Below are 49249 nucleotides of genomic sequence, written 5' to 3'. Positions count from 1 at the left end.
CACCGACCCGTGGAACGAGCCCTTCCAGTCGACCAAGCAGGCCGCCTCCGCCTTCAAGCCGTACGTGCTGGCCGCCTGGCTGCAGGCCGGCTACTGCTCAACGCCGGCGCTCTGGGTCAAGGCCATGCGGACGGCCGGCGACCGTTGAGCCGTCTCATCCGAGGGAGATGCGATCGAGGTCGGGTGCCATGGCCGTGTCGTTGTGGAACTTGACGGTGTTGGCACCGGCCCGCAGCGTGACGGGGACGCTGACCAGGTAGGGGGTGTTGTTGCCCACGCCGCTCACCTTCACCTCGATCGGCGTCCCGCCGTTGACGCTCACCGAGTACGTCCGGCTGCTGTTGACGGTGAAGTCGATGTACAGCGTGTACGTCCGCGTCTCCGGCACCGTGACGTCCTCGAACAGCACGTACGCGTCCGGCACGCTGCCCTGGTCCGGCCCGCCGCCGATGTTGCGCACCTTCTGCCCGCCCGAGCAGGCCGCGCAGGAGGTGATGCCCGCTTCGCCGATCTTGTTACGGGAGTCCTCGGCCTCCCGCATGAACACCCGGTCGGCCGGACGCGGCCGCACCCCCAGCAGGCTCGTGGCGGTGTTCGGGCGGCCGAGCGACCGGAAGGTGGCCGTGATCGGGATGTCGGTCGCGGTCACGTCTCCGGGCGGCGAGGTGAGCGTCCACGAGCCCGTCAGCGTCTGCCCGAGCCGTACGGAGGCGGCCGTGATCGTTTCGCCCTGGACGGTCCAGCCCGCCGGTACGACCGGCGCGAGGGCGACCTGGTCGAGCACGTCGTCGCTGTCCAGGCGCAGTTTCGCCGAGACCCGGAGACTCTGCTGCCCGGGGGCGGCCCACTGCAGGCCCGAGGGATCGACGGTCAGGGTGGTCTTGGGGACGTATGAGGCGGGCGGCATCGGAGCGACGGCGATGCGGTCCACCCCCGCCGTCCCCGCGCTGGACAGCGTGATCGTGTTGGCGCCCGCGTTCAGGGGGACGGGCAAGGCGGTGGAGGAGGGGACGCCCTGGTTGCCGCCCGGCACCCGCACCTGAATCGGGGCCGCGCCGTTGACGGTGACCGACAGCGTCGCCGGCGAGGCGGAGGTGTGGTCGATCTGCAGGCGGTACTCACCCGCCGCCGGGACCGTCACGTCGCGGTAGGTGAGCGTGCCGTGCCGGAGCCCGGTCACCTGGGCGCCGCCCGAGCAGGCGAGGCAATCCTCGACGCGGGCCTGGCCCGTCCGCTGCTGCCGCTCGGCCTCGAGCGGCAGGTCGTCGCGCGAGCTCGGGTAGGAGTGCGCGACCTGGATCTCGTCGATCTGGAGCCGGCGGTGGAAGCGCGGCGCCTGCGGCCCCGCCCAGGTGTCGAGCACCTCCAGCTTCACGTAGCGGGCACGCTGCTCACCCAGGTCGAGAACCTGCATGCCGCGCGCGCTGCGCATCGCGCCGGCCCGCACCGGCGTGCCCCACCGACGGCCGTCGTCGCTGACGTAGACGCGGTAGTCCTTGATCCGGGCGGAGTCCTCGGGCCGCCCGAAAGTCACCCTGGCGTAGGTGGGTGACCATTCGCGCTGGTTGACCGCCAGGTACGCGACCTTCTTCCGCTTGCCGAGGTCCAGAGTCAGCGACACCGGCAGCCGGCCGTCGGAGTCCCAGGAGGTCTCGAAGCTCCCGTCCACGAGCGCGGCGGCCGGCTGCCCGGCCTTCTCGGCGGACGCGGTGGCCTTGAGCCCGGTGGCGAAGCCCTGACGGCCGGCCGTCTCGACCTTGAACACCGTGTCGTGCTCGTCCCACCGCGTGATGCCGAGAACGCTCAGATGGCCGCCGGACTGGGTGAACCGCAGCCGCTCGCCCGTACGCAGGTCGCTCACCTTCGTGACGCGGTAGCCGTTGTCGCGCAGCCGTACCTGGTCGGTGCTGGGCCTGGTGAGCACGTGGACGTACTGGACCCGGCCGCCGTCGTCCCGCCGGACGGTGATCACGCCGTGGGCTCCGTCGTTCCAGGAGCCGGGCTGCAGGCCGCCGTACATGTAGCCGCCGCCCTCGGTGGCCTGCAGCGACTCCTTGATCGGCGGGACCCACGTGGACATGAACGCGTTGAACGCCTCCTGCCGTGGCGGGAACCGGCCGTTGACCATCGGGGTCTCGGCCATCAGCGACTTCATCGAGGAGCCGGCGTTGGCGATGTAGCGGCCGATGGACAGGCGGGCGTCGACGGGGTGGTCGCCGCCGTCGTACCACCAGTCGCCGGTGGTGGGCAGCTTGTAGTCGGCCTCGACCAGGCGCGGCATCGGGGTCCACGCTGCCTGCGGGTAGTCGTAGGCCGGGGTCATGCCGGTCTTCTGCTCGTTGCTGACCGTGTCCATGATCGGGCTGTCGGTGTTGTTGTTGCTCAGCAGCCAGGACGGCCGGAGCTCGCGGACCTTCTCGTACAGGCCGTTCTGCTGCCAGTACTCGTTCTCGTTGTCGATCCAGAACCCCGCCAGCTCCGGATATTTCTCCATGGCCTCCAGGAACAGGTCATAGCTGTACATGCCGAAGCCGGGGCGGGTGGTCAGATCGACCTGACGGCCCTTGTACGCCGAGTACGCGGCCGAGTCGAGCATCTCGACGCCCTGCGAGTCATGCCATTGAGGGTCGTCGGTCATGTAGAGCATGATCCGTACGTTCTTCGCCTTCCCGGCCTGCACCAGCTCGCCGAGGAAGTCGCGACGGGTGGCGCAGCTCCCCGGAACCGCGGAGGGCCAAGGCCGCGCGTAGCCCAGCGCGCTGTGGAAGGTGGCCAGGACGATGTACGAGGCGCCGAGGGCACGAGTCTGGTCGATCCAGTAGTCGGCGTTCCAGCCGCCCTCGGTGACGTCGCGCTCCCACGACGCGCAGTCCGTGTGCCGGGGCGCGGTGAACATGCCCCAGTGCAGGAACAGGCCCGCGGTGGAGTCGCGTAACCACTGCTGGCGGGGGTGGACGACGTCGGCCCGGGCCGGCACGGCGGTCAGCAGACCGGCGATCATCGCGAGGATGAGGGTCAGGACGGGGGTGGCACGCGGACGCATGCGGATCGCTCCCTCGAAGATGTCGGGCACTACTTGGCCACGCGCTGGACGGCGGCGACGGCGGTGGTGGCGGCGTCGCGCGGCGTGGACTGCCCGGCGAGCACGGCGCTCCACGCCTCGGCCACCGGCTTGCGCATCTGCGTGAGCTCGGTGCCGAAGCCCGGCAGCAGGTACGGCACGCCGTTCTTCAGGGCCTTGTTGAACTGGTCGTAGATCGGGTCCTGCATGCCCTTGGTGTCGGCCAGGTCCTTGCGCACCGGCATGCTGCCCGCCTCCAGCGCGGCGAGCTCGCCGTCCTTGCTGAGGAACATGGTGGCGATGGCGTCGAAGGCGGCCTTCTTGTCCTTGGTGAACGCGCTCATGTGGACGTTGTCGCCGAACTGGTAGACCTTGGCCGGCGCGGTCGCGTCGGGCACGGGCACCACGCCGTACGTGAACGACGCGGTCTTCTTGGCGTTGCCGTACTGCCAGTTGCCGCCGACCGCGAAGGCCATGCCGCCGGCGGTGAACTTCTGGAAGGCGACGTCGGGGGTCCAGGTGGCGGCGTCCCTGGGCACGTAGCCCTTCTCGGCCCAGCCGCCGACCAGCTTGAACGCGTTCTCCAGCGCGGCGGCGTCGGGCTTGGCGTAGTCGAAGCCGTACGCGCTGATGAAGGAGAAGGCGTTGACGTCCTGATCGCCCTGGCCGGCCAGGCCGATGCCGACGTACTTGGTGCCGATCTTGGCGAGGGCGGCGTCCAGCTCGTCCATCGTGGTGGGCGGCGCGATGCCCAGCTCGTCCAGGATCGTCTTGTTGTACCAGAGGGCGGTCGTGTTGTTGAAGCCCTGCACGCCGTACACCTTGCCGTCCTGCTTGATGACGTTGGCGTCGGGGATCTGGGACTTGTCCTTGAACGCGTCGAACTGGGCGGTGAAGTCGGCGATCGCGCCCGCCTTGATGAGCTGCAGCAGGTCGGCGCCGCCCTGGACGAAGACGTCGGGGCCCTGCTTGGTGGCGGCCGAGGCGACGACCTTCTGGGTGAGCTGCTCGGCGGGCACGTAGACGCTGTTCAGCGGCTTGGGCAGGGCGGCCTTGGCGTAGGTGTCGCCGAGGTCCTTGGTGAACTTCGCGGTGGCGGGGATGCCCTGCGCGTAGTAGTGCCAGAAGGTGACCTGGCCGGCGTTGCCGGCGCCGCCGGAGCCGGAGGTTCCGCACGCGGAGAGGGCGACGAGGGCCGCCGCGGCGGCGACTCTGTGGACGATGCTGCCGAGTCGTGGAGAGATCAACGGACGCTTCCCATCGTGATACCGCCGACCAGCAGCCGCTGCCCGAACAGGTAGATCAGTACGGTCGGGACCGAGACCAGGACGGAGACCGCCATGAGGCCCGGCCAGTTCACCCCGTAGGAGGACATTTGCTGCGCGAGCAGCGCGCTGACCGGGTATTGGCCCGGGTCATTGAGAAAAGTGATCGCGTACAGGAACTCGCCCCACGCGCCGATGAAGGTGAGGGTCGCCACGGTGGCGATCCCGTTGCGGGTGATCGGGAGCACGATCTTCACGAACCGCTGCCACCTGCTCGCGCCGTCGCTGGCGGCGGCCTCCTCGATGGCGATCGGCACCCCGGCGAAGAACGGCCGCAGCAGCAGCATGCTGAACGGCAGGTTGGTCGCGGCGATCGCGATCGCCACGCCGTACAGGTTGCCGGTCAGCCCCCACTGGGCCAGCAGCCGGTTCAGCGGGATGAGGGTCGAGGTGGCCGGCACCATCTGCAGGACGATCAGCAGGGCCAGCCCCCCGGTGACCACGGCGCCGTTGAGCCGGGCCAGGCCGTACGAGGTGGGCACGGCGATGACGAGCACGATGACCGTGGTGGACACGGCGATGATCACCGAGTTGAGCGCCGAGGTGGCGAAGCCGCCGTTCCACACGTCGATGTACGCCTGTGGCGTCGGCGTGAAGAACACGGCCGCCGAACCGGCGAACACGTCCTTGAGGCTCTTGAACGAGGTGGCGAGCAGCCAGTACAGCGGCAGCGCGTAGATCGCCAGCAGGGCCACGCAGCCGAGCACGGTGACCGTGGTGTTGCGCCTGGAGTCGCTCATGACTGCTCCCTCCGGTTCATCCGCAGGTAGACGGCGCTCAGGAGGAGCACGATGACCAGCGACAACGTCGCGGTGAACGAGCCCTGGCCGAACTCGTAGAACTTGAACGCCTGCTGGTAGCCGAGGTAGGGCAGCGTGGTCGTGGCGGTGCCGGGCCCGCCGCTGGTCATCACGAAGATGAGGTCGAACGAGCGGAAGGCGTTGATCACGACGAGCACGCCGAGGATGGAGATGACGGGGCGCAGCAGTGGCAGCACGATGTACCTGGTCGCCCGCCAGCCGGCCGCGCCGTCGAGCTCGGCGGCCTCCAGCACGTCCTTCGGCACGTCGAGCAGCGCCGCGCGCAGCACGAGTGCGCAGAACGGCACCACCATCCAGGCGTTGACCAGCCCGAGCACGACGATCGCGAGGGTGCCGTTGGCGAGCCAGGGGACCGGCTGCTGGATCACGTGCAGCCAGAGCAGCACGGAGTTGACCGGCCCGCCCGACTCCAGGAGAAATTTCCACAGATTCCCGGCGACCACCGCCGGCAGCGTCCAGACGAACACCATCACGCCCAGCGTCACGCCGCTCAGCCGGGTACGCGGGCGCAGCATCAGCGCGGCGGCGAACCCGCCGGCCAGCCCGACGACGAGCACGATCACGACGATGGCCAGCGTCTGCAGCACCACGTGACCGAACGACGGGTCGCCGATCACCCGCCACATGTTGTCGAGCCCGTTGAACGGCCGCTCGCCCAGCAGGTTCTCGGCGGTCACATCGGAGAACGCCGTGCGGAACAGGTCGATGAGCGGATAGACCGACAGCACCGCGAGATAGACGGCTCCCGGCAGCAGGAACAGCATCGTCCTGCGACCGAACAGCGTGCTGCCGCCGCCCTGCCGCCGTCTGCGCGCCGCGACCCGGTCGGCCACGGCCGTCACCATCGTTCGACCCTCGTCCGTTCCCCGGTGTGCGCCGAGGTCAGCGCGGCCTCCAGCATCGCGACGCTGTGCGCGTTGTCGGCGGCCGGCGAGGTCGGCACGCCGGTGCCCTCGACCGCGTCGATGAACGCCCGCAGCACGCCGGCCCGCTCGAACAGCGGCAGTTCGGGCACCTCGACCGCGGTCGTGTGCCCCGCCGCGTCGGTGATCGACACGGCCCGGTGGTCGTCGGGCGCGGCGCCCCACCTGATGAGCCCGTCGTCGCCGGAGATCCGCCACACCCCGGGCCACGGCGTCTGGGCGTCGATCCCCTGGCTCGACAGCACGTAGTCGACCGTGGGCCCGCCGTCCAGTTCGACGATGAGGCTCGCTCCGGGCGTGCGGTCCTGGGCCGTGCGGATCGGCGTCACCGGTACGCACGTGATCGCCGCCCCGTCCCGGCCGAACAGGTAGCGCATCAGGTCGAAGTGGTGGATGGCCAGCTCGACCAGGGCGTTGGAGTCCTTGACGCCCTGGTGGTCGCGGTGCCATTCGAGCGAGACCCGGCGAATCGTCCCGACGGCCCGCCGCGCGAGCAGGTCGCGGACGACCGGTGCGCCGGGGAAGAGGCGGTAGTTCTGGTCGATGCCGAAGACCAGGCCGCGTTCGGCGGCGAGGCCGGCGAGCTCCCGGGCGGTGGCCGTGTCCAGCGCGAACGGCTTCTCCAGCAGCAGATGCGCGCCGGCCTCCAGCACCTGCCGGGCGACGGCCGCGTGCGCGCCGATCGCGACCGGCGCGATGGCGGCCACGGCTCCGGTCGCCTCCAGCGCCTCCCGCACGGTGGCGAACACGGTGCCCGGGTCGGCGCCGGTCCTGGCGGCGAACGCCGCACGCGCGTCGGGGGAGGCGTCCACCCAGCCGGTGACCCGGGCGTCGGCGAGCCGGGGAAGGATGTTGGCGGCCCAGTCGATGCCCCACGGGCCGAGGCCGATCTGGATGAGGTCGGTCATGCCTGGGCCCACCAGTTCATCGGCGACTCGCCCTGTCCGGTGGGCTTCGGCTGGGGTCGCGTGGGCGGCGCCGCCCACTGGACGGCGTTGGCGAGCACGCGTCTGATCTCGGGCTGGAAGTAGATCGGGGACTCTTCGTGGCCAGGGGCGAAGAAGAAGATCCGGCCGCGGCCCCGGTGGAAGGCGCAGCCGCTGCGCAGCACCTCGCCGCCCTGGTAGGAGCTGATGAAGACGAGCTCGTCGGGGGCGGGGATGTCGAGGGGTTCGCCGTACATCTCGCCCGCGGGGATGACCACCGGGTTGGGGACGCCGCGGACGATCTCGTGGCCCGGCAGGATCGTCCAGAGCAGCTCGCTGTCGCCGTGACGCCAGCCGGTCATCGCGCCGGACGTGCCGAGCAGGGCCTTGGCGATCTTCGATCCGATGGCGGAGTGCAGGATGAGCAGGCCCATGCCGTCGAGCACGCGTTGCCTGACCCGCTCGACCACCTCATCGTCGACCTCGTCGTCCTTGAGGTGGCTCCACCAGAGCAGGACGTCGGTGTCGTCCAGGACGGCCGGGCCGAGACCGTGGCCGGGCTCCTCCTGGAGCGCGACGCGCACGTGGGCTTCGGGGCCGAGGTGTTCGATCAGCGCCTGTCTGAGCACGACGTGCAGTCCGTCGGGATAGACCGACGAGACGCTGGGATAGGTCTTCTCCTCGTAGAACTCGTTCCACACGGTCACGTTCATGCGTTCTGGCACCCATCCGCCGAGCCGATACATCGGATGTATCCTAGGAAACCTTGCCTACTTATGCAAGGTCTCTACATAATAGGATAAGGTGCTTCCGACGACAATGGTTGACACGTTAACAGGGCATACCCGGACAACCTGATGGTCTCCGGGATGGGTAGGTTTCTCACATGGCGATGATCTCTCTTTGAGACATCCGATGACATCGCGAGAAAGGTCAGGATGACGAAGTCCTCCGACGCCGGGCGGCGCGTCGTTCAACTGCGATCCGCCGGCGTCGCCTTGATCCTGGACCTCCGGTCCGCGGGGCTGCCCACCGTCGTCCACTGGGGCGCCGACCCGGGCCCCTGCGGCCAGGCCGAACTCGACGCCATGGCCGAGGCCGCCGTCCCGCCGCACACCCTCAACCTCATCGACGCCCCGGTGTCGCACTCGGTGCTGCCGGAGAGCCACACCGGCTGGTTCGGCATCCCCGGGCTGTCCGGCTCCCGGGGCGGTGACGCGTGGGCTCCCCGTTTCACCGTGAGCACCGCCGTTCAGGAAGGGCGGCGGCTCACCGTCGAGGCCACCGATTCGAGCACCCGGCTCGGGCTGCGGCTCACCATCGAGCTGACCGGCAGCGGGCTGGTCCGGCTGCGCACCGCCGTACGGAATGACGGGGACGACGACTATCGGGTCGACGCGGTGTCGGCCGTGTTGCCGGTGCCCGACCGGGCCGGGGAGTTGCTGGACCTGGCCGGGCGCTGGTCGCGGGAGCGGCAGCCGCAGCGGGGGCCGTTCAACGTGGGTGTGCACCTGCGCGAAGGGCGGCGGGGCCGGACCGGGGCGGACGCGGCGACCGTGGTGGTGGCCGGTGTCCCGGGGTTCGGGTTCCGGTCGGGGGAGGTGTGGGCGGTGCACACGGCCTGGAGCGGCAACCATCGCACCTGGGCCGAGCGTACGGGGGAGGGCTTCAGGACACTGGGCGGCGGCGAATCGCTGCTGCCCGGGGAGATCACGTTGCGGCCGGGGGAGAGCCACGAGCCGCCCGAGCTGTTCTTCGGATGGGCGGACGGGCTCGACGAGCTGGCCTCCCGGTTTCACCGGCACCTTCGTGAGCGGCCGCACCATCCCAGGTCCGCCCGGCCGGTGAACCTCAACGTCTGGGAGGCCGTGTACTTCGACCACGACCTCGGCACCCTCCTCACGCTGGCCGAGCGGGGGGCCGCGATCGGCGTGGAGCGGTTCGTGCTCGACGACGGCTGGTTCCACCACAGGAACGGGCCCGATCGAGGGCTGGGCGACTGGTACGTGGACGAGCAGAGCTGGCCGGACGGGCTCCATCCGCTGGTCGACCGGGTCAAGAAGCTGGGCATGACGTTCGGGCTGTGGTTCGAGCCCGAAATGGTCAGCCCACGCTCGAAGCTCGCGGTCGCGCACCCGGAATGGATGATGCGGGCGCGGCCCCAGCTCCCGCCGGACTCCCGCTGGCAGCAGGTGCTCGACCTGGCCAATCCGGCGGCGTTCGACCACGTGCTCACGCGGATGTCCGCGGTCATCGCCGAGTACGGCGTCGGCTACCTCAAATGGGACCACAACCGCGACCTGATCGAGGCGCCCGGCGTCCACCGGCAGACGCTGGCCGCCTACCGGCTGATGGACGAGCTGCGCGCCGCGTTCCCCGGGCTGGAGATCGAGTCGTGCTCCTCCGGGGGCGCCCGCGTCGACCTGGGGGTCCTGGAGCACACCGACCGGGTGTGGGCCTCCGACTGCATCGACCCGCTCGAACGCCAGACCATCCAGCGCTGGACCAGCCAGCTCATCCCCCTCGAACTCATCGGCGGCCACGTCGCCTCCGCCGTCTCGCACACCACCGGCCGCCGGCACGACCTCGCCTTCCGGGCGATCACCTCGCTGTTCGCGCACTTCGGCCTGGAACTCGACCTGGCCAGGCTCGACGAGGCCGAGACCGCCGAGCTCGCCGAGTGGATCGCGATCTACAAGCGCTACCGGGAGCTGCTGCATTCCGGCACGCTGGTCCGCGACGAGCACCCGAGCACGGGCCGCTGGCTGACCGGTGCGGTGACGCCGGAGCTGGCCCTCTACTCGGTGACCGCGATGCGCCGCTCCGACGAGGAACCCGCGGGTCGGATGACCTTCCCCGGGCTCGACCCGGCCCGCCTCTACACGGTCCGGCTCATCGGCCCGAACCGGGACGACCTCGGCCACCGGCCCGGCTGGCTGGACTCGCCGGCCCGGTTCAGCGGCGCGACGCTCGGCGCGGTCGGCGTACGGCTGCCCGCCCTGCGCCCCGAGACCGCGATGCTCGTCGAGCTGTCGGCGCTTCCGGGCGGCGCGCCGTGACCGGCATGATCGATATCGCCTCGGCGCCCGCCGGCCGCGGCTACGCTGCTCGCCTGCCGGTTCGTCGCGGCGGGCCGCTCCCAGGCCATCGTCAGATCGGTGTCCGGCGTTCAAGCTGTAGGTAACGAAGCAGAAAGCGAAACGGATGACCTCGTTCACGGCTCGGTCGACGGCGCAGCTCAGCGGCGACACCTCCGTGGTCCGCACGCTCAACCTGCGGTCCGTGCTCCGCGTGCTGTACGACGGCGGCAGCCACACGATCACCGCCATCGCGGCCGCGGCCAGGATCTCCCGCCCGACCGCGAGCCAGGCGATCACCGACCTTCTCGACGCGGGCTGGATCCGCAGCTCCGACCAGACGGTCGACAAGAAGGACCGGGTGGGGCGCCCGGCGCAGCGCTTCGAGTTCCGGCCGGGCGCCGGCCACGTGCTCGGCGTCGACATCGGCGGCCACAAGGTGCTGGTGCTCGTCAGCGACCTGTCCGGGGAGATCGTCGCCGAACACCGGGAGACCCTCCGCCCGGCCTCCTCCCGAGCCAGGCGCCTGGCGATCATGAACCAGGCGATCACCGCGGCCCTGAACGCGGCAGGACTGTCCGCCGCCGGCATCTCGTGCGCGGCGATCGCCACGCCCGGCGTCGTCGGCCCCGACGGCAAGGTCGCGCACGCCCCGGCCATCCCCGACTGGGAAGGCGTCGACCTGGGCAAGCAGGTTCACGACCGGTTCGGCATCCCGACCCAGGTCTTCAACGACATGCGGATGGCCGCGCTGGCCGAGCACTGGAAGGGCGTGGCCCGCGACGCCTCCGACGTGGTGTACGTCCACGTCGGCCGCCGCATGGGCACCGGCCTGCTGGTCGCGGGCAGGCCGCACGCCGGCGGGCACGGCGCCGCGGCCGAGATCGGCCTCTGGCGCGGCCTGCCGTGGGCGCACGCCTACGAACGGCTGCTGGAGCTGGCGCCCAGGGCCCTGGCCGGGCGCAGCGAGGACCAGGGCGACGCGATCCAGGCCATCTTCGACGCGGCCAAGGCGGGCGACGCGGCCGCCCAGGCGGGCATCGACGGGTTCGCCGACCTGCTCGTGCAGGGCCTGGCGCCGGTCATGGTGACGATCGACCCCGAGCTGGTGATCATCGGGGGCGGCCTCTCCGCCGCCGGCGAGGCCATCCGCGAGCCCGTACGCGTCCGCGTCGAACGCGAGACGGCCTTCCCGCCGGCGGTCGTCTGCTCGGTCATGGGCGACCACTCGTCCGCGATCGGAGCCGTACGCAGCGCCCTCGACGTCGCCGAGGAACGCCTGTTCACCGACCTCACCCCCACCTCGAAACCGGCCACCGCCCAAGCCTGAGATCGTGCCGCCTCAGGGCGGCCGGTCAGGGGCGGCCGTCAGGCCGTAGTAGACGCGCGGGGCGCCGTCCAGCCGGACCTTGACCTTGCCGTCACGGGCGGTGAGCCGCCGCTCCACGCCGAGGCGGTCGAGCTCCCTCACCGAACTTCCGGCGGCGGCCAGCTTCAGCTCCGTCTTGGTCGGCCAGCCGTCCACCCACGGTTCCGGCGCGGCGAACCAGGTGGAGCCCGGCGCGTGGTCGGTGTCGAGCAGGTAGCCGTCCTTCCTGCTCCACAGGATCGAGACGGGCCCTTCCGGCGTGCTGAACAGCAGCCCTTTCAGGTCGGGGTCGGCCGGGTCGGCCATCTGCGGCTTGCCGAGGACGCTGTCGTGCAGTTGGTACCAGTTCACGCAGCGCACCCCCTCGGCCTTGGCCAGCGCCAGGGTGAGCAGGACGTTCTCGGCGGCCCGCCGGTAGGTGTCGTGCCACCAGATGTTCGGCTTCGTGCAGGCGTAGGCCTCGGTCGGCCACAGCTCCTTGTGCCCGTACTCCGCGATCATCTCGCGGGCCTTGCGCAGGCCGCCCAGGAAGTTCCCGTAGGAGCCGTTGTCGCCTTGCGTCCATTCCTCGGGCGGCGGCGCGTAGTCCGGCGTGAAGTTGCCCCTGCCCGGGTGGAAGGCGAACCCGTCGATGAGGTCCCAGCCGCCGGCGGCGTGGACGTTCTCCGTCCAGACGTGGTCGATGCCGGCCAGGCCGGCGTTGAGCACCTTGGTGGGCGCTCCCGCGGCGGTCTGAGCAGGGCTCCTGCGAGTCCGACGAGATCGGGATCGAGCGCCACTGGCCGGCGCCGGCGGGCTACTGATCCTTCCGGAACCTGCCCGCTCTGGGCCGGGACCGAGGTGGGACGGTCCCGGCGACCTGAAGACCGTCCTCACCCCCCGCCTGACGACGTTCAGCCGCCCGCCTCGGTGCGGACGACGTCGATCATCTGAAGCGCGCGGGCGCTCCACGTGGAGTGGCCGTGTTCGTCCATGAGGTCGTGGCAGCGCCGGAAGTAGTCCGCCGCGGCCTGCCGTTCCCCATGTTCGAGGCTTATCTCACCCAGGAAATAGGCCGACAGCGCCTCACTGTAGGTGTCGCTCACCTTGGCCGACATGAGCGACAGCCGGTGGAGCGCGGTCACCGCGTCGGCGTGCCGTCCGACGCCACGGTAGACCTGGCTCAGCCGCCGCAGCACATAGCGCTCACCCGGGCCCCAGCCCAGGTCGCGGATGATGCGGAGGCTCTCCTCGTAGCGATCGACGGCACCTTGCAGGTCGTCCTTGCGAAAGCACACGATCGCCGTGATGAGGGAGCGCAGGAAGCCCATGACGGATTCACTGAACGGCTGCTCGCCGGCGAGCAGCAGCACCTGCCGGAAGATGCGGATGACCTCCTGATGGTCGAGCGGCTGAGCCCCGCAAACGGCCATCAGGTCGTCCAGCAGGTCGACGATGCCGTCAGCGGACCTGAACCGGGAGACGGCCTCCCGGATTCCGGCCGGTGTCCGCTGCTCGGGCTCCTTGTCCATAAGGTCACAGGCGACCATGCCGGTGAGCGCGTAGGCGGCGGCATGAGAGTCGTCCTTCTGGTCGAACCGGTCGAACACGGACCGGAACATGTCCCGCGCCGTCCGCAGGTTCCCCCGGTCCAGCTCGATGTCGGCCAGGGCCAGGTGCGCGAGCACCGTTGTGTCCTGGTCGGGCGCCCGCTGCGCGGCATCGCGCAGGAGGCGGATCGCGTCGGTCTGCAGGCCGTTCATGACGAGGAACGGCGTGAGGCGCAGGGCGAACTCCGCCGCGGACTCGGGGGCGGCGGCCCGCGCGGCCGTCATCAGGGTCTCCCGTTCGGCCGCCAACCACGCGGCTCCGTCTCGGGGGCGTCCGGCGGAGCCGGCTGGTGTCATCACGGGGACCAGCGGTGGTGAGTACTCCAGGCCCGCGACACGTATTCTCGCCAAGGACTCCTCGACGAGCCGGCGCATCGCCATGTCGCGTCGCTCTGGTGAGTCCTCGGCCTGCGCCCGCTCGTACGCGAACGTCCGCAGGAGGTCGTGCAGGCGGTAACGGGACTGCCCGCTCTGATCGACTTCGCCGGCGCTCAGCAGCCCGGCGGCGACGAGCGCTTCCAGCGCCGCGTCCACCTCTCGTACGGAGCCGCCCAGCAGCGTCGCCACGATCCACTCCGTGACGCTGTCGATCCCGGCCAGGCCGATCAGCCGGAAGACGCGGCGCGGCAGCTCGGGCAGCAGCCGGTAACTCACCGCGAACGTCTTGCGGATGTCCAGCTCGCCCAGGGCCAGCTCATCCAGGGGACGCCCGTCGGCCAATCGTGTGGCCAGCTCCCGCAGCGGCCACGCCGGCCTTGTGGCGAGCCTGGCCCCGGCCACCCTGATGGCCAACGGCAGCCGCCCACAAGCCAGCACGATCGCTCGCGCGGCATCGGGGTCGGCCCGTACCCGGCCCTCTCCGGCGATCCGCTCCAGCAGCGATCGCCCCGTGGCCTCGGACGGCACGTCGAGCGGGACGCGGGCGGCACCCGCCAGCGTGGCGAGCGGGCCGCGGCTGGTCACCAGCACGGCGCTGTGCGGGGTGCCCGGCAGCAGGCACTGCACCTGGCTCTCGTGCTCGGCGTCATCGAGGACGACGAGCACGGCCCGATCCGCCAGCAGCGACCGGTACAGCGCCGCTCTGCCCTCGACGGAGTCGGGAATGTCCGGCCCCGGCCGCTGCAGCGAGCGTAGCGCTTCGGCGAGGAGGGCGGCGGGCTCGCGCGCGGTGACGCCCGACTTGAGGCTCAGGTAGAGCTGGCCGTCGGAGAAGGCGTCGCGAAGCCGGTGGGCGGCGTGCACGGCCAGGGTGCTCTTGCCCACCCCAGGAGGTCCGGTCAGGACGACCACGGCCGGCGCGGCGCGATCGGCCGCGGAGGTCAGAGCCGTGGTCACGTGACCGAGCTCGTCGGCTCGTCCAACGAAGTCCGCTATGTCCGAGGGAAGCTGGCAGGTACGCTGCCAGGTTCCGGCAGACCTGCCGGTCACGCTGTCGGCCAGAATGTCGGCCTGGAGACGCTGGAGCAGCCTGCCGGGCTCGATGCCGAGCTGGTCGACGAGCGCCGTGCGGGCATGCCGGTAGGCATCCAGGGCCGCGTCGCGCTGTCCGGTCTGGGCGAGGGCGAGCATGAGCACGTGCCACGCGGGTTCGCTCAGGGGGTGCTCGGCCACGAAGGCGCGCAGGGCCTCGATCACGTCGGCGGGCCGGCCCAGGCTGAGCTTCGCCTCGGCCCACTTCAGCCGGACGGCCGTACGCCGCTCTTCCACCTGGACCGCGCGGGCGAGCGCCGGGCCGGCGAGTTCGGTGCCTTCCGCCAGCGTCCCGCGCCAGAGCGAGAGTGCCTTCTCGTACCGCTGGACGGCGCCCTGGACATCGCCGGTCTCGTGGTCGGCCTGCGCCAGGTGCAGCGCCTGTTCGAAGGCGAGCAGGTCCACCTCCTCGGGGCCCGCCTCCAGGAGGTAGCCCGTGCCTCTGGTGAGCAGACGGGTCGTGGGCGGGAGCGCTCGGCGTAACTGGGCGACGTAGCCCTGCAGGTTGGGGACGGCCGAGGCGGGCGGAGTCTCCCACAACGCCTCCACCAGCCGTTGCCTGGAGACCCGCGTGTTGACGTGGAGCAGCAGGCTGGCCAGCACGGTGCGCTGCTTCCCGCTCAATGAGACTTCCCGACCATCTGACCAGCGTGCTTCCACCGGGCCGAGGATCGTGAAGGTCACATCGCTCAAGTCACGCTCCTGCCTGTAGTGACCTCATGGTGCATTTATGGCGTCAGGGCCCATTGTTAAGCAGAGCGACTCGCGGGTCGAGCCTGCACGTCGAGGCGGCCAAGGCCCGGAGAAGCGAAACCACCATCCTGTTCGGAGGCGTTCCATGCTGTACGGCTTCACCCTTCCCCTGTCCCCGCGCGGTGAGGCCAACCTGGTTTCGGCACCCCCGTGGCACTATGCGGGCGACGTGATCGGGGTGGAGTTCTGGACCACCCCCGAAGCCGCGGCCGCCACCCTGCCCCCGGGCCTGGATCCGGACCCGTCCACGCCCGGCCGCGGCATCGCCATGTTCATCGACTGGCAGTTCTCCTCCGCCGGCCAGAGCCACCTCGACCCGGTACGCAGCCAGTACCGCGAATTCATGGTGCTCATCGACGCCCTGTGGCAGGACACGCCCGTCGCCTGGTGCCCCTACATCTACGTCGACAACGACGCCGCCCTGGCCCGCGGTTGGATCCAGGGCTTCCCCAAGAAGCTCGGAGCCGTACACCAGACCAGGGCCTTCGCCGCGCAGAGCCCGGCCACGCCGCAGGTCGGGCCGGGCGGCAGGTTCGCCGCCACCGCCTCGGCCGCCGGGCAGCGCATCGCCGAGGCCCTGGTCACCCTTGACCTGCCCGTGCCCGAGGGGGCGGCACTGCTGACCCGGCCCACCGTCAACCTGCGCCATTTCCCCCGCCTCAGCGCCGGCCAGCACGACAAACCCGCCGTACACGAACTGGTGATGGCGGTCTTCGACGATCTGCGCATCGAGAACGCCTGGGTCGGGGAGGGGGAGCTGTCCTTCTTTCACGCCCACGGCGAGGAACTCGCGGCACTCGCTCCGGCCCGCACCGGTATGGGGTTCCGCGCCTCCCTGGCCTACACGGTCAACGATCTGCACATCCTCGACTGACGCAGGTCGCACCGCCGTTCCCCTATGGGGTTTCTGTGGCGTCTCTGTAGCGGCTCTGTGGCCGCGACTTCTAGCGTGATGGCAACCGGTCGCCGGAGTTGCTCCGGCTGATCCGCCCGCCGGCGGTCCTGGTCCCGCTCACGTCACCTTCCGGCCGCTCACCCGCCCCGAGCCCGCGGCCCCGTAGCAGAGCGGACACGATGAACATGCCCTCGACCTGTACGTTCGGCGACGCCGGAGAGCGCCACCAGGAAGACCGGACGCGATCGTTCGGCCCCCGCATCGGCGACGCCATCGGCGACATGCTACGTGACGCTTACCAGGCGGCGGCGGACCCGTCCGCGACCGCCGTCTCCCACGTCGCGGAGCGCAGCGACGGGCTGGTGACGACCGTGGCCGTCGCGCCGTGGATCGCCCCGGCCGACCGATGGCCGGACGATGAACGCCGCGCGCTGAACCTGCTCAAGGGCAGGGTGCTGGACATCGGCGCCGGCGGCGGACGGGCCGCGCGCGAGTTGCTCCGGCGCGGCCATGACGTCACGGCCCTCGACATCTCACCGGGCGCGCTCGAGGTGTGCCGACGGCAGGGGGTACGGTCCGTGGCCCTCGGCACGGTCGAGGAGCACGCCAGGACCGGGGAGCGGTACGACAGTTTCCTGCTCCTGGGCGCCAACCTCGGCCTGCTGGAAAGCCGGGAGAGGGCTCCGGCGTTCCTGCGGGCGCTGGCCGCGATGGCGGCGCCCGGCGCCATCGTCGTCGGCCAGGGCCGGAACCTGTCCGACTCGACCGACCCCCTGCACCTGCCCTACAACGCGGGCAACCTCCAGGCGGGCCGCATAGCCGGGCAACGCACCATGCGGGTCCGGTACGGCGACGTCGCGACCCCCTGGTTCCACTACCTCAACCTGGCCCCCCGCGAACTCGCCGGCCTCGCCGGCGGAACCGGCTGGGAGCTCGCCGACGTCACCTACTTCCACGGCTCGACCGCCCACTACCTGGCGACCCTCGAACGGCGATGAGCCCCTGGGCACGTTCCGTGCGCGATCCCGGAAGCGGCACCGGTCCGGCGCCGGCGTCCTGACAGGCATTTCGCGGGGGTCACGTCCACGTCAAACATGGTCGTGAACATGGTCGATCATCGGGATGGCCCAGGTCCGGCGGGTACGAGGGCAGCCTATGCACGCGAAATCGCCCAGGAGCCCGGGCCGGCCGCCGCGTTGCCGCCCACGGGCGTCGGGGCCTAGTCCGGTGTGCCGCGGAGCCGTTGGTAGTGCCGGCGGGCCTTCATCCTGTTGCCGCAGACGGCCATCGAGCACCACCGGGCGGCATTGGCCTTGCTGTGGTCGATGAGGAACAGGCGGCATTCCTCGTTCGCGCACGGGCGGAGCCGCCCGGGCCGTTTCCTGGCGAGCGCGTCCCAGGCGAGCACGGCGCGTACGGCGAGTTCGCGCTCCGGGGGAACCCTGAGAGTCCAGGCGATCTGGCCGCCCGCCACGACCGGCGCCCGGGTCACGTCCCGCAGCGCGGGGGTCAGCACGTCCGGGGGAGATTCGCCGCGTACGACCGCCTGCAGCGCCTGCCGGACCGCCACGACGTGCTCCAGTTCGGCCTCGGTCCCCAGGCCGCCGACGCCGGCGAGCCAGGCTCGGGCCTTGGCGATGTCGGCGAGCTCGTCGACCGCCGCGCCGTCGACGACCGGCGTGCTGTTGAGGATCGCCAGCAGCAGTTCCTCGTCCGGTGCGGTGTCCGCCATCCCAGCCCCTAACCATATTGACTCGGTTGACAGGTTACAGCCTGTCGTGGTGGACTGCTACTAACCAGATAAAAGCTTCAACGTAGTTAGAAGCGTCAGGCTCTGAAGGGATGCGCGATGACCACCGTCCACCACCGCTACGCCACCGTCCACGGGCAGCAGCTCTTCTACCGGGAGGCGGGCCCGGCCGACGGGCCGGCCGTGGTGCTGCTCCACGGCTTCCCCACCAGCTCGTTCATGTTCCGCGACCTGATCCCGCTGCTGGCCGACCGCTATCGTGTGATCGCCCCTGACCACCTCGGCTTCGGGCTGTCCAGCGCGCCGCCCGCCGATGAGTTCGGATACACCTTCGACGCCCTGGCCGGCCTGACGAGGGCGCTGCTCGACCGGCTCGGAGTCACCCGTTACGCGATGTACGTCCAGGACTACGGCGCGCCCGTGGGCTGGCGGCTCGCCCTGGCCGACCCCGACGCGGTGACGGCGATCATCAGCCAGAACGGCAACGGCTACGAAAGCGGCTTCGTGGAGGCGTTCTGGCGGCCGGTACGCGAGTACTGGCAGGAGCAGAACCCGCAGACCGAGGCCGCGGTCCGCCAGGCCCTGACCCTGGACGCCATCCGCTGGCAGTACCTGCACGGCGTGCCCGACGAGAGCGTCGTCAGCCCCGACACCTGGCATCACGACCACGCCCTGGTGTCGCGGCCCGGCAACGACATCATCCAACTGCGGCTGCTGGCCGACTACGCCGGCAACCTGCCGCTCTACCCGAAGCTGCACGCCTATCTGCGCGACAGCCGCGTCCCGCTGCTGGCCGTCTGGGGCCGTAACGACGAGATCTTCGGGCCCGACGGCGCGCGCGCCTTCGCCGAGGACGCGCCCGATGCCGAGATCCGCTTGCTCGACGGCGGCCACTTCCTGCTCGAAAGCCGGCTCGACGACGCCACCGGCCACATCCGCGACTTCCTGGAAAGGACACTGCCGTGACCGGATCGCTGAAAGACCGGGCCGTGCTGGTCGTCGGCCGGGGCAGCGGGATCGCCCGCGCGGTCGCGATCGCCGCACGTGACGCGGGGGCGGACGTGATCGCCGCCGGGCGCGACCAGGAGGCGCTGGCCTCCGCCTACGACGGCGAGCCCGGGATCGCCACCGACACCGTGGACCTCACCGACGAGACCTCCATCGCCGTCCTCGGCAAGCGGCTCGGCACGGTCGACCACGTGGTCTCCACCGCCTCCGCGCGGGCCCGCGGCCGCCTCGCCGAGCTGGACCGGGACGCGGTCAGGCTGTCGTTCGACACCAAGGTGATCGGCCCTCTCATACTGGCCAAACATCTCGCCCCCCGCATCGCCGACGGCGGCTCGATCACCATCTTCTCCGGCGTCGCCGCGGCCAAGATCATGATCGGGACCATGGCCGTGGCCATCACCAACGCCGCCGCCGAGGTCCTGGCCCGCTAGCTGGCCCTGGAACTGGCGCCGATCAGGGTCAACGCCATCTCCCCCGGCGTCATCGACACCGGCGCCTGGGACGCCCTGGGCGGCCAGAGCAAGGCCGACTACTTCGCCGGCATCAGTGCGCGCAACCCCGCCCGGCGCATCGGCACCACCGCCGACATCGCCGACGGCGTCCTGTTCGCCATGACCAGCACCTTCCTCACCGGCCAGCCCCTGCACATCGACGGCGGCGAGCCGCTCACCTGACCTTCACCCGCGGGCCGTGGGTCAGCTTTCGAGCGCGTGCCCGTAGTCGGGCAGGGTCAGGGCGGTGTTGGCGGCGCGGCCCTCGCCGCCGGACGGCAGCGCGGTCTGGGTGCGCAGCATCGCGTTGCGCGCGTCGAGGCGCTGCCGGGTGCGCGGTGCGATCACGCCGCCGCCCTCCGTGGCGAGGGCCTGGTTCTGCTCCACGAAGTCCCGGACCGTCTTCTCGTACGCCGCGAAGGCCGTGACGTGGTCGTCGTGGGTGGCCAGCTCGCCGGCCAGGACGTACGCACCCACCAGCGACACGCTCGACCCCTGGCCGGACATGAACGACGTCGCGTACGCGGCGTCGCCGACCAGGGCGACGCGCCCGGTGGACCAGGCGGGCATGTGGATCTGGCTGACGACGTCGAAGAACACGTCCTCGGCCGCGCGCATCGCGGTCACCATGCGGGGGATCTCCCACACCGTGTCGGGGAAGGTCGAGGCCACGAGGTCGCGCTGCGCCTGCGGGGTGCGGAAGGCCGTGAAGGGCGGCTCGTCCCGCGCGAAGGTCAGGAAGCCGTGCATCGGCTCGCCGGGATCGTGCGCGTACAGGACGGCGGCCCGGCCCGGAACGTTCCACAGCATCCCTTCGTGATCGAGGCCGAAGGCGTTGGGCATGGTGAAACCGGCGAAGCAGAAGCCGAGGTAGCGGTGGTAGCGCTCCTCCGGGCCGAAGGCCAGGGCGCGGGTGTTGGAGTGCAGGCCGTCGGCGCCGATCACCAGGTCGAAGGTGCGCCGGGTGCCGCTGTCGAAGGCGACCTCCACGTGATCGCCGCGGTCGTCGAGGGTGGCGATGGAGTCGTCGAACACGAACTCGACCCTGTCCTTGACCAGGCCGTAGAGGCGGTCGGCCAGGTCGCCCCTGCGCACTTCGAGGTCGAGGCCCTCGGCGCCGCCGGTGAAGGACTCCGGGCGCAGGCTGGTGATGACGGTTCCGTCGGCGTCGAGGAAGGTGATCTGGCGGGTGTCCACGTGGAGCCGCCGGAGATGGGGGAGCAGGCCCATGCGTTCGACGACGCCGCGGGCGGTGCCTCGGATGTCGATGGCGTACCCGCCGCCGCGCAGGGAGGAGGCCTTCTCCACGATGGTGACCTCGAAGCCGTAGCGGTCCAGCCAGTAGGCGAGCGACGGGCCGGCGATGCTGGCCCCAGAGATGAGGATCTTGCGGTTCATCGGGAATCCTTCCTGTTCAGGCCGACAGCGGCCGATAGATGCATGCTTTAGGTATCCTTATGGCAGGCATGGCGCGGCCTTGGAGCATGGCGACAGGGTCACCATATAGATACATGTTTTAAGTATGCAACTGGAGACGCGGTGAACACCGGACCCGAGAGCCCCGCCGGCGAGGACGACGACCAGACGCTGGCCGTGCTGCCCCGCTTCGCGCAGCTCAGCAACGTCATCAGCCGCGGCCGCCTGCCCGAGCACGCCATGAAGAACGCCGGGGTCGAGGTGGATCGGCCGGCCTTCTCCGTCCTGCTCTCGATACGACTGGCCGGCAAGCCGCTGCGGATCAGCGAGATCGCGGAGACGATGCAGCTCGTCCAGCCCCACGTCACACGGCAGGTCCAGCAGTTGGAGCGCCGCGGCCTGGTGCGCCGCACCGGCGACCCGAACGACCGCCGCGTCAGCTTCATCGAGCCCACCGACGAGGGCAGAACGGCCGTCGACCGTTACGCGCGCACGCTCGTCGGCTGGTTCACCGGCGCCATCACCCACTGGTCCGAGCAGGACCGCGCAGACCTCGGCCGCCTGCTGGTCCGCTTGGTCGACGACGTCACGGCCCACCTCGCGACCATCGAGGACGCCTGACCCGACCTCGGCCGGAATTTGACGAGTCGGCTCATACCGCGCCAGCGGCGCGACAGGCGCACGAAAGCCGACGATGTCATCCTCCGGATAAGGAGGTCGATAAGAATGCGCGCAAAACAGGTAATCGTCGGAGGGCTTGTCGCGGCCGTCTCGCTCGGACTGTGGTCCACGCCCGCGAAGGCCGATGTACTGGAGCGAACCTTCGGGATCAGCGGCGGTATCAGCATTTTCGATCACACGTGCAACCCTCGCCCGAACAATACCGTCTGGGTCAACCTCAGTGGCCGCCACAACGGTAACGACAACTGGGTGAACTACGTCGAGTACAAGAACTTCAGCGGCACCGCCTTTGTCATCTATCACGGCAACGTCGGGGCCAACGGGCAATATGTGTATTGGGGCAGCACGGATCTCGGGCCGAATTCCACGGTCCGGATCCAGGTCAATCGTTCGTTCCCCGGCAAGATGACGGTCGTCGCCGATGCCGTGCGACCGCGGGACTGGTCGCTCAACCAGTGCGGCGGCAACGCCGGGAACAAGCACGTCTTCTCCCGTCCCTGACCTGTTCTCGCCGCCAGGGCCGGAGATGGCGGCCGCCGGGCCGCCATCTCCGTGCAGTGTCCCGCTCGAAAGAAGGATGACATGCGCAATCTCGTCCGAGCCGTCGCGATCGCCGTGGCATTGGGCGCCGGAAGCATGACGGCGGCGAACGCCGAGACCTTGGTGTTCGTCGGCGGGTTCCTCTGGAAGGAGGACTGCCTGGTCGTGCAGAACGAATTCAGGCGCTATTACCGGATAGTGACCTACTGCACGCCGAACGAGCAGCACTATTATTTCGAATACCTGAAGTAAGGGGGAGGCGACATGCAACTGGCCCGTATGGCGAAGGTCGTCGTCGCGGCTGCCGGAGCTTCTCTTGCGCTGTCACTGCCGGCCGCCGCGATTTCGTCGGACCCGGTGTCGGCGCAGGAATACTGGCGGGGCCCCATTGACTCATTCCTGAATCTCGACGACTGCACCGCCGTCGGCAGAGATTACGTCCGCCACGACGGGGCGATCGGTTTCTGGTGCAAACCGTGGGGCGGGGCCTACACGTTGTACGTGCAGTACCGGTGAAGAACGGCAGCGCTGGAGCATGCTAACTTGAACATTGGTGTTCAGGTTGGGAGGCTCAGATGGATCATGGAGCGGCTCCCGTCAAGGCGCGGCGTTCCGCCCGTCCGGTGCTCGCCGGTGGGCGTGGCGCTGAGGGCTCGGCGTGCTCTCCGGCCGCCCGGCGGAAGCAAGGGGCGCGCCGGTGATGAACGTCGTTCTCGTCCTCGGCGGATACGGCGCGGTCGGCCGCGAGGCCGCCATGGCCCTGACGCGATACGCCGGCACCGAGGTGATCGTGGCCGGGCGCGACCCCGGCCGGGCCCGGCCCGTGCCCGGTGCCACCGCGATGCGCGTCGACGCCGCCGACCCCGGCGATCTGGCCCGAGCCCTGGACGGCGTCACCACCGTCCTCATGTGCGCCGAGATCGACAACGCCCGGGTCGCCCGCGCCTGCCTGGAACGCGGCATCGGGTACGTGGACGTCTCCGCCTCCCACGACCTGCTGGCCGAGATCCAGAGCCTCGACGGCCTGGCCCGGGCTCACGACGCCACCGCCGCCCTCAGCGTCGGCCTCGTCCCCGGCGTCACCAACCTGCTGGCAAGGATCTGCGCCGAACGCTCCCCGGCCACCGAACTGCGCATCGGCGTGCTGCTCGGCGCAGGGGAGCGGCACGGCCGCGCGGCGATCGCCTGGACCCTGGACGGGCTGGGCGCGCTCGACGGCTCGTGGACGATGGGCTTCCCGGCGCCGCACGGCACGCGTACCGTCCATCGCTTCCCGTTCTCCGACCAGTACACGCTGCCCGGCACCCTCGACGTGCCCTCCGCGCGCACCGGTCTGTGCCTGGACTCGCGGCTGACCACCGGCCTGCTGGCCGCGGCCGGCCGGCCCGCCGTCGCTCGCCTGCTCCGCCGCCCCAGGGTCCGTGATCTGCTGCTCACGGCGCTGGAGAAGATCCATCTCGGGAACGAGGGGTTCGCCGTGACGGTCGGCTCGGGTACGGCCCGGGCGTCCTTCAGCGGCAGGCTGCAGAGCCGCGCCACCGGGCGGGCCGCCGCGCTGCTCGTCCGCGACCTGCCCGCGCTGGCGCCGGGCGTCCGGCACATCGAGCGGCTGGTGGACCCGGTCGCCTTCCTGTCCGAGCTCGCCGCCGACGGGTTCACCCTCGACCTCGGCGACCAGCGGGCCGGCCGCCGCTGAAGGGCGGCCTGCCCACGGATCGCACGTGACCTTGGTGCTCACTCCGTCGTTGTCATTGATACTATAGGGGGGTATGGTATCACCACGGACGGCGACCTGAGGAGGGGTGGGCATGGCCGGATACAGCGGTACGAAGCAGGACCACGCGATGCGGTTGCGTCGCGTGGAAGGGCAGGTCCGGGGGCTGCAGCGGATGGTCGAGGACGACAAGTACTGCATCGACATCCTGACTCAGGTGTCGGCGGCGACCAGTGCGCTGAAGTCGTTCTCCTTGTCGTTGCTCGAGGAGCACCTGGCCCACTGTGTGGCCGAGGCCACCCGGAAGGGCGGGCCGGAGGCGGAGGCCACGGTCAAGGAGGCCTCCGAGGCCATCGCCCGGCTTGTTCGTTCCTGATCGGATTGAGGGAGAGATCGATATGAGCGTCGCCACCTACACCGTCAAGGGCATGACCTGTGGTCACTGCGTGAGTTCGGTCAAGGAAGAGGTCGGTGAGGTCGCGGGCGTGGCCGGTGTCGAGGTGGATCTGGCGGCCGGGCTGCTGACCGTGGACAGTGCCGGTCCCATCGACCCGGCGAAGATCGTCGCCGCGGTGCAAGAGGCCGGTTACGAAGTGGCGAACCAGTGAACGCCGCGGTCAAGCTCGGCTCCTACGTTTTGGGGTTGGCGGTGGTCTTCGGCGGGGCTCTGGGTGCGGGCAAGCTGGTCGGGCCGGTCGGGACGTCCCCGGTCGAGGGCCATGCCGCCATGGCGGCGCCGACCGCGAGTGCCGAGCGCGGGGCACCGACGCCGCCATCGAGGCGAGTGACCTGACCCTGGTGCGCGGTGATCTGCGGGTGGCGGCCGACGCCATCCGGCTGGCGCGCCGGACGCTGGGCACGATCAAGGGCAACCTGTTCTGGGCGTTCGCCGACAACGTGGCGGCGCTGCCGCTGGCCGCGCTGGGGCTGCTCAACCCGATGATCGCGGGCGCGGCGATGGCGTTCTCCAGCGTGTTCGTGGTGAGCAACAGCCTGCGGCTACGCCGCTTCAAGTAGCACCCGGCAGGCGAGGAGGAAGAGGCCATGGGCTTTGAGCCCATGGCCTCTTCCTCGCCGGACCGCCACGATCACCCGGCACGACGTCCTGCGCTCTCAAGGCGACCTCGACGGCTGCCGGAGTGGCGCCGCGTTCATTCGCCCGGCAGGTCGATCCACCGCAGGAAGCTCATGACGTTGAGCGGAGGCTGCCGCATCAGCCGGTCACGGTCCTCCGACGCCGGTCCCGGCGCCGCCGGCTCCTGCGCCCGCTGCACGATCTTGAGGACCTTCAGCATGACGTCGATGGCGTGCTCGTCCCCGTGATCGTGCTCATCGTGGTGATGATGCCCGCCCTCCGGCCAGTCGAAGGGCTCGGCCACGGCGACCCACTTGCTCGGTTTGAACCACGGCACCCCCTTGTGCTCGGCGCGCTCGATCTCGCCCGGGGCCACGGCCTCGTGGGCGGCGAACCAGTCCTCGATGCGCTGGTCCACCCAGCCGTGCAGGCGCCAGAAGAGCGGGTTGACGTGGGAGGAGTAGAAGTCCCCCAGATAGTCGTACGCCGGATCGTCCCACTTCGCGGCGAAGTCGAAGTCGCCGCGCAGCGCGACCTTGCCCTGCGCGTCCCGTGGAATGGACGCCCAGCGCATGTGCATCTGATTGTGGATGGTGAACTCCAGGAGGTTGCCGAGGGCCCCCAGGGACAGCCGGGACAGCTCCGTCGGCGAGGTGTACGTACGTTCCAGCGCCTTCATCGTGAAGTTGAGATAGTCCGGGGACTTCAGCAACCTCATCGTCGATCGGCTCCCCGCCGGGAACGTGGCCAGCAGGTCCGCGTCGGCCGGTGGGACCATGAAACCGGAGCGACTGACGTCGTACCGCATGGTCTTCTCGCCAGGGTGGGCGGGGTCGTCCCTCTCCGCGTACGCGTACTGCGGCAGGTCGGCGCCGGGGACGGGGCTCCAGCCGGCGATGACGGGGACGCCCGACCGCTCGTAGATCTCGTTCACCATGCGGATCATCCGCCGGTGCATGAACAGGAAGTCCTCACCGGCGCCGTTGGTCAGATCGAGGCCCTTGTCGTTGGAGGGCGGACGGTCGATCGCCCAGCCCAACTCGGCGATCTCCTTGCGGTCGACGTCGGTGAGCGGACGCCGCCAGACCGACCGGAGCAGATGCCAGGTGGTGTGCCGCAGCCGGTGGGCGCGGGTGGCCAGCATCGAGACCGCCTCCGGCAGCAGCGCGAGCCCCGGCACGTCGCGCGGAGCGGGGAAATCGCGTTTGACCGCCACGAAGCTGGCCGTGACACCCGCTCTGGCCAGGCTGGCGCCGCTTCCGTGATCCTTGGCGCGCAGAACCGTGCCGGTGAGGGAGAGGCGCTGTTCGACGCCCGTTTCCCAGGTGGGCGAGAGCGTGCCCTCGTACTCGTAGTGGAAGTCCGCGATCGCGGTCTTCGGATGTCCCTTGCCCGACAGCCTGAACCGTACGGGCGACCAGTCGAGGATCTCTCCCGTGATGTTCATGACGTCCTTGCGATCCGCGCCGGGAGCGGCCGGAAAGGCCAGCGTTCCGGTGATCGACCTGTCGCGCTGAACCGAGAGGTAGAGTTCGGCCTCCCCGAACCGGAGCTTGTTGAAGTCGTCGACCGGTGCCGGGTGGTTGAGGAAACTTCTGTAGGTGTAGTAACCGGTGAGGTCTTCAGCCTGCACGACCGCTCCTTGTTGAGTCGCTGCTCCCCTTGGGGCGCGCCCAGCGATCGAGTCTGGGCACCGCAGCAGGACGTGCCCGGCCGATTCCTCTGCCTATCTCCGGCAACGGTCAAGCTGGTGGCATATGAGGCTTGCCGGGCGCTTCTTCAGGCCCGCGGGGTGATCGCCGAGATCAGCGCCGTCGCCGTCCTGCGCATGCGATCGTGCAGGTACGAAGCGTGCGGGCCGTGGGTGAGCAGGACCTGGTGCGCCGCCCCGACCAGGGCGAGGGCGTAGGCGTCGACGTCGGCGTCGGCCAGGATGCGGCCGTGCTCCTGCTCCGCCCGCAGATAGGCGGTGAAGGCGCGCTCGCTCGCGTCCAGTTCGAGGGTGCCGTCGGCGAACGCCTCGCCCAGGTGGCCGAGGATGGACGGCCTGGCCATGACCAGCCCGGCGAGGGCGAGAAGGTTGCCGGTGGACAGCGTCTCGATGGCGTCCATGAGGTTGTCGACCACGTCGCCCATGCCCGCCCGCGTGGTCAGGTGGGCCATTCTCGCCCCCGCCCGCGCGGCGCGGTCGAGGAAGAGTGCCGCCAGGAAGGTGTCGAGGTCGGCGAAGTGGTTGTAGAGCAGGCCGGTGGCGCAGCCGGCCTCCTTGGTGACGGCACGTCCGGTCAGGCCGGCGGGGCCCTTCTGCAGCAGCACGCGTTCGGCCGCGTCGAAGAGCTGCTGCCGTACGTCCGGGATCGCAATGCCGCGCGGTGACATGAGCAGCAAATCTACCTGATTGCCAAGAATGAGCATGCGTTCATACAGTATGAGCAAGTGTTCATTTCTGGTCGAAGGATGCTGCGCCGATTTGGTTGTGCCTTACAACTAGATGGTTGTATGGTCGAACCATGGCGGATGATCGCGAACTCCAGGAGGCCGTGTCGCGCTTCGTGCGGGCCTTCGGCCTGCACCAGCCGGACCAGACCCCCTGCGGGCAGCCCATCCCGGTGTCGGAGGCCCACGCGCTGGGCGAGCTGGCCCGGGACGGCGCGTTGCGGCAGAGCGACCTGGCCCACCGGCTCCGGCTGGAGAAGAGCACCACCAGCCGGCTGGTCACGCAGCTCATCAACCGCGGCTGGGCCGAGCGCACCCCCGCGCCCGGCGACGGGCGCGGGGTGCTGGTCGGGCTGACCTCGCAGGGGGTGCGGGCCGCGGCCCGCCTGGCCGAGGCCAGGGCCGAGCGGTTCTCCGCCATTTTGACGCGTGTCCCCGAGGGCGAACGCGCCGACGTGCTGCGCGCCCTGACCATACTCACGGAGGCCATGGATGAAACTTGAGGATCGACGCGTCCAGGCGCTGATCGCGGCACTGACGCTCGTCGTCGTCGCCGCGACGGCGTACGTGCTCATCGACCAAGGCGAGCAGCGGGCGCTGGCCGCCCGACAGGCCGACATCGCGGCCAGGAGCCGGCAGGTGATGCCGTTCGACCTGGAGCGCACCACACACCGCTTCGCCAAGTCCGCCACCGGCGGCCTGCAGACCGTCACCTCCGACGACCCCGCCGACGCCGAGCAGGTCAAGCTGATCCGCGAGCACCTGACCGCCGAGGCCGCGGGGTTCGCCAAGGGCGACTACGGCGACCCCGCCTCCATCCACGGCGGTGAGATGCCGGGCCTGCGCGAGCTCGAGGCGGGCCACGGCCGCGTCGACATCCGCTACGCCGACCTGCCCGCCGGCGCCCAGATCACCTACACCACCACCGAGGCGTCCCTCCTCAAGGCCCTGCACGCCTGGTTCGACGCCCAGGTCACCGACCACGGACAGCACGCCGAACACGGCTGACCAACGCCCTTTTTCCACCGGATCCGTCCATCCCCTCGATACCTAACCCCGGTACCCCTTGACGGGCGCACACCTCGTCGCCATTATGAACGCAAGTTCATGAACAAGCGTTCATAAGGAGGCGCGGTGCGGATCGTCAACACGCGGCAGGCCGAGGCGTGGAATGCCCACGAAGGCGAGCACTGGGCGCGCCACCACGACCGCTATGACGCCGTGAACGGCGGGTTCAACGATCTGCTCCTGGGCGCGGCCGGGATCGGCGAGCGTGACCGGGTGCTCGACATCGGGTGCGGCAACGGCCAGGTCACCCGCCTGGCCGCCCGCCGGGCCCGGCTCGGCCACGTCTTGGGGGTCGACCTGTCCCTGCCGATGCTGGCGACGGCCCGCGGGCTGGCGGTCGCCGAGGACACGCCGAACGTGACCTTCGAGCAGGGCGACGTACAGGTCCACCCCTTCCCGGACGCCGACTTCGACGTGGCGATGAGTCGCTTCGCGGTGATGTTCTTCGCCGACCCGATCGCCGCGTTCGCCAACGTCCACCGCGCCCTCCGCCCGGGTGGCCGCCTCGCCTTTCTCAGCCTGACCGACCTGACCGGCACGGATCTGGGCGAGGTCCTGTCCGCCCTGGCCGGGCACCTGCCCCAAGACCGGACGGCCGGCGACCACGGGGGCGGGCCGCTGTCGCTCTCCGACCCGGAACACCTCACGACGCTGCTGACCGCCGCGGGTTTCCGTGAGATCGCCATCTCCGCCGTCGAGGCGGAGTCGATCTGGGGCCGCGACGCGGCGGACGCCACCCGGTTCTTCATGGGCTGGGGCCCGATTCGGTTCAACCTCGGTTCGGCCGACCCCGCGCCGGCACGCGCGGCGCTCGAAGCCGCGTTCGTCCGCTTCGAGCGCGCGGGCGCCGTCAGGTTGCGCGCCACCGCCTGGCTCGTGACGGCGGTCCGGTGAACCTCCGGATCGGCGGCTCCAGGGCCTCCGACCGCGTTCACCCACAAAGCCCGCAGCCCGGCGGAGACCGGGGTTCTGTCACTACGATCTGAATCGATGTCACCAAGAAGAGCGGCGGTGCTTCGCGAAGGCGATCGGGGCCTGCGCGAGCATCTGGTCGCCACCACCGAGCGCATGATCTCCGAGCGGGGCACGGCGGGGCTCACCGTACGCGCCATCGCCCGCGAGGCCGGGGTCGCCGACGGAGTGCTGTACAACTACTTCGCCGACAAGGAAGAGCTGCTGGCCGAGGCGCTGCGCGCCCACGTCAGGTCGGTCGAGCGGGGGCTCGGCGAGCTGCCGGAGCCGGGCAGCGGGACCATCGCCGACAACCTGCGCACCCACCTCGAGTACGGGCTGGCGATGCACCGGACGATCCTGCCCGCCTTCACCGGGCTGCTCGCCCAGCCCAAGGTCCTCGACCGGTTCACCGGGCTGGGCGGCCCGGGCGAGTACTGGCGCGATCGGCTACGGGACTATCTGCGGGCGGAGCGGGAGCTGGGACGGCTGGCCCGCGACGCCAAGGTGGACGCCGCGGCGGCGATGATGGTCGGGTTGTGCCACGCGACCGTGCTGACCCTCCTGCTCCAGGATGCGGCGCGGCCCACGGCGGCCGACGACATCGACGACCTGGTCACCGTCGTGCTCGACGGAATCGGGAGCTGACGTGACACCGATCATCACGCCCTTCGACCCCGCCGATGCCACCGAATCCGACCTTCGCGAACATCACGAACTCGCGCTGTCGGCCTCCGGGCAGACCGCCCACACCGCGCTGCGCGACCTGGGCGTGGGTGAGGGGGACACGGTCCTCGTCCACGCCGCCGCCGGGGGTGTCGGTCACCTCGCGGTGCGGATCGCCGCCGCGTGGGGCGCCAGGGTCATCGGTACGGCCGGCGCTCGCAACCATGACTTCCTGCGCTCGCGTCCGCCGCCTGGGCACCTCCCGCTCGGCCGGGCGCCTGGCCGAGCTGCTGGAGCTGGGCGTCAGGGTGACGGTGCAGGCGACGTACCCGCTGGAGCGGACGGCGGCGGCCTGCGCCGCCGTCGGGTCGGGGCACGTACGCGGCAAGGTGGTCGTCATGCCGTAGCCGCGCGTCAGGACGGCTACCCGGCAGGGTCGTCGGCAGGGTCGTCGGCAGGGTCGTCGGCCGGGTTGTCGGCGAGGACGCAGGCCGCCGGCGGGTCGAGTTCGAGGGTCTCGGCCCGCAGCCGGGTGAAGCCTGCCCGGGTCAGCAGGTCCTGGAGTTCCTGGGCGGCTCGGGCCGTGGTGTCCCGGGTGGCGCCGGGGCAGCGCGGCTGGCTGACGAGCGCGATGCGCCCTCCGGAGCGGAGCAGGCGGCGGATCCGGCGGAGCCCTTCCACCGGGTCGGGCCACATGCCCACGGAGTTGACGGCGAGGACGGCGTCGAACGGTTCGCCGAAATCCGGCAACCGGTCCACCGAGGCGTGCGCCAGGTGCACCCGGTGGGCGCGGATGGCGGCGGCGTTGCGCCGGGCGGCCTGCCGCACCATGACCTCGGAGTGGTCGACGCCGTACACGTGTCCCCGGGTGGCACGGCCGGTGAGCTCGGCGATGGCGATGCCGGGGCCGAAGCCGACCTCCAGCACGCGGTCCGTGGGCCCGATGTCCAGCAAGGACACCGCCCACCTGTTGCGCCGCAGGTTGGAGTCGCGATGAGCCATGATCCACCCGGCCAGCCGCCCGGCCAGGCCCCGGGGCTGATGGAACTGCCGCACCATCGCCCTGATCGCGCGCTGTTTGAGAGTCGCACCAATTGTCGTCACGGGGGCCAAGTCAACGGCTTCAAGTGCGCTTGAAGTCAAGATGGCCGATCGGCCCGGCACATCGGAAAAGCGCGCCTACCAAAACCATCCTTTTTCGCCGATGGTGGTACATAGCGGCAGTTCGCGCCGGTCGCGTGCGGCTGAAGGGAGAGGCCATGGCGGGTGAGGCGTCGGAGGTGTTCGAGAAGCAGGCCCGTGCTCAGCTCAAGGACGAGCTCATGAGCGCGTACGGCCCCGACTGTACGCAGGAACAGGTTCTCGAGGCGATCGATCGCGCCTGGCGCAGATTCGACCAGGTGCCGGTCAGGGAGTTCGTGCCCCTGCTCGCCGCCAAGATCGCCCGGGAGGAACTCCGCGTCCGTCGGCCCGGAGCCGGGCCGCACGTTCCGTGGCCACTCCGAGCTGGAGGCGGGCTTTCGCGCCATGTTCGAGCACGACGCCGGCGCCCGCATCGAGCAGGGTGAGCCGCTCGTCCAGGATGAGTGGGCCGTCAGCACCTGGGCCTATCACTTCGACGGCGCCGACGGGTCACAGTGGTGCGAGCGCGGCATCGACCTCTGGCGGTTCCGGGACGGGAAGATCTGCCTCAAGGACGCCTACCGCAAGACCCGCGCCTGACCGTCCCCCAGACCGAACCGCCGGGCGACCTCACGTGCGAACCCTGCCGCCACCGAGTGCTACCCGAAGATCCGGCTCACGTGCTCAGGGCTCAGGCGCGTGCCGTGCCCGGCCTCGGCATCGAACGCCCGATCCCCCAGAGCGCCGACCGGACTCACGCAACGCGGCCGGTCCAGCCACGTGGCCAGGTGGAACTCGCACTGCCGTCAGTCGGCTCTCGCCAGCCGGTATTGGGTGGGGGTGACGCCGTACGAGCGGGTGAACCAGCGGGTGAGGTGGGCCTGGTCGGTGAAACCGGCCTCGGCGGCGACTCGGGCCGCGGGGTGGCCGCGGGCGAGCAGGCGGCGTGCGGCGCGCAGGCGCAGTTGACGCTGGTATTCGCTGGGCGCCAGCCCGTAGGTCGTGCGGAAGGCCCGGTAGACGGCGTACCGGCTGGCACCGGTCCAGGCCGCCAGGGCGTCGGCGCTGATCGGGTCGGCGTAGTGGTCGTGGATCAGTTGGCGCGTCTTGGCGGCGAGGTGCGCGACCGCGGGTGTGCGGGGGAGGGCGGGCGGTCGCGCGGGTGTCCGGGCGGCCAGGCGCGTGAGGGCGGTGACGGCGGTGTGGAGCAGTTCGTCGCGTTCGAGCGGGCCGGCGCCGTGGGACAGCGCGGTGTGCAGCCGGCGCAGCCGCGCGGCGAGGGCGGGGGAGTCGATGACCGGGGCGGCGAACAGCGGCGATCCGGCGGAGCGCTGGGTCACGTCGGCGATGACGTCGGTGAGCAGTTCGCCGCCGATGTGCACGATCCGGTAGGTGAACCCCTGTTCGTGGGCCGCGTGGCCGTCGTGCACATCGTCGGGGTTGAACGCCATGACCATGCCGGCCGCGCTGGTGTGTCCCGCGCCGCGGCAGGTGAAGGTCTGCGCGCCGTGCTCGGTGACGCCGAAGGAGTAGGTCTCGTGGCTGTGGCGGTGGTAGCGATGGCGCAGGAAGCTGGCGTACATGGCCTCCAGCGGCATCTCGGCCGAGCGCCAGTACGTCGCCCACTCCCGGCTCGGGCCGGTCATCTCGTTCTCACCTTTCGCCCACTGACCTGGGTGCGGCGCACGAGCCTACAAGACGGGCCCGCCTGCGCGAACACACCATATGTGCTGATAAGCCGCGCCTGACCTGTTCACGGGCGTGGAAGGACGCGTTGCGGAGGTGTTCCCATGGCGGGCACGATGACGGCCGGCACGGTCGGTACCCGGCCGTACCTGCTGCTGGCCACGACGATGCTGCTGTGGGGAAGTGGGTTCAGCAGTTCCAAGGTGATCGTCGATCACCTGCCCCACTCCGTGGTCGCGGTGTTGCGTTTCGGTGGCGGCGCTCTGGCGTTGCTGGTGGCCCTGCGGTTGTCCCGGGAAGGCGCCGCCGCCCACCGGCGGTCGTCGCGGCGGGACTGGGCGCGGGCGGCGGGGGCGGGGGTGCTCGGCGTCTTCGTGTACAACCTGCTGTTCTTCTGGGGGCTGTCGCTCGCGCCGGCGATCGACGGGAGCACCATCGTGCCGGTCATGAGTCCCGTGCTGACCACGGCCTTCCTGCTGCTCGCGCGGCAGGAGAAGGCGTCGGCGGCGCGGGTGGCCGGGCTGGCGTGCGGGGCGGCCGGCGCCGTGATCTTCTTCGTGGGGTCGGGCGGAGCGGCGGGCGGGGGGCAGGCCCGGCTCGCGGGCGATCTGCTGTTCCTGCTCAGCGCCGGGTGCTGGGCCGGGTTCACGCTGCTGGGCCGCCGGGTGCTGGTTGGCATCGAGCCGCTCCGCGCGACGACGTACGCGACGGTGAGTGGCGCGGTGCTGCTGGCGGTCTACAGCGCGCCGGCGGCCGTCGAGGTCGCCTGGCAGGACGTGCCCGGCCATGTCTGGCTGAACGTCGTCTTCGTGGCGCTCGGCCCGACCGCGGTGGCGAACCTGCTCTACTACCGGGGCATCCACGCCGTGGGTCCGGCGTCGGCGTCCATCATGATGTTCCTCGTGCCCGTCGTCGGCACCGCGTGCTCCGGCCTGTTCCTGGGTGAGTCCTTCGGCGCCGTGCAGGGGGTGGGGGCGGCGGTGCTCCTCGTCGGGGCCGTCCTCGCCGTCACCCAGGGCGGCATCCCGAAACGGCGTCGCGATGCCGCGTCCTGAAGTCAGCAGCAGCCACCCGGCGCGCCGGCCGGCTCCGCGCTCTCCTCACCGTCCGCCGATGCGGTCGCGGAGGCGCAGCACACGGAGTCGGTCTCCTTGGCCAGGGTGTCGGCCTCGCCCTTGACCACGTACACCTCCCACGGCTCCGCGCCGGGGCCGTGCACCCACACCTTGTCCTGGAGCGCGTAGCAGCAGGAGGTGTCGTTCTCCTCGAAGGTGGCCAGGCCGGCGTCCTTGAGCCGCTGGGTGGCCGCGTCGACCTGCGTGCTCTCCTCGACCTCGACGCCGAGGTGGTCAAGGCGGGTCGCCTCGCCCTCCTCGCCCTCGATCAGCACGAGCTTGAGCGGGGGTTCGGCGATGGCGAAGTTGGCGTAGCCGGGGCGGCGCTTGGCCGGCTCGACGCCGAAGAGCTTGGAGTAGAAGGTGATCGAGCCTTCCAGGTCGGCGACGCGGAGGGCGAGCTGGACGCGGGACATGACGATCTCCGATCGTTGTTTCGACGACTATCTAAGCAGTACCGAGTTTGCGCTTCTGCTTTGAATTCTGTCAAATTAGAGACATGTCGAAGCAAGCTCCGCCGGTGTCGTCCTCCGGGTGCTGCGCGCCGCTGATCGCCGAGCCGGTCGCGGAAGGCGAGGCGGCCGAGCTGGCGCGGGTGTTCAAGGCCCTGGGCGACCCGATCCGGCTGCGCCTGCTGTCGCTGATCGGCGCGCACGAAGGCGGTCGCCGGGCGGGCGAAGGCGTGTGCGTGTGCGAACTGACCGGCGCGTTCGACGTGACCGCGCCGACCATCTCGCACCACCTCAAGGTCCTGCGCGAGGCGGGCCTGATCGACGGCCAGCGGCGCGGCACCTGGGTGTACTACTGGATCATCCCGGCCACGCTCAAGCGCCTGGCCGGCGTGCTCGCCCTGCCGGAGGCGCTGACCGCGGAGGCCGGGTGAGCCCGCCGCGCCGACCTCGCGGACGCTACGGCCAGGTGAACGCCGTCCGCTCAGCGCGGGGCGCCGTCGGCCCGCTGGGGCCCGAAGCCGGTCAGCACCCGCTCGGCCTGCTCCATCATGTCCCTGACGATCTCCGCGGCGGGCCTGATGTCGTGGACCAGGCCGACGCCCTGCCCCATCAGCCAGGGCATCTCCTCCCAGTCGGCCTCCGTCTCCGGAACCGGCAGCAGCAGGCCGAACTTGCGCATCGCCGTCTCCTCTCCCTGGACGACCGTACGTCCGACCGGTTCGAGGGAGCCGAGGTCGGCCGGGATCTCCGCCGCTCTGTCGTCCCACTCCGCGACCACGCGGTTGCGCTGGACCCGCATCGGGTTGAACAGCGGGAACTCCGGCCCGAAGATCGACGTGAGCACCGAGCCGTCGCCCGTGGCGTCGACCAGCCGCCGATGGTGCTCGGGATGTACGCGGGCCTCGTGCGAGGCGACCATCCGGGTCCCGACCCACACCCCGTCCGCGCCCAGGCACAGGGCGGCGGCGACCTGCCGTCCGTCCGTGATCCCGCCGGCGGCCAGGACCATCGTGCGCTCGCCCACCGCGTCCACGATGGCGGGCACGTTGACCATGGTCGGCAGGCCGCCGTAGTTGTGCCCGCCGGCCTCCCACCCCTGGGCGATGACGACCTCGGCCCCGTCATCGGCGGCGAGCCTGGCCGCGTCGGCGGAGCCGACCTGCTCCCATACCGACACCCCGGCCTCGTGCAGCCGTTTCAACCGGTCCGCCGGCGGATGGCCCCAATGGAACGAGACGATCGGCACGCGCTCCTCGGCGCACACGTCGACCTGTTCGGCGGTGCCGAAGAAGGTGATGAGGTTGACGTTGAACGGCGCCCCGCCCGTCCGTTCCCTGACCTCGCGGATGACCTCCCGGAGCCGGCCGGGCGGCATGAGCCCGGCCCCGATCGCGCCGATGCCGCCCGCGTTGGTGACCGCCGTCGCGAGATCGGGCGTCTCGCCCACGAAGGCCATTCCAGCGCAGGCGAACGGGTACGGGGTGGCGTACTTCGCCGTAAGTCTGGTGGACAGCACGGACATGGCGGCGTCCTTCCTCGAGGCTCTCCGCCCATCGTTGTTCTTTCCGGGCGGATTGCCCATATGCCGCGGCCGGCTGTCCGGCACCGGCCGCGTCGCTCACCGTCAGCGACGTCCGGCGGCACCGTCAGCGACGTCCGGCGGCCATGGTCGTACGCACGGCCTGGAGCGTGGCGCGCAAGGCCGCCAGGCTGTCACCGCAGCGCCGGCGGGCCTCGCCCAGGCGGCACGTGGCCCTCAGCGCGGTGCCGAGCCGGTCGGCGAGAACGCGATGCTGGTCGGCGGCCTGTTCGCGCAGAGCACGCGACCGCGCGATGACCGGCGCGACCGGTGGCGGATCGGCAGGTTCGGGGTGGGGCGGGGTCGCCCGCCGGTGCCGGGCAGGGGCCTGGACGCTGCGCGTGCGGCGCAGCCGGGGCAGATGCCGGGGCAGCGGGACGGGCGGCGCGTCGAGCCGGCAGGTCTCGACGTCGGTGGTCGCCAGAGCCGCGGCCATGCCGGCGTAGAGCGCGATGGTGGGCTCGGCGTCCGGTTCGGTCATCAGGCCGATCAGCCGGTACAGCGAGGGCTGAGCCTCCGCGATGGCCACGTGGCCGCCCTTGGCCCGCAGCGCCCGGTGCGTGACGGCGAGCCGATCGAGCCCGCCCAGGTCGCAGGACCACAGATCACCGGCCGCCACGACCACATAGACGACCGGGGACGGCGGAATCGGATCAAGGACGGCGATCAGGTCGGGCCTGGTGCTCGGGTCGAGCGTGCCCGTCAGCACGATCACCAAGGTGGTGTCGCCGACGGGGACGAGCCGGATCGAGAGCCGCTTCACGCTGACGCACCTTCCCCCATTGAGACCACTCCACGGCAGAACCCCCGACCCCCTCATCCTCCACCGTTCTCCGGCCGCGGGCCAGCGGGAACGCCCCGCCGGTGACGCTGTGGGCGAAGGCGGCGCGGAGGGTCGTGATCGTGCATGATTTCCGGATGACGAGGATCGAGACGCCGTGGGGGCCCTGGGAGGCCGCGCCGCTTGACGAGGTCGTCGCGCTGATGCGCGGGCTGGCGGCCCCGTGGTGGGTGGCCGGCGGGTACGCCATCGAGCTGGCCGTGGGCCGGGCCCATCGCGACCACGCCGACGTGGACATCGCGCTGCCGCGCCGGGACCAGGTCGCGGTGCGGCGGCTGCTGGACGGCTGGGACGTCCACGCCGCGGTCGTGCCCCGGACGCTGCGGCCATGGGCGTTGGACGAGGTGCTGCCCGAGCAGGCCCACGACATCTGGGTACGCGAGCATCCGGACGGACCGTGGCGGTTCCAGCTCATGCTGGACGAGACCGACGGGACGGAGTGGATCTACCGGCGTGACCCCCGGATCCGCCGCCCGCTGTCCGGGCTGACCGTGGAGGAGGACGGCTTCCACCGGCTTGCCCCGGAGGTGCAACTGCTCTACAAGTCCAAGGGCATGCGGCCGAAGGACGAGGCCGATTTCGAGGCGGTCCTCCCGGTGCTGGGCGACGAGCAGCGGCGCTGGCTGGACGAGGCGCTGGAGACCGAGCACACCGCACATCCCTGGCGCGAGCGCCTGAGCCAGGGGTGAGTACGCGCGGGCGATGGGGAGGCAGCCTGCGTCTTCCTGATCGGCCGGGGAGATCGGCGTCGACACCGTGTGGGTGAGCGACCACCTGATCCAGGCCGATCCCACGGCCACGGCCGAGGAGCCGATGCTGGAGGCGTACACCACGCTCGGCTACCTCGCCGCGCTCACGCGGCGGGTGCGGCTGGCGTCCCGATCGTGTCCGCGCAGGCCGATCACCGCCAGCAGGACCATCACGACGGGTCCCGCGGTGGCGACCGCGAAGCCGTAGCGGGCGCCGGCCACGTCGGCCACCCAGCCGGACAGCGCCGCCGCGCCGGCGGAGCCCGCGGCGCTGGCGGAGTTCAGCCAGGTGAACGCCTGGGTCAGCGCGGCCGGATGGACGGTCTTGTCGGTGAGCACCGAGAGGAGCACCAGGATGGGCGGAATCGCCGCGCCGGTCAGCACGCTGATGAACCCGAGTCCGAGGGGTGAGCCCACCGCCGGCGGCAGCGCACTCGCCAGCGCCAGCCCGGACACGGCCACCACCAGTTGCACCCGCGACGCCGCCCGCCACCGGGACAGTCCGTACAGCCAGCCGGCCAGCAGGCTGCCGCAACTGGACACCGCGAAGATCAGCGCCGCCGCGTCGGCCGCGCCGTGCTGAACGGTGAAGGCCGTCGTCGAGACCTGCGTGGCGCCGAAGAACACGCCGATGGACAGGTTGAAACCGATCAGCCCCGCGAAGGCGGGCCGCAGAAGCGAGCGGTTCGCCCGGCGGCGCTCAAAGGCGCTGGACTCCGGTGCCGGCGCGGTGCGGCGCTGCGCGGCGAGGGCGAGTCCGCCCGACAGGACCAGCGCGGCGGCCAGCAGCGTACCGAGCATGGGATGCCCGCCCGCCCCCAGGACGCTGACCAGGAACGGGCCGGCCAGATAGGCCACCGCGTTGGCGAGCGACTCCAGGGAGAAGGCGGTGGGCAACTCCGCCGCCCGCTCGCCGCGCAGCAGGGCCGCCCAGCGGGCGCCGGACAGCGCGCCGAGTTGCGGGATGGTGGCGCCGGCCAGCACACCGCCCGCGGTCATCAGCCAGGCCGGGGCGTGACCATGGACCGAGGCCAGCAGCGCGCCCACCGCCAGGGTGTGGGCGAGCAGCGCGGGCGGCAGCACCCGGCTCTGGCCGAAGCGGTCGATCAGCCGGGCCAGTTGTGGTCCGGCAAGGGCCTCGGCCACGGCGAAGCCTCCGGTCACCAGGCCGGACGTGGCGTAGGAGCCGGTGGCGCCGTACACGAGCCAGACGATGCCGAGGCTGGTCATCGCGATGCCGACGCGGCCCACGGCGGCGGTCAGGAAGAAGGCTGCGGCTCCTGGAGCGCGCAGCAGAGTACGGTAGGTCGCCGACGACATGCGTGTCCCCTCCGCTGCCCGGCGGGGCGAGCCACTCGGGTCGTCGGCGCCCAGAGTTCTACCGACCTGTGGTCATCGCCTGGAACCGTCCAGTGCTGGCGTGGAGCGGGGACACACGCCCCACGCCGACTCCGTCACCGGGCAGGAATATCAACGTCAAAGCATTGCGATTCGTACGATAACAGCCGAATGCGCGGACAGCGCCCTGTGCAGGGCCGGCGGCCGGCGGCAGCCCGCGACGGCGTTTAGCGATGGGGAGCGGGGCAGAGTGGGTGGGCTTCGTTCACGACGGCCGCTTCGGCGGCACCGTGCAGCGCGCCGAGCGTTTCGCGGGCGGCAGATGTTGCTCAGGCCCCTCAGCATCTGCCGCCCGCGGACCACTGGACGGCCCGCGGTGCCGATCATTCGGGGGCGGGCGTTCCCGGCGCCGGGGCGGCGTGATCGGTTCGTTACCTGGCGATTGGAGTAGCGGGCCGATCTGAGGTAAGTGGTCCGGTGAGGTCTAGCAGAGGGCTTCGTCTCGTCAGACGTACGAGGCGGCCTCTGCCTGGACCAAGGTCCTGGATGGGGCGGCCTGCACAGCCGGAAGCAGGAACACATCATGACCGTCCAGGACATCGCCTTCACCGACATGACCGCCGAAGAGCTCCTCGTGGCCATGGTCGACCCCGACGTCTCGCAAGAGGCCCGGCTGAGGCTGCGCGAGCGGCTCGTGGAGATGCACCAGTGGCTGGTGAACGAGATCGTCCGCCGCTACCGCTATCGCGGCGAGCCGGTGGAGGATCTGAAGCAGGCCGCCTACGTCGGCCTGGTCAAGGCCATCAACGGCTTCGACGCCGCCCTCGGCCACGAGTTCCGCGGCTACGCGGCCGTGACCGTCGCCGGTGAGGTCAAGCGGCACTTCCGCGACCGCACCTGGGCCATCCGGGTCCCGCGCGTCTACCAGGAACGCCGCTCCGAGCTCAACCGGGTCACCGGCGAGCTCACCCAGGTGCTGGGCCACTCGCCCACGGTGGCCGAACTGGCCACCAAGACGGGCCTGACGGAGGAAGAGGTGCTGCTGGCCCTCGACGCCTCGGCCGCGTACAGCACCCTGTCCCTGGACGCGCCGGTCGGCAACGACGACGGCGACTCGGCCCTGCTGGGCGATCTCATCCCGGCCTACGACGAGGCGCTGGACACGCTCGTGGACGCGCACGCGGTCCGCCCGCTCATCAACGCGCTGCCGGAGCGGGACAAGCGCATCCTGCTGCTGCGCTTCCACGGCAACCTCACCCAGGCCGAGATCGCCGCCGAGTTCGGCATCTCGCAGATGCACGTCTCCCGCATCCTGCGCGCCACCCTGACGCGGCTGCGCCGGGCGCTCACCGCCACGGATCACCCGTCGGCGCACGTCACCCGCGTAGCCGCCTGACCGGCCGGTTCCTTCCCGGCGGGCAGCCCGCCGCACGCCCGCGGTCGCCGGATGGAGCCGGCGCCGTCGAGTGGGCGGTGAAAAGCGGGGTAGCCTGCGTGGGCGATTCACAACCAAATACGGCTACGTTCCACAGGGAGCATCCTTTGACCGTTCACGGCGACGCCGACCGGCTCCGCATCGAAGGGCTCCTGCGGGAGCGGGGTGAGTCCATTCTCAAACGGTGGACCGATCTGGCCGCGGGAGCCGGCGGCGGCCACGCCGATCGCGCCCTGCTGGACGGGCGGCTGCGGGAGATCTTCCAGGCACTGAGCCGCTCGCTGGAGGGCGGCGACGCGACCGACCTGCGCGGCCTGCTCGCGGACCTGTCCCGTGGCCTGGCCCGGGAGGGGTTCGCCCCGTCCGACACCGCGCTCGTGGTGTTCAGCCTCAAGGAGGCGGTCTACGAGGCGGTCGAGGCCGACGAGGACTTCGCGCTCCTGCGCGGCTACGTCTGGTTCTCCAAGTTCGTCGATGACCTGGGCCTGTTCACGTTCGAGACCTACGTCACCTTCCGCGAGAAGATCATCTCCGGGCAGGCCGAGCAGCTTCTGGAGCTGTCCACGCCGGTGGTGAAGCTGTGGGAGGGCATTCTCGCGGTGCCGCTCGTGGGCACGCTGGACTCCGCCCGCACGCAGGTGGTCATGGAGAAGCTGCTGCAGGGGCTGGTCGACACCGGCGCCGAGCACGCGGTGATCGACATCACCGGTGTGCCGGCGGTGGACACCGAGGTGGCCCAGCACCTGCTCAAGACGGTGATGGCGGCGCGGCTGATGGGCGCCGAATGCGTGGTCTCCGGCATCCGGCCGCAGATCGCCCAGACGATCGTCGCGCTGGGCATCCAGTTCGGCGACATCGTCACCAAGGCCTCACTGGCCGACGCCCTGGCGTACGCGCTGCGGCGCAGCGGGGTGCAGGTGACGCAGGGGACGGACCGGCGCGTCGTCGTGGGGATGGAGGGGGCCTGATGGAGCGGGTGCCCATCCTCAAGCTGGACGACGTCCTCATCGTCTCCATCCAGATCGACCTGGAGGACCAGGGCGTGCTCGCCCTTCAGGAGGACCTGGCGGAGGCGGTCGTCGAGAGCGCCGCCCGCGGTGTGATCATCGACATCACCGCCGTGGAGATCGTCGACTCCTTCATCGGCCGGATGCTGTCCACCATCGCGTCGATCTCGCGGGTGCTCGACGCCGAGACGATCGTGGCGGGGATGCGCCCGGCGGTCGCCATCACGCTCGTCGAGCTCGGACTGTCGCTCGGCGGCGTGCGTACCGCCCTCAATCTCGAGAAGGGCGTCGCTCTGCTCGAAGACCGCTACGACGCCGGGGTGGCCCCGGTGCCGAGGTGAACAGCGCCGAAGTGGACACTTCCGGGGTGGACACTGCCGAGGTGGACGCTGCTCTTGAGTTGTTCATCGCCGGCAGCGGCGATGTGGTCGTGGTGCGTCAGCGGGTGCGCACCGCGGCTCAGGAGGTCGGGATGTCGGTGATCGACCAGACCAAGCTGGTGACCGCCGCGAGTGAACTGGCCCGCAACACCCTGGTGTACGGCGGGGGCGGCCAGGTGCGGATCGACGTTGTCAGCCGCGGCGCGCGTCGAGGGCTGCGGCTGGTCTTCAGCGACGAAGGTCCCGGGATCGCCGATCCTGCGCAGGCCCTCACCGACGGATGGAGCTCGGGAGGCGGCCTCGGGCTGGGCCTGAGCGGCTCGCGCCGGCTCGTGGACGAGTTCGACCTGGCCTCGGAGCCCGGCCGGGGCACTCGGGTGATGGTGCTCAAATGGGCCAGATGATCCGCTCCGGGAACGAGGAATGGGTCCGAGTCGAGGACACCAGCGCGATCGGAGTAGCCCGCCGGGTCGCGGTGGCGCTCGCCGGGGTCTTCGGGTTCGGCGAGCATGACCGCGAGCGGGTGGCCATCGCGGTGAGCGAGGCGGCCTCCAACCTGGTCAAGCACGCGGTGGAGGGGATGATGCTGATCCGGCCCCACCCGCAGACGGCCGCGGCGGTCGAGGTCCTCGCCCTGGACAAGGGGCCGGGAATCGCCGACCTCAGCCGTGCCCTGCATGACGGCTACTCCACCGCGGGCACGCTCGGGATCGGGCTGGGTGGCATCACCAGGATGGCCTCGACCCACGACGTCTACTCCGTCCCCGGCCGTGGAACCGTCGTCTCCATGTGCTTCACCGCCGGAGACCGGCCACCGCCCGTATCGCGGGTGAGCGGCCTGAGCAGGCCCATCGGCGAGGAGAGTGTCTGCGGCGACGCGTTCGCCTGCTTCGACACGGCCGAGGCCGCGGTGGCGATGGTGTGCGACGGGCTCGGCCACGGCGAACTGGCGGCGGACGCCTCCCGCCGGGCGGTTCGCGCCTTCCGGGAGCACGGCGACCTGCCGCCGGTGCCGCTGCTGGAGCGGCTGCATCACGCGCTGATCGCGAGCAGGGGCGCCGCGGTGGCCGTGGTCCGCCTCGAACGTGCGAGCGGGCTGGTGCGTTTCGCCGGCTTGGGCAACATCTCGGGCTGGATCGTGCACCCCGAGGGCCGGCAGGGCCTGATCTCCCTGCCGGGCATCGCCGGCCAGTACAGCCGGACGCTGCGCGAATACCAGTACACCGCGCCGCCGCACAGCGTGATCGTGCTGCACTCCGACGGGTTGTCGGAGCGGTGGGACATCGCCGCCTTCCCCGGGCTGACGGGCCGCTCCCCGGCGGTGGTGGCGGCCACACTGCTGCGGGAGGCGGGCACCCGCCGCGACGACGCCTGCGTGCTCGCGCTGAAGGTCGCGTCATGAGGGGCGGTAGTCGCTGACCTGTGAGGGCAGAAGGGGGGTCCTAAAGGTTCAGGAGCGCCGATGTCCCGTGAAAACCCCTCCTTCTCCGTCCCTGACGGCCCCGATCCGGGCTCGGGCGCGCATGACGCGAGCACGCCCGCCACGGCGGCCGGCCGGGACTCCCGCCCGGACGGGCCTCGGTCACGGGACGACGCGACATCGATGCTGCCCTTCGGCAAGCCCGGACGGCCGTTCGGCAGCACACCGTTCGCCTTCGGCTTCACCGCCGCGCTCGGTGTGCTGACCGCCTGGCTGCTGGTTCAGGCGCTGGCCGCCACCACCTCGATGCTCATCCTGATCGTCGTGTCGCTGTTCCTGGCCGTCGGCCTGGACCCCGCCGTACGGTGGCTGCAGCACCGCGGCCTGCCCCGCTGGGCCGCGATCACCGTGGTGTTCGCCGCCGTGATCCTGTTCTTCGCGGGGTTCGGGCTCGCGGTCATCCCGGCGTTGTCGCAGCAGGCCGGCCAGTTCGTGGAGCAGTTGCCCACCTACATCCAGCAACTGCAGAACCACCCCCAGGTGCGTGATCTAGACCAGCGGTTCGGACTGCTGGAGCGGTTGCAGAGCTTCCTGACCAGCGGGGATCTCGGCCGTCAGGTGTTCGGTGGGCTGCTCGGCGCCGCCGGGATCGTGGTCAGCGCCGTCTTCTCCGCCCTGACCGTGCTCATCCTCACGCTGTACTTCCTGGCGTCGCTGCGCTCGATCACCCGTACCGGCTACCGGTTGATCCCCAGGAGCCGCCGGGCCCGCGTGCAACTGCTCGGCGACGAGATCTTCAGCCGGGTCGGCGGGTACGTCGCCGGCAACCTGCTCATCTCGCTCATCGCGGGCGTGACCACGTTCATCTTCCTGTCGATCGTGGGCGTGCCCTACGCCCTCGCCCTGGCGATCATCGTCGCCGTCACCGACCTGATCCCGCTCATCGGCGCGGGCATCGGCGCCGCCGTCGCCATCCTGGTCGCCCTGTTCGTCTCCGTCCCGGTGGCCATCGCGGCCCTGGTGTTCTTCGTCGTCTACCAGCAGATCGAGAACTACCTGATCGCGCCGAAGGTGATGAAGTCGTCCGTCGACGTGCCCGCCGCCACCACCATCGTCGCCGCCCTCATCGGCGGCGCGCTGCTCGGCATCGTGGGCGCCCTGCTGGCCATCCCGGTCGCCGCCGCCGTCCAGCTCATCGTCAGCGAGGTCGTGCTGCCCCGCCAGGAACAGCACTGAACGTCACGGGCGGTGGGTCAGGAGAGCTGGATGCCGACGAGGCAGGTGTCGTCGTCGGTGTCGGAGTTGCCGTGCGTGAGAAGGTGGTCCAGGCGGCGTTCCAGGTCGGCGGCCGGCTGGCCGGCCCTGCGCAGCAACTGCTCCTGTGAGTGCTCCAGCGTGCGGTCTCGCCGCTCGATCAGGCCGTCGGTGTACATCAGCAGGATGTCGCCCGAGGCGAGCTGGACGTACCCCTCCTCGTAAGAGGCGTCCGGCACGGCGCCCAGCAGCATCCCGCCGATCAGGTCCAGTTCCACCGCCTCGCCCTGCCTGACCAGAATGGGCGGCAGATGACCGGCTCGGGCCCATCGCAGGACACGCGTCCGCGGGTCGTAGAGGCCCAGGACCGCCGTGGCCGTCACCTGATCGGCCAGGTGGTGGGCGACCAGGTTGAGCCAGGCCATGAGCTGCGCCGGGCCCGCTCCTGTGGCGGCGAGCCCGCGCGAGGCGTTGCGCAGCACGACCATGCCGGTGGCCCCCTCGATGCCGTGCCCGGCCACGTCGCCCACCGACAACAGGATCTGCTTGCTCGGCAGCACCACGGCGTCGTACCAGTCGCCGCCGACGAGGTGCTCCTGCTCGGCCGGGCGGTAGCGTACGGCGATCTGCAGGTCGAACGCCTCCATCGGTTCGCGGCGGGGCGGCATGATGGCCTGCTGCAGTTGCAGGGCCAGGCGGTTGCGTTCCGCGGACTGCTGCTCGGTGTGGGCGAGCTGATCGCGAGTGGCGGCCAGCGCCACTTCCGTCCAGTGCTGAGCGGAGATGTCCTGGTACGCGCCGCGCATCGCCGAGAGCCTTCCGTCGGTGTCGAAGACCGGTTCGGCCACGACCCTGATGTGCCGGGCGACCCCGTCGGGACGCCGCAACCGGAAGGCCGTCGACGCGGATCTGCGGTGATGCAGCACGGTACGCAGGAAGTGCCCGATGACCACGGCGTCGTCCGAATGGCTGTGGTCGGCGAGCCGTTCCAGGGGGATGGGCTGCTCCCCCTCCTCCATGCCGTAGAGGGAGTAGAGCTGGCTGCTCCAGATGATCTGGCCGGTGGCCAGGTTCTCCTCGAACCCGCCGATGCGGCCCAGCCGCTGCGCGTGCTGCAGCAGGCCGGCGAGCCGGGCCGCCTCGTCCTGCAGGCGCCAGATGAGCAGGACGCTGTCGCGGTGACGGGTGATGCCGACGGCCGCGACGCTGGCCAGCGGCACCTGCCCCACCATCGCGGTCAACGTCATCTGGTCCGCGCGGAACGGCTCACCGGTGGCGTGGACGCGTTCGATCCTCTCCCACAGCCCGCCCTCCTCGGCCGCCAGCGGGTACGCCTCGAGCAGCCGGGCGCCCACGACCATGTTCCGCGGACGCCCGGCGGGATCGACGAAAGAGGCGTTGGCGTGCTGGATGCGGAAGTCGCCGAGCCTGCCCTCCCCGTCGAGGCAGGGACGCAGCACGAGCGCCACGTCGGGCAGCGTGTCGGCCAGGTCGACCAGTTCCCGTGCCTCATCGGCGGGCGCCGGCGCGTCGGGCACGTCGAGCGAGTACGCGCACAGCTCCGCGAGCGCCTCGATCTGCTTGCGGATCTGCGGAGGCTGCGGAGCCAGCGGCAGCGGCCAGCCGACCTCCAGCACGGCGAAGATCCGTCCCCCGGTGCCCGCCGGCACGGTCACCCGGCCTCCCGGGACCTCCCGCTGCCCGATCGAGGGCAGGCCCAGGGCGGAGAGATTGTTCAGCCAGACGCCTTCGCGCTCCACCAGCGCGCGACGGGCCGGGGTCTCGACGCCGGGAGGGACATAGCGCCACCGTCGTGCCTCTTCGGCGCTGAATCCGGCGTAACCGGCCAGGGTGAGCGAGCCGTCGGGGCCGGCCTCCCAGACGGCGACCGCCGTCGCGCCGAGCGGGTTCAGCGCGTGCTCCAGCAGTGACTCCACCACCGCCTGGGCGTCGGTGGCCTGCAGCACGCCGCTTTCGGCGCTGCGCAGCCGGACAGCGATGTCGGCGGCTTCGCGTGCTGGCTCGTCAGAGTGCGTGGCGGCCAGGAACGCGCGCGCGACCTCGCTGATCCGATCCTGCGCCGCCTGGTTGATGATGTCGGCGGCCAGTTCGAGCTGGGTCAGACCGGCCTGCTCCGCCAGCGTCGCCAGTTGCCGGGCCGCGCTCGTCACGCTGCACCGCAGCCGCTCGATCAGCACGCCCTTGGCCAGTTCGAGCAGGGCACGGCCCTCGGCGGCCGACTGGGCCCGCAGGACCTCGCCGCGCAGGCGTTCGATCGTGGCCGCCAGCCGCCCGACATTCGTCTCGGCCTCCGGCTCCGCGGAGCCGGAGAGCGCAGGCGGCGGAGAGCTGTGCACGTTGTTGCTCCTTGCGCATGGTGCTGCGACCTCAGAGGGGACGGGGAGTGGGGTGTGCCTACGCGGTGGTCCAGTGCCGGATGCGCTCGATGAGGTGGTCGGCGTCGACCGGCTTGGTCACGTAGTCGCTGGCCCCTGCCGCCAGACTCTTGTCGCGGTCGCCCGGCATGGCCTTGGCCGTGACGGCGATGATCGGCAGGCTGTGGTACTGCGGCATCTGCCGGATCTTCGCGGTGGCCACGTAGCCATCCATTTCGGGCATCATCACGTCCATGAGGAGGAGATCGATCTCGGGATGGGCGATCAGCGTGTCGATGCCCTCCCGGCCGTTCTCCGCGTGCAGGACCCGCATGCCGTGAATCTCCAGCATGCTGGTCAGCGCGTAGAGGTTGCGCGTGTCGTCGTCGACGACCAGCACGGTCATGCCGGTCAGCGTGTCGTCGACGTCCTGCCCGGCGGCCAGGCCCACCTGCTGCGGCCGGACCAGCGGCAGGACGTCTCCCGGCTGGTCGGCGCTCAGGTGCAGGGCGATCCGCTCCCGCATCTCGTCCAGGCTCGACAGCAGCTCCAGCGGCTGGCCGTCGGTACGCGCCTGCAGCCGGGCCTCCTGCTGCGGGTTGGTCCGCCAGTGCGCGTACGCCAGGACCGGGACGGCCTGCAGCGCGGGGTCGCCGCCCATCGCCTCCAGCAACTGGTAGGCCACCTGGTCGGGCATGTCGAGATCGATGACGATGAGGTGGCAGGGCTCGTCCGCCAGCGTGGCGGCCGCCTCCTGCGCCCCGACGGCGGTGACGATCTCCACCGCCTCCTCCCTCGCGGGAGCCAGCTCCGTCAGGACGCTCTCGGCCACGAGGGAGAGCAGCCCGCGCGGCCGCTCCTCGATGACCAGGAGCCGGCGCTGCTGCTGCACCGAGGACCGGCCGGCGGTGGACGGCTCGGAGACGGCCGGTCCGTCGGCCCGCTCGGCGCTCGGGGAGTCGGCGCTCCTGCCTGGGCGCTCGTCGAAATCGGGCCGGGCGATCGGCAGGTAGAGCGTGAACGTGCTGCCCTGCCCGGGGACGCTCTGAGCGGTGATGGCCCCGCCGAGCAGGTAGGCGATCTCGCGGCTGATCGACAGGCCGAGGCCGGTGCCGCCGTATTTGCGGCTGGTGGTGCCGTCGGCCTGCTGGAATGCCCCGAAGATCACCTCTAGCTGCTGCGCGGGGACGCCGATCCCGGTGTCGACCACCCGCAAGGCGATGGCCGCTCCGTGCGGGCGTACCGACGCGGGCAGCTCGGACTGGGCCGCCACCTCGATGCGCAGCTCGACGCTGCCGGTCTCGGTGAACTTGACCGCGTTCGACAGCAGGTTGCGCAGCACCTGGCGCAGCCGCGAGTCGTCGGTCAGCACCTCCAGCGGGATGCCGGGAGCCGACACGATGCGGAAGTCGAGGCTCTTCTGGCTGGTCATCGGCCGGAACGTGGCCTCGACATAGTCCAGGAGCTGGCGGAGCGAGAGCCGCTCGGGGTTGATGTCCATCTTGCCGGCCTCGACCTTCGACAGGTCGAGGATGTCGTTGATGAGCTGCAGCAGGTCGGAGCCCGCCGAGTGGATGATCCCGGCGTACTCGACCTGCTTGGCCGTCAGGTTGCGCGTATGGTTCTGGGCCAGCAACTGGGCCAGGATGAGCAGCGAGTTGAGCGGGGTGCGCAGCTCGTGGCTCATGTTGGCGAGGAACTCGCTCTTGTACTTGGAGGCCAGCGACAACTGCTGCGCCCGGTCCTCCAGCTCCTGCCGGGCCTGCTCGATCTCCAGGTTCTTGGTCTCGATGTCCTGGTTCTGGCGGGCCAGCAGGCTCGCCTTCTCCTCCAGTTCGGCGTTGGAGCGCTGCAGCTCGTCCTGCTGGGTCTGCAGCTCCTCAGAGCGGGTCTGCAGCTCGGAGGTCAGCCGCTGCGACTCCATCAGCAGCTCGTCGGTACGCGCGTTGGCCACGATCGTGTTGAGGTTGACGCCGATCGTCTCCATGAGCTGGTCGAGGAAGGCCCGGTGCACCGGTGTGAACGAATAGACCGACGCCAGCTCGATGACGCCGAGCACCTGCTCCTCCACCACGATGGGCAGCACGATGACCGAGCCCGGCGAGGACTGCCCCAGACCGGAGCCGATGGTGATGTATCCGCCGGGGATGTCGTTCAGGGCGATCGTGCGCCGCGTCCGCGCCGCCTGACCGACCAGGCCCTCGCCCATCTCGAAACGGGTCCGCCGATCCGGGCCCGCCAGATAGCCGTAGGCGCTGATGAGCCGCAGCTCGCGCTCCTCCACCAGGAAGAACGCGCCGTACTGGGCCGACACCAGCGGCGCCAGCTCGTTCATCACCAGCTCCGCCACCATGGCCAGGTCGCGGTGGCCCTGCATCAGGCCCGACATGCTGGCCAGGTTGGACTTGAGCCAGTCCTGCTGCTCGTTGGCGCTGGTCGTCTCGCGCAGCGACTTCACCATCGAGTTGATGTTGTCCTTCAGGTCGGCCAG

47 protein-coding genes and 4 pseudogenes are annotated in these 49249 nt (G+C 70.7%); 31 read left to right on the top strand and 20 right to left on the bottom strand.

The genetic code is table 11. The annotated features are described in order from the left end of the window. Positions 1-154: 154 nt before the first annotated feature. From AB0I15_RS61265 to AB0I15_RS61240, 6 genes are read right to left on the bottom strand one after another with little or no spacing between them, the layout of a single operon-like run. Entirely contained in the window at positions 155-3043 is a 2889-nt protein-coding gene (locus AB0I15_RS61265) for a CBM35 domain-containing protein (RefSeq protein WP_358118643.1), read from the bottom strand. A gap of 29 nt (positions 3044-3072) precedes the next feature. Beyond that, positions 3073-4308, bottom strand: coding sequence for an extracellular solute-binding protein (locus AB0I15_RS61260; protein WP_358118641.1), 1236 nt, complete (start codon positions 4306-4308; stop codon positions 3073-3075). Next, on the bottom strand, positions 4305-5126 hold the full coding sequence (locus AB0I15_RS61255; protein WP_358118639.1) for a carbohydrate ABC transporter permease: 822 nt from the start codon (positions 5124-5126) through the stop codon (positions 4305-4307). Before AB0I15_RS61255 ends, AB0I15_RS61260 begins: the two co-directional genes overlap by 4 nt. Beyond that, positions 5123-6052: a sugar ABC transporter permease gene (locus tag AB0I15_RS61250; protein WP_358118637.1), complete on the bottom strand. Its 930-nt coding sequence runs from the start codon at positions 6050-6052 to the stop codon at positions 5123-5125. Before AB0I15_RS61250 ends, AB0I15_RS61255 begins: the two co-directional genes overlap by 4 nt. Further along, positions 6046-7038, bottom strand: coding sequence for a Gfo/Idh/MocA family oxidoreductase (locus AB0I15_RS61245; RefSeq protein WP_358118636.1), 993 nt, complete (start codon positions 7036-7038; stop codon positions 6046-6048). Before AB0I15_RS61245 ends, AB0I15_RS61250 begins: the two co-directional genes overlap by 7 nt. Further along, positions 7035-7769 (bottom strand): ThuA domain-containing protein, encoded by a 735-nt coding sequence (locus AB0I15_RS61240; protein ID WP_358118634.1) that lies wholly within the window; start codon positions 7767-7769, stop codon positions 7035-7037. The genes AB0I15_RS61245 and AB0I15_RS61240 overlap by 4 nt, the downstream gene beginning before the upstream one ends. Before the next feature lie 225 nt (positions 7770-7994). Between AB0I15_RS61240 and AB0I15_RS61235 the strand changes: the two genes are divergently transcribed. Next, a complete protein-coding gene (locus AB0I15_RS61235) occupies positions 7995-10115 on the top strand; it encodes an alpha-galactosidase (RefSeq protein ID WP_358118632.1) in 2121 nt (706 codons plus the stop codon). A 145-nt stretch (positions 10116-10260) separates the two neighbouring features. Continuing rightward, positions 10261-11463 carry an ROK family transcriptional regulator gene (locus AB0I15_RS61230; RefSeq protein WP_358118631.1) on the top strand — a complete coding sequence of 401 codons (1203 nt, stop codon included), beginning with the start codon at positions 10261-10263 and terminating at the stop codon, positions 11461-11463. A gap of 12 nt (positions 11464-11475) precedes the next feature. Here AB0I15_RS61230 and AB0I15_RS61225 read toward each other — a convergent pair whose 3' ends face one another. Both AB0I15_RS61225 and AB0I15_RS61220 read right to left on the bottom strand, forming a co-directional pair. Then, positions 11476-12210: a hypothetical protein gene (locus AB0I15_RS61225; RefSeq protein ID WP_358118629.1), complete on the bottom strand. Its 735-nt coding sequence runs from the start codon at positions 12208-12210 to the stop codon at positions 11476-11478. Between the two features lie 185 nt (positions 12211-12395). Beyond that, positions 12396-15221, bottom strand: coding sequence for a BTAD domain-containing putative transcriptional regulator (locus AB0I15_RS61220; protein WP_358118647.1), 2826 nt, complete (start codon positions 15219-15221; stop codon positions 12396-12398). Between the two features lie 178 nt (positions 15222-15399). Between AB0I15_RS61220 and AB0I15_RS61215 the strand changes: the two genes are divergently transcribed. Both AB0I15_RS61215 and AB0I15_RS61210 read left to right on the top strand, forming a co-directional pair. Then, positions 15400-16188, top strand: a complete 789-nt coding sequence (locus AB0I15_RS61215; protein ID WP_358118628.1) for an acetoacetate decarboxylase family protein — start codon at positions 15400-15402, stop codon at positions 16186-16188. Between the two features lie 200 nt (positions 16189-16388). Next, on the top strand, positions 16389-17207 hold the full coding sequence (locus AB0I15_RS61210; RefSeq protein WP_358118626.1) for a methyltransferase domain-containing protein: 819 nt from the start codon (positions 16389-16391) through the stop codon (positions 17205-17207). Between the two features lie 221 nt (positions 17208-17428). Here AB0I15_RS61210 and AB0I15_RS61205 read toward each other — a convergent pair whose 3' ends face one another. After that, positions 17429-17941, bottom strand: coding sequence for a CGNR zinc finger domain-containing protein (locus tag AB0I15_RS61205; protein WP_358118624.1), 513 nt, complete (start codon positions 17939-17941; stop codon positions 17429-17431). Between the two features lie 117 nt (positions 17942-18058). On the opposite strand from AB0I15_RS61205, the gene AB0I15_RS61200 reads away from it, so the two are divergent. Continuing rightward, positions 18059-18925: an alpha/beta hydrolase gene (locus AB0I15_RS61200; protein WP_358118622.1), complete on the top strand. Its 867-nt coding sequence runs from the start codon at positions 18059-18061 to the stop codon at positions 18923-18925. Next, positions 18922-19641: pseudogene (locus AB0I15_RS61195) on the top strand (SDR family oxidoreductase). Before AB0I15_RS61200 ends, AB0I15_RS61195 begins: the two are co-directional and overlap by 4 nt. 21 nt (positions 19642-19662) lie before the next feature. Here the strand turns inward: AB0I15_RS61195 and AB0I15_RS61190 are convergent. Then, entirely contained in the window at positions 19663-20856 is a 1194-nt protein-coding gene (locus tag AB0I15_RS61190; RefSeq protein WP_358118620.1) for a hypothetical protein, read from the bottom strand. Between the two features lie 141 nt (positions 20857-20997). On the opposite strand from AB0I15_RS61190, the gene AB0I15_RS61185 reads away from it, so the two are divergent. The 8 genes and pseudogenes from AB0I15_RS61185 to AB0I15_RS61150 form a co-directional block, all read left to right on the top strand. Further along, positions 20998-21495 (top strand): MarR family transcriptional regulator, encoded by a 498-nt coding sequence (locus tag AB0I15_RS61185; RefSeq protein ID WP_358118619.1) that lies wholly within the window; start codon positions 20998-21000, stop codon positions 21493-21495. Between the two features lie 105 nt (positions 21496-21600). Next, positions 21601-22056, top strand: coding sequence for a hypothetical protein (locus tag AB0I15_RS61180; RefSeq protein WP_358118617.1), 456 nt, complete (start codon positions 21601-21603; stop codon positions 22054-22056). Positions 22057-22137: 81 nt separating this feature from the next. Beyond that, the gene (locus AB0I15_RS61175; RefSeq protein WP_358118615.1) at positions 22138-22347 is read left to right on the top strand and encodes a hypothetical protein; all 210 of its coding nucleotides are present in this window, start codon (positions 22138-22140) and stop codon (positions 22345-22347) included. 12 nt (positions 22348-22359) lie between these two features. Continuing rightward, positions 22360-22611: a hypothetical protein gene (locus tag AB0I15_RS61170; protein ID WP_358118613.1), complete on the top strand. Its 252-nt coding sequence runs from the start codon at positions 22360-22362 to the stop codon at positions 22609-22611. 184 nt (positions 22612-22795) lie between these two features. After that, positions 22796-23791: a saccharopine dehydrogenase NADP-binding domain-containing protein gene (locus tag AB0I15_RS61165; RefSeq protein ID WP_358118612.1), complete on the top strand. Its 996-nt coding sequence runs from the start codon at positions 22796-22798 to the stop codon at positions 23789-23791. A gap of 112 nt (positions 23792-23903) precedes the next feature. Next, positions 23904-24185 (top strand): metal-sensitive transcriptional regulator, encoded by a 282-nt coding sequence (locus tag AB0I15_RS61160; protein ID WP_358118611.1) that lies wholly within the window; start codon positions 23904-23906, stop codon positions 24183-24185. A 22-nt stretch (positions 24186-24207) separates the two neighbouring features. Then, positions 24208-24417 (top strand): cation transporter, encoded by a 210-nt coding sequence (locus tag AB0I15_RS61155; RefSeq protein ID WP_358118609.1) that lies wholly within the window; start codon positions 24208-24210, stop codon positions 24415-24417. Between the two features lie 151 nt (positions 24418-24568). After that, positions 24569-24826 (top strand): annotated as a pseudogene (locus AB0I15_RS61150) (heavy metal translocating P-type ATPase); the annotation flags it as partial. A 134-nt stretch (positions 24827-24960) separates the two neighbouring features. Here AB0I15_RS61150 and AB0I15_RS61145 read toward each other — a convergent pair. Further along, positions 24961-26517 (bottom strand): hypothetical protein, encoded by a 1557-nt coding sequence (locus AB0I15_RS61145; protein ID WP_358118608.1) that lies wholly within the window; start codon positions 26515-26517, stop codon positions 24961-24963. Between the two features lie 146 nt (positions 26518-26663). Beyond that, positions 26664-27263 (bottom strand): TetR/AcrR family transcriptional regulator, encoded by a 600-nt coding sequence (locus AB0I15_RS61140; RefSeq protein ID WP_358118606.1) that lies wholly within the window; start codon positions 27261-27263, stop codon positions 26664-26666. A gap of 131 nt (positions 27264-27394) precedes the next feature. Between AB0I15_RS61140 and AB0I15_RS61135 the strand changes: the two genes are divergently transcribed. From AB0I15_RS61135 to AB0I15_RS61110, 6 genes and pseudogenes are all read left to right on the top strand, one after another. Further along, positions 27395-27823: a MarR family winged helix-turn-helix transcriptional regulator gene (locus AB0I15_RS61135; protein ID WP_358118605.1), complete on the top strand. Its 429-nt coding sequence runs from the start codon at positions 27395-27397 to the stop codon at positions 27821-27823. After that, positions 27813-28328 (top strand): hypothetical protein, encoded by a 516-nt coding sequence (locus AB0I15_RS61130; RefSeq protein ID WP_358118603.1) that lies wholly within the window; start codon positions 27813-27815, stop codon positions 28326-28328. The genes AB0I15_RS61135 and AB0I15_RS61130 overlap by 11 nt, the downstream gene beginning before the upstream one ends. A gap of 126 nt (positions 28329-28454) precedes the next feature. Then, positions 28455-29282 (top strand): methyltransferase domain-containing protein, encoded by an 828-nt coding sequence (locus AB0I15_RS61125; RefSeq protein ID WP_358118601.1) that lies wholly within the window; start codon positions 28455-28457, stop codon positions 29280-29282. A gap of 96 nt (positions 29283-29378) precedes the next feature. Further along, the gene (locus AB0I15_RS61120) at positions 29379-29987 is read left to right on the top strand and encodes a helix-turn-helix domain-containing protein (protein WP_358118600.1); all 609 of its coding nucleotides are present in this window, start codon (positions 29379-29381) and stop codon (positions 29985-29987) included. 82 nt (positions 29988-30069) lie between these two features. Beyond that, a pseudogene (locus AB0I15_RS61115) lies at positions 30070-30246 on the top strand (NADP-dependent oxidoreductase); the annotation flags it as partial. Then, positions 30230-30412, top strand: coding sequence for a zinc-binding dehydrogenase (locus AB0I15_RS61110; protein WP_358118598.1), 183 nt, complete (start codon positions 30230-30232; stop codon positions 30410-30412). The pseudogene AB0I15_RS61115 and the gene AB0I15_RS61110, both read left to right, overlap by 17 nt. 16 nt (positions 30413-30428) lie before the next feature. Here AB0I15_RS61110 and AB0I15_RS61105 read toward each other — a convergent pair whose 3' ends face one another. Continuing rightward, the gene (locus tag AB0I15_RS61105) at positions 30429-31109 is read right to left on the bottom strand and encodes a class I SAM-dependent methyltransferase (protein WP_358118596.1); all 681 of its coding nucleotides are present in this window, start codon (positions 31107-31109) and stop codon (positions 30429-30431) included. 155 nt (positions 31110-31264) lie between these two features. Here AB0I15_RS61105 and AB0I15_RS61100 point away from each other — a divergent pair. Together AB0I15_RS61100 and AB0I15_RS61095 are read left to right on the top strand one after the other, a co-directional pair. Beyond that, positions 31265-31450, top strand: a pseudogene (locus AB0I15_RS61100) (three-helix bundle dimerization domain-containing protein); the annotation flags it as partial. Continuing rightward, positions 31380-31727 carry a nuclear transport factor 2 family protein gene (locus tag AB0I15_RS61095; protein ID WP_358118645.1) on the top strand — a complete coding sequence of 116 codons (348 nt, stop codon included), beginning with the start codon at positions 31380-31382 and terminating at the stop codon, positions 31725-31727. The pseudogene AB0I15_RS61100 and the gene AB0I15_RS61095, both read left to right, overlap by 71 nt. 206 nt (positions 31728-31933) lie before the next feature. Here AB0I15_RS61095 and AB0I15_RS61090 read toward each other — a convergent pair whose 3' ends face one another. Continuing rightward, positions 31934-32773 carry an AraC family transcriptional regulator gene (locus AB0I15_RS61090; protein ID WP_358118594.1) on the bottom strand — a complete coding sequence of 280 codons (840 nt, stop codon included), beginning with the start codon at positions 32771-32773 and terminating at the stop codon, positions 31934-31936. Positions 32774-32917: 144 nt separating this feature from the next. Between AB0I15_RS61090 and AB0I15_RS61085 the strand changes: the two genes are divergently transcribed. After that, the gene (locus AB0I15_RS61085) at positions 32918-33868 is read left to right on the top strand and encodes a DMT family transporter (RefSeq protein WP_358118593.1); all 951 of its coding nucleotides are present in this window, start codon (positions 32918-32920) and stop codon (positions 33866-33868) included. A 2-nt stretch (positions 33869-33870) separates the two neighbouring features. Here AB0I15_RS61085 and AB0I15_RS61080 read toward each other — a convergent pair whose 3' ends face one another. After that, on the bottom strand, positions 33871-34344 hold the full coding sequence (locus tag AB0I15_RS61080) for an ArsI/CadI family heavy metal resistance metalloenzyme (RefSeq protein WP_358118592.1): 474 nt from the start codon (positions 34342-34344) through the stop codon (positions 33871-33873). 83 nt (positions 34345-34427) lie between these two features. On the opposite strand from AB0I15_RS61080, the gene AB0I15_RS61075 reads away from it, so the two are divergent. After that, the gene (locus AB0I15_RS61075; RefSeq protein ID WP_358118590.1) at positions 34428-34811 is read left to right on the top strand and encodes a metalloregulator ArsR/SmtB family transcription factor; all 384 of its coding nucleotides are present in this window, start codon (positions 34428-34430) and stop codon (positions 34809-34811) included. Positions 34812-34861: 50 nt separating this feature from the next. Here AB0I15_RS61075 and AB0I15_RS61070 read toward each other — a convergent pair whose 3' ends face one another. After that, positions 34862-35902 (bottom strand): nitronate monooxygenase, encoded by a 1041-nt coding sequence (locus AB0I15_RS61070; protein WP_358118589.1) that lies wholly within the window; start codon positions 35900-35902, stop codon positions 34862-34864. A 124-nt stretch (positions 35903-36026) separates the two neighbouring features. Then, on the bottom strand, positions 36027-36722 hold the full coding sequence (locus tag AB0I15_RS61065) for a hypothetical protein (RefSeq protein ID WP_358118587.1): 696 nt from the start codon (positions 36720-36722) through the stop codon (positions 36027-36029). 155 nt (positions 36723-36877) lie between these two features. Here AB0I15_RS61065 and AB0I15_RS61060 point away from each other — a divergent pair, with 155 nt between their 5' ends. Next, the gene (locus AB0I15_RS61060; RefSeq protein WP_358118585.1) at positions 36878-37489 is read left to right on the top strand and encodes an amino acid transporter; all 612 of its coding nucleotides are present in this window, start codon (positions 36878-36880) and stop codon (positions 37487-37489) included. Positions 37490-37639: 150 nt separating this feature from the next. Here AB0I15_RS61060 and AB0I15_RS61055 read toward each other — a convergent pair whose 3' ends face one another. Continuing rightward, positions 37640-38869, bottom strand: a complete 1230-nt coding sequence (locus AB0I15_RS61055; RefSeq protein WP_358118583.1) for an MFS transporter — start codon at positions 38867-38869, stop codon at positions 37640-37642. A 601-nt stretch (positions 38870-39470) separates the two neighbouring features. Here AB0I15_RS61055 and AB0I15_RS61050 point away from each other — a divergent pair. From AB0I15_RS61050 to AB0I15_RS61025, 6 genes are all read left to right on the top strand, one after another. Then, a complete protein-coding gene (locus tag AB0I15_RS61050) occupies positions 39471-40283 on the top strand; it encodes a SigB/SigF/SigG family RNA polymerase sigma factor (RefSeq protein ID WP_358118581.1) in 813 nt (270 codons plus the stop codon). 146 nt (positions 40284-40429) lie between these two features. Continuing rightward, on the top strand, positions 40430-41290 hold the full coding sequence (locus AB0I15_RS61045) for an STAS domain-containing protein (RefSeq protein ID WP_358118579.1): 861 nt from the start codon (positions 40430-40432) through the stop codon (positions 41288-41290). Beyond that, the gene (locus tag AB0I15_RS61040) at positions 41290-41670 is read left to right on the top strand and encodes an STAS domain-containing protein (protein ID WP_358118577.1); all 381 of its coding nucleotides are present in this window, start codon (positions 41290-41292) and stop codon (positions 41668-41670) included. The genes AB0I15_RS61045 and AB0I15_RS61040 overlap by 1 nt, the downstream gene beginning before the upstream one ends. Before the next feature lie 41 nt (positions 41671-41711). Next, the gene (locus tag AB0I15_RS61035) at positions 41712-42113 is read left to right on the top strand and encodes an ATP-binding protein (protein ID WP_358118576.1); all 402 of its coding nucleotides are present in this window, start codon (positions 41712-41714) and stop codon (positions 42111-42113) included. Then, complete coding sequence (locus tag AB0I15_RS61030; protein WP_358118574.1) at positions 42101-43111, top strand: SpoIIE family protein phosphatase; 1011 nt, start codon at positions 42101-42103, stop codon at positions 43109-43111. The genes AB0I15_RS61035 and AB0I15_RS61030 overlap by 13 nt, the downstream gene beginning before the upstream one ends. Positions 43112-43171: 60 nt before the next feature. Continuing rightward, positions 43172-44365 (top strand): AI-2E family transporter, encoded by a 1194-nt coding sequence (locus tag AB0I15_RS61025; RefSeq protein WP_358118572.1) that lies wholly within the window; start codon positions 43172-43174, stop codon positions 44363-44365. A 17-nt stretch (positions 44366-44382) separates the two neighbouring features. Here AB0I15_RS61025 and AB0I15_RS61020 read toward each other — a convergent pair whose 3' ends face one another. Together AB0I15_RS61020 and AB0I15_RS61015 are read right to left on the bottom strand one after the other, a co-directional pair. After that, entirely contained in the window at positions 44383-46740 is a 2358-nt protein-coding gene (locus AB0I15_RS61020; protein ID WP_358118570.1) for a SpoIIE family protein phosphatase, read from the bottom strand. A gap of 58 nt (positions 46741-46798) precedes the next feature. Beyond that, on the bottom strand, positions 46799-49249 hold a 2451-nt coding region (locus AB0I15_RS61015), incomplete at its 5' end, for a response regulator (protein ID WP_358118568.1).

The sequence above is a fragment of the Nonomuraea sp. NPDC050643 genome (assembly GCF_040654715.1).
In the GTDB taxonomy this organism is placed as follows: domain Bacteria; phylum Actinomycetota; class Actinomycetes; order Streptosporangiales; family Streptosporangiaceae; genus Nonomuraea.
This window is presented reverse-complemented; position numbering and strand designations above follow the sequence as displayed.

What these genes read in the sequence shown, in the direction of transcription:
- AB0I15_RS61265 (WP_358118643.1), bottom strand. Translation starts at nt 3,043, where the DNA reads ATGCGTCCGCGTGCCACCCCCGTCCTGACCCTCATCCTCGCGATGATC.
- AB0I15_RS61255 (WP_358118639.1), bottom strand. Translation starts at nt 5,126, where the DNA reads ATGAGCGACTCCAGGCGCAACACCACGGTCACCGTGCTCGGCTGCGTG.
- AB0I15_RS61250 (WP_358118637.1), bottom strand. Translation starts at nt 6,052, where the DNA reads ATGGTGACGGCCGTGGCCGACCGGGTCGCGGCGCGCAGACGGCGGCAG.
- AB0I15_RS61245 (WP_358118636.1), bottom strand. Translation starts at nt 7,038, where the DNA reads ATGACCGACCTCATCCAGATCGGCCTCGGCCCGTGGGGCATCGACTGG.
- AB0I15_RS61240 (WP_358118634.1), bottom strand. Translation starts at nt 7,769, where the DNA reads ATGAACGTGACCGTGTGGAACGAGTTCTACGAGGAGAAGACCTATCCC.
- AB0I15_RS61235 (WP_358118632.1), top strand. Translation starts at nt 7,995, where the DNA reads ATGACGAAGTCCTCCGACGCCGGGCGGCGCGTCGTTCAACTGCGATCC.
- AB0I15_RS61230 (WP_358118631.1), top strand. Translation starts at nt 10,261, where the DNA reads ATGACCTCGTTCACGGCTCGGTCGACGGCGCAGCTCAGCGGCGACACC.
- AB0I15_RS61215 (WP_358118628.1), top strand. Translation starts at nt 15,400, where the DNA reads ATGCTGTACGGCTTCACCCTTCCCCTGTCCCCGCGCGGTGAGGCCAAC.
- AB0I15_RS61210 (WP_358118626.1), top strand. Translation starts at nt 16,389, where the DNA reads ATGAACATGCCCTCGACCTGTACGTTCGGCGACGCCGGAGAGCGCCAC.
- AB0I15_RS61205 (WP_358118624.1), bottom strand. Translation starts at nt 17,941, where the DNA reads ATGGCGGACACCGCACCGGACGAGGAACTGCTGCTGGCGATCCTCAAC.
- AB0I15_RS61200 (WP_358118622.1), top strand. Translation starts at nt 18,059, where the DNA reads ATGACCACCGTCCACCACCGCTACGCCACCGTCCACGGGCAGCAGCTC.
- AB0I15_RS61190 (WP_358118620.1), bottom strand. Translation starts at nt 20,856, where the DNA reads ATGAACCGCAAGATCCTCATCTCTGGGGCCAGCATCGCCGGCCCGTCG.
- AB0I15_RS61180 (WP_358118617.1), top strand. Translation starts at nt 21,601, where the DNA reads ATGCGCGCAAAACAGGTAATCGTCGGAGGGCTTGTCGCGGCCGTCTCG.
- AB0I15_RS61175 (WP_358118615.1), top strand. Translation starts at nt 22,138, where the DNA reads ATGCGCAATCTCGTCCGAGCCGTCGCGATCGCCGTGGCATTGGGCGCC.
- AB0I15_RS61170 (WP_358118613.1), top strand. Translation starts at nt 22,360, where the DNA reads ATGCAACTGGCCCGTATGGCGAAGGTCGTCGTCGCGGCTGCCGGAGCT.
- AB0I15_RS61165 (WP_358118612.1), top strand. Translation starts at nt 22,796, where the DNA reads ATGAACGTCGTTCTCGTCCTCGGCGGATACGGCGCGGTCGGCCGCGAG.
- AB0I15_RS61160 (WP_358118611.1), top strand. Translation starts at nt 23,904, where the DNA reads ATGGCCGGATACAGCGGTACGAAGCAGGACCACGCGATGCGGTTGCGT.
- AB0I15_RS61155 (WP_358118609.1), top strand. Translation starts at nt 24,208, where the DNA reads ATGAGCGTCGCCACCTACACCGTCAAGGGCATGACCTGTGGTCACTGC.
- AB0I15_RS61140 (WP_358118606.1), bottom strand. Translation starts at nt 27,263, where the DNA reads ATGTCACCGCGCGGCATTGCGATCCCGGACGTACGGCAGCAGCTCTTC.
- AB0I15_RS61135 (WP_358118605.1), top strand. Translation starts at nt 27,395, where the DNA reads ATGGCGGATGATCGCGAACTCCAGGAGGCCGTGTCGCGCTTCGTGCGG.
- AB0I15_RS61130 (WP_358118603.1), top strand. Translation starts at nt 27,813, where the DNA reads ATGAAACTTGAGGATCGACGCGTCCAGGCGCTGATCGCGGCACTGACG.
- AB0I15_RS61120 (WP_358118600.1), top strand. Translation starts at nt 29,379, where the DNA reads ATGTCACCAAGAAGAGCGGCGGTGCTTCGCGAAGGCGATCGGGGCCTG.
- AB0I15_RS61110 (WP_358118598.1), top strand. Translation starts at nt 30,230, where the DNA reads ATGACTTCCTGCGCTCGCGTCCGCCGCCTGGGCACCTCCCGCTCGGCC.
- AB0I15_RS61090 (WP_358118594.1), bottom strand. Translation starts at nt 32,773, where the DNA reads ATGACCGGCCCGAGCCGGGAGTGGGCGACGTACTGGCGCTCGGCCGAG.
- AB0I15_RS61085 (WP_358118593.1), top strand. Translation starts at nt 32,918, where the DNA reads ATGGCGGGCACGATGACGGCCGGCACGGTCGGTACCCGGCCGTACCTG.
- AB0I15_RS61080 (WP_358118592.1), bottom strand. Translation starts at nt 34,344, where the DNA reads ATGTCCCGCGTCCAGCTCGCCCTCCGCGTCGCCGACCTGGAAGGCTCG.
- AB0I15_RS61075 (WP_358118590.1), top strand. Translation starts at nt 34,428, where the DNA reads ATGTCGAAGCAAGCTCCGCCGGTGTCGTCCTCCGGGTGCTGCGCGCCG.
- AB0I15_RS61070 (WP_358118589.1), bottom strand. Translation starts at nt 35,902, where the DNA reads ATGTCCGTGCTGTCCACCAGACTTACGGCGAAGTACGCCACCCCGTAC.
- AB0I15_RS61060 (WP_358118585.1), top strand. Translation starts at nt 36,878, where the DNA reads ATGACGAGGATCGAGACGCCGTGGGGGCCCTGGGAGGCCGCGCCGCTT.
- AB0I15_RS61055 (WP_358118583.1), bottom strand. Translation starts at nt 38,869, where the DNA reads ATGTCGTCGGCGACCTACCGTACTCTGCTGCGCGCTCCAGGAGCCGCA.
- AB0I15_RS61050 (WP_358118581.1), top strand. Translation starts at nt 39,471, where the DNA reads ATGACCGTCCAGGACATCGCCTTCACCGACATGACCGCCGAAGAGCTC.
- AB0I15_RS61040 (WP_358118577.1), top strand. Translation starts at nt 41,290, where the DNA reads ATGGAGCGGGTGCCCATCCTCAAGCTGGACGACGTCCTCATCGTCTCC.
- AB0I15_RS61030 (WP_358118574.1), top strand. Translation starts at nt 42,101, where the DNA reads ATGGGCCAGATGATCCGCTCCGGGAACGAGGAATGGGTCCGAGTCGAG.
- AB0I15_RS61025 (WP_358118572.1), top strand. Translation starts at nt 43,172, where the DNA reads ATGTCCCGTGAAAACCCCTCCTTCTCCGTCCCTGACGGCCCCGATCCG.